This window comes from Pandoraea sp. E26 (genome assembly GCF_000681415.1).
Taxonomy (GTDB): Bacteria; Pseudomonadota; Gammaproteobacteria; order Burkholderiales; family Burkholderiaceae; genus Pandoraea; species Pandoraea pnomenusa.
Genome location: NZ_AYXJ01000040.1, coordinates 1 through 56,082, shown reverse-complemented (window position 1 = coordinate 56,082; position 56,082 = coordinate 1). Strand labels below are relative to the sequence as shown.

General features: G+C 65.1%; 55 protein-coding genes (1 of these 55 only partly in view). 31 read left to right on the top strand and 24 right to left on the bottom strand.

Features of this window, described 5'->3' with window-relative positions:
- From W930_RS28635 to W930_RS0123440, 3 genes are all read left to right on the top strand, one after another.
- Positions 1-38, top strand: partial view of a cytochrome P450 gene (locus W930_RS28635; protein WP_023873345.1) — the 3' end only. The gene continues 1,183 nt to the left of window position 1, outside the view; the window shows 38 of its 1,221 coding nt (coding positions 1,184-1,221); its start codon lies beyond the left edge, outside the window; it ends in the stop codon at positions 36-38.
- A gap of 209 nt (positions 39-247) precedes the next feature.
- Positions 248-1,672 (top strand): MFS transporter, encoded by a 1,425-nt coding sequence (locus W930_RS28630; protein WP_023873343.1) that lies wholly within the window; start codon positions 248-250, stop codon positions 1,670-1,672.
- Positions 1,673-1,778: 106 nt separating this feature from the next.
- A complete protein-coding gene (locus tag W930_RS0123440; RefSeq protein ID WP_023597225.1) occupies positions 1,779-3,032 on the top strand; it encodes an Hsp70 family protein in 1,254 nt (417 codons plus the stop codon).
- A 122-nt stretch (positions 3,033-3,154) separates the two neighbouring features.
- On the opposite strand, the gene W930_RS0123435 is transcribed toward W930_RS0123440, so the two are convergent.
- The 6 genes from W930_RS0123435 to zwf form a co-directional block, all read right to left on the bottom strand.
- Positions 3,155-4,654 (bottom strand): AMP nucleosidase, encoded by a 1,500-nt coding sequence (locus tag W930_RS0123435; RefSeq protein WP_023597226.1) that lies wholly within the window; start codon positions 4,652-4,654, stop codon positions 3,155-3,157.
- A gap of 207 nt (positions 4,655-4,861) precedes the next feature.
- On the bottom strand, positions 4,862-5,071 hold the full coding sequence (locus tag W930_RS0123430) for a dodecin (RefSeq protein WP_023597227.1): 210 nt from the start codon (positions 5,069-5,071) through the stop codon (positions 4,862-4,864).
- A 46-nt stretch (positions 5,072-5,117) separates the two neighbouring features.
- Positions 5,118-5,717: a MarR family winged helix-turn-helix transcriptional regulator gene (locus tag W930_RS28625; protein WP_023597228.1), complete on the bottom strand. Its 600-nt coding sequence runs from the start codon at positions 5,715-5,717 to the stop codon at positions 5,118-5,120.
- Between the two features lie 116 nt (positions 5,718-5,833).
- Positions 5,834-7,708: a bifunctional transcriptional regulator/glucokinase gene (locus W930_RS28620; RefSeq protein WP_023873340.1), complete on the bottom strand. Its 1,875-nt coding sequence runs from the start codon at positions 7,706-7,708 to the stop codon at positions 5,834-5,836.
- The gene (gene pgl / locus W930_RS0123415; protein WP_023873339.1) at positions 7,686-8,363 is read right to left on the bottom strand and encodes a 6-phosphogluconolactonase; all 678 of its coding nucleotides are present in this window, start codon (positions 8,361-8,363) and stop codon (positions 7,686-7,688) included. The genes W930_RS28620 and pgl overlap by 23 nt, the downstream gene beginning before the upstream one ends.
- Positions 8,364-8,453: 90 nt before the next feature.
- On the bottom strand, positions 8,454-9,947 hold the full coding sequence (gene zwf, locus W930_RS0123410; protein WP_023597229.1) for a glucose-6-phosphate dehydrogenase: 1,494 nt from the start codon (positions 9,945-9,947) through the stop codon (positions 8,454-8,456).
- Positions 9,948-10,256: 309 nt separating this feature from the next.
- Here zwf and edd point away from each other — a divergent pair, with 309 nt between their 5' ends.
- The 4 genes from edd (at position 10,257) to W930_RS0123390 (ending at position 14,183) form a co-directional block, all read left to right on the top strand.
- On the top strand, positions 10,257-12,104 hold the full coding sequence (gene edd / locus W930_RS0123405) for a phosphogluconate dehydratase (protein WP_235195581.1): 1,848 nt from the start codon (positions 10,257-10,259) through the stop codon (positions 12,102-12,104).
- Positions 12,105-12,229: 125 nt separating this feature from the next.
- Entirely contained in the window at positions 12,230-12,607 is a 378-nt protein-coding gene (locus W930_RS0123400) for a hypothetical protein (RefSeq protein ID WP_023597231.1), read from the top strand.
- Positions 12,608-12,679: 72 nt separating this feature from the next.
- The gene (dapA, locus tag W930_RS0123395) at positions 12,680-13,561 is read left to right on the top strand and encodes a 4-hydroxy-tetrahydrodipicolinate synthase (protein ID WP_023873337.1); all 882 of its coding nucleotides are present in this window, start codon (positions 12,680-12,682) and stop codon (positions 13,559-13,561) included.
- 40 nt (positions 13,562-13,601) lie between these two features.
- Positions 13,602-14,183: a hypothetical protein gene (locus W930_RS0123390; protein WP_023873336.1), complete on the top strand. Its 582-nt coding sequence runs from the start codon at positions 13,602-13,604 to the stop codon at positions 14,181-14,183.
- A 28-nt stretch (positions 14,184-14,211) separates the two neighbouring features.
- Here the strand turns inward: W930_RS0123390 and mgtA are convergent, their stop codons facing one another.
- Together mgtA and W930_RS30930 are read right to left on the bottom strand one after the other, a co-directional pair.
- Positions 14,212-16,941, bottom strand: a complete 2,730-nt coding sequence (gene mgtA, locus W930_RS0123385) for a magnesium-translocating P-type ATPase (protein WP_024788705.1) — start codon at positions 16,939-16,941, stop codon at positions 14,212-14,214.
- Between the two features lie 72 nt (positions 16,942-17,013).
- Positions 17,014-17,187, bottom strand: coding sequence for a hypothetical protein (locus W930_RS30930; protein WP_023873334.1), 174 nt, complete (start codon positions 17,185-17,187; stop codon positions 17,014-17,016).
- Between the two features lie 610 nt (positions 17,188-17,797).
- Between W930_RS30930 and W930_RS0123375 the strand changes: the two genes are divergently transcribed.
- A complete protein-coding gene (locus tag W930_RS0123375; protein ID WP_023873333.1) occupies positions 17,798-18,400 on the top strand; it encodes a phosphatase PAP2 family protein in 603 nt (200 codons plus the stop codon).
- Positions 18,401-18,531: 131 nt separating this feature from the next.
- Here the strand turns inward: W930_RS0123375 and rnk are convergent, their stop codons facing one another.
- Positions 18,532-18,957 carry a nucleoside diphosphate kinase regulator gene (gene rnk / locus W930_RS0123370; RefSeq protein ID WP_023873332.1) on the bottom strand — a complete coding sequence of 142 codons (426 nt, stop codon included), beginning with the start codon at positions 18,955-18,957 and terminating at the stop codon, positions 18,532-18,534.
- Positions 18,958-19,106: 149 nt separating this feature from the next.
- Between rnk and hemL the strand changes: the two genes are divergently transcribed.
- The 5 genes from hemL (at position 19,107) to ribD (ending at position 23,836) form a co-directional block, all read left to right on the top strand.
- Positions 19,107-20,411 carry a glutamate-1-semialdehyde 2,1-aminomutase gene (gene hemL / locus W930_RS0123365; RefSeq protein ID WP_023597237.1) on the top strand — a complete coding sequence of 435 codons (1,305 nt, stop codon included), beginning with the start codon at positions 19,107-19,109 and terminating at the stop codon, positions 20,409-20,411.
- An 86-nt stretch (positions 20,412-20,497) separates the two neighbouring features.
- Positions 20,498-21,112 (top strand): LemA family protein, encoded by a 615-nt coding sequence (locus W930_RS0123360; protein ID WP_023597238.1) that lies wholly within the window; start codon positions 20,498-20,500, stop codon positions 21,110-21,112.
- Between the two features lie 10 nt (positions 21,113-21,122).
- Positions 21,123-22,115 carry a YgcG family protein gene (locus W930_RS0123355; protein ID WP_080685223.1) on the top strand — a complete coding sequence of 331 codons (993 nt, stop codon included), beginning with the start codon at positions 21,123-21,125 and terminating at the stop codon, positions 22,113-22,115.
- A 5-nt stretch (positions 22,116-22,120) separates the two neighbouring features.
- Entirely contained in the window at positions 22,121-22,732 is a 612-nt protein-coding gene (locus W930_RS0123350; protein ID WP_145929430.1) for a TPM domain-containing protein, read from the top strand.
- Between the two features lie 6 nt (positions 22,733-22,738).
- Positions 22,739-23,836, top strand: coding sequence for a bifunctional diaminohydroxyphosphoribosylaminopyrimidine deaminase/5-amino-6-(5-phosphoribosylamino)uracil reductase RibD (gene ribD, locus W930_RS0123345; RefSeq protein ID WP_024788704.1), 1,098 nt, complete (start codon positions 22,739-22,741; stop codon positions 23,834-23,836).
- 135 nt (positions 23,837-23,971) lie between these two features.
- Here the strand turns inward: ribD and W930_RS0123340 are convergent, their stop codons facing one another.
- Genes W930_RS0123340 through W930_RS0123330 form a run of 3 tightly spaced genes read right to left on the bottom strand, consistent with a single transcriptional unit; the run spans position 23,972 to position 25,778 of the window.
- Positions 23,972-24,733, bottom strand: a complete 762-nt coding sequence (locus W930_RS0123340) for a 2-keto-4-pentenoate hydratase (RefSeq protein ID WP_023597242.1) — start codon at positions 24,731-24,733, stop codon at positions 23,972-23,974.
- Entirely contained in the window at positions 24,730-25,569 is an 840-nt protein-coding gene (locus tag W930_RS0123335; RefSeq protein ID WP_023597243.1) for a 2-keto-4-pentenoate hydratase, read from the bottom strand. The genes W930_RS0123340 and W930_RS0123335 overlap by 4 nt, the downstream gene beginning before the upstream one ends.
- Positions 25,569-25,778, bottom strand: a complete 210-nt coding sequence (locus tag W930_RS0123330) for a tautomerase family protein (protein ID WP_023597244.1) — start codon at positions 25,776-25,778, stop codon at positions 25,569-25,571. Before W930_RS0123330 ends, W930_RS0123335 begins: the two co-directional genes overlap by 1 nt.
- Positions 25,779-25,935: 157 nt before the next feature.
- Here W930_RS0123330 and W930_RS0123325 point away from each other — a divergent pair, with 157 nt between their 5' ends.
- The 6 genes from W930_RS0123325 to W930_RS0123300 all read left to right on the top strand — a co-directional run bounded on the left by W930_RS0123325 (position 25,936) and on the right by W930_RS0123300 (position 32,218).
- On the top strand, positions 25,936-26,841 hold the full coding sequence (locus tag W930_RS0123325; RefSeq protein WP_023597245.1) for a LysR substrate-binding domain-containing protein: 906 nt from the start codon (positions 25,936-25,938) through the stop codon (positions 26,839-26,841).
- Positions 26,842-27,329: 488 nt separating this feature from the next.
- Entirely contained in the window at positions 27,330-28,442 is a 1,113-nt protein-coding gene (locus tag W930_RS0123320; protein WP_023597246.1) for a branched-chain amino acid ABC transporter substrate-binding protein, read from the top strand.
- Positions 28,443-28,546: 104 nt separating this feature from the next.
- Positions 28,547-29,470 (top strand): high-affinity branched-chain amino acid ABC transporter permease LivH, encoded by a 924-nt coding sequence (gene livH, locus W930_RS0123315; protein ID WP_023597247.1) that lies wholly within the window; start codon positions 28,547-28,549, stop codon positions 29,468-29,470.
- A gap of 8 nt (positions 29,471-29,478) precedes the next feature.
- Positions 29,479-30,753: a high-affinity branched-chain amino acid ABC transporter permease LivM gene (locus W930_RS0123310; RefSeq protein ID WP_023873328.1), complete on the top strand. Its 1,275-nt coding sequence runs from the start codon at positions 29,479-29,481 to the stop codon at positions 30,751-30,753.
- On the top strand, positions 30,750-31,517 hold the full coding sequence (livG, locus tag W930_RS0123305) for a high-affinity branched-chain amino acid ABC transporter ATP-binding protein LivG (RefSeq protein ID WP_023873327.1): 768 nt from the start codon (positions 30,750-30,752) through the stop codon (positions 31,515-31,517). Before W930_RS0123310 ends, livG begins: the two co-directional genes overlap by 4 nt.
- The gene (locus tag W930_RS0123300) at positions 31,517-32,218 is read left to right on the top strand and encodes an ABC transporter ATP-binding protein (RefSeq protein WP_023597250.1); all 702 of its coding nucleotides are present in this window, start codon (positions 31,517-31,519) and stop codon (positions 32,216-32,218) included. Before livG ends, W930_RS0123300 begins: the two co-directional genes overlap by 1 nt.
- Before the next feature lie 245 nt (positions 32,219-32,463).
- Here the strand turns inward: W930_RS0123300 and W930_RS0123295 are convergent, their stop codons facing one another.
- Together W930_RS0123295 and W930_RS0123290 are read right to left on the bottom strand one after the other, a co-directional pair.
- Complete coding sequence (locus tag W930_RS0123295) at positions 32,464-32,961, bottom strand: SRPBCC family protein (protein WP_023873326.1); 498 nt, start codon at positions 32,959-32,961, stop codon at positions 32,464-32,466.
- Between the two features lie 2 nt (positions 32,962-32,963).
- The gene (locus W930_RS0123290) at positions 32,964-33,296 is read right to left on the bottom strand and encodes a helix-turn-helix transcriptional regulator (protein WP_023597252.1); all 333 of its coding nucleotides are present in this window, start codon (positions 33,294-33,296) and stop codon (positions 32,964-32,966) included.
- Positions 33,297-33,537: 241 nt separating this feature from the next.
- Between W930_RS0123290 and ribBA the strand changes: the two genes are divergently transcribed.
- The 4 genes from ribBA (at position 33,538) to W930_RS0123270 (ending at position 37,217) form a co-directional block, all read left to right on the top strand.
- Positions 33,538-34,659, top strand: a complete 1,122-nt coding sequence (gene ribBA / locus W930_RS0123285; protein ID WP_024788703.1) for a bifunctional 3,4-dihydroxy-2-butanone-4-phosphate synthase/GTP cyclohydrolase II — start codon at positions 33,538-33,540, stop codon at positions 34,657-34,659.
- Positions 34,660-34,873: 214 nt separating this feature from the next.
- A complete protein-coding gene (gene ribH, locus W930_RS0123280; protein ID WP_023873325.1) occupies positions 34,874-35,386 on the top strand; it encodes a 6,7-dimethyl-8-ribityllumazine synthase in 513 nt (170 codons plus the stop codon).
- Positions 35,386-35,841: a transcription antitermination factor NusB gene (gene nusB / locus W930_RS0123275; protein ID WP_023597253.1), complete on the top strand. Its 456-nt coding sequence runs from the start codon at positions 35,386-35,388 to the stop codon at positions 35,839-35,841. Before ribH ends, nusB begins: the two co-directional genes overlap by 1 nt.
- Before the next feature lie 170 nt (positions 35,842-36,011).
- Positions 36,012-37,217 carry a pyridoxal phosphate-dependent aminotransferase gene (locus W930_RS0123270; protein ID WP_036642273.1) on the top strand — a complete coding sequence of 402 codons (1,206 nt, stop codon included), beginning with the start codon at positions 36,012-36,014 and terminating at the stop codon, positions 37,215-37,217.
- 182 nt (positions 37,218-37,399) lie between these two features.
- On the opposite strand, the gene W930_RS28615 is transcribed toward W930_RS0123270, so the two are convergent.
- Positions 37,400-38,389: a lytic transglycosylase domain-containing protein gene (locus W930_RS28615; RefSeq protein WP_023597255.1), complete on the bottom strand. Its 990-nt coding sequence runs from the start codon at positions 38,387-38,389 to the stop codon at positions 37,400-37,402.
- Positions 38,390-39,028: 639 nt separating this feature from the next.
- Between W930_RS28615 and W930_RS0123260 the strand changes: the two genes are divergently transcribed.
- From W930_RS0123260 to W930_RS0123250, 3 genes are all read left to right on the top strand, one after another.
- Positions 39,029-40,579 (top strand): UbiD family decarboxylase, encoded by a 1,551-nt coding sequence (locus W930_RS0123260; protein WP_023873323.1) that lies wholly within the window; start codon positions 39,029-39,031, stop codon positions 40,577-40,579.
- Positions 40,580-40,854: 275 nt separating this feature from the next.
- On the top strand, positions 40,855-42,354 hold the full coding sequence (locus W930_RS0123255) for an NAD-dependent succinate-semialdehyde dehydrogenase (RefSeq protein WP_023873322.1): 1,500 nt from the start codon (positions 40,855-40,857) through the stop codon (positions 42,352-42,354).
- A 453-nt stretch (positions 42,355-42,807) separates the two neighbouring features.
- Positions 42,808-44,424, top strand: a complete 1,617-nt coding sequence (locus tag W930_RS0123250; RefSeq protein WP_023597258.1) for an APC family permease — start codon at positions 42,808-42,810, stop codon at positions 44,422-44,424.
- A gap of 69 nt (positions 44,425-44,493) precedes the next feature.
- Here the strand turns inward: W930_RS0123250 and W930_RS0123245 are convergent, their stop codons facing one another.
- The 9 genes from W930_RS0123245 to W930_RS29865 form a co-directional block, all read right to left on the bottom strand.
- Positions 44,494-46,440 (bottom strand): GGDEF domain-containing protein, encoded by a 1,947-nt coding sequence (locus W930_RS0123245; RefSeq protein ID WP_028731354.1) that lies wholly within the window; start codon positions 46,438-46,440, stop codon positions 44,494-44,496.
- 389 nt (positions 46,441-46,829) lie between these two features.
- Positions 46,830-47,642, bottom strand: coding sequence for a MetQ/NlpA family ABC transporter substrate-binding protein (locus W930_RS0123240; RefSeq protein ID WP_023597260.1), 813 nt, complete (start codon positions 47,640-47,642; stop codon positions 46,830-46,832).
- 62 nt (positions 47,643-47,704) lie between these two features.
- Complete coding sequence (locus W930_RS0123235) at positions 47,705-48,358, bottom strand: methionine ABC transporter permease (RefSeq protein ID WP_023597261.1); 654 nt, start codon at positions 48,356-48,358, stop codon at positions 47,705-47,707.
- Complete coding sequence (locus W930_RS0123230; protein ID WP_023873319.1) at positions 48,348-49,382, bottom strand: methionine ABC transporter ATP-binding protein; 1,035 nt, start codon at positions 49,380-49,382, stop codon at positions 48,348-48,350. The genes W930_RS0123235 and W930_RS0123230 overlap by 11 nt, the downstream gene beginning before the upstream one ends.
- Positions 49,383-49,731: 349 nt before the next feature.
- Positions 49,732-50,154, bottom strand: coding sequence for a response regulator (locus W930_RS0123225; protein WP_023873318.1), 423 nt, complete (start codon positions 50,152-50,154; stop codon positions 49,732-49,734).
- A 13-nt stretch (positions 50,155-50,167) separates the two neighbouring features.
- Positions 50,168-50,812, bottom strand: coding sequence for a response regulator transcription factor (locus W930_RS0123220; protein WP_028731353.1), 645 nt, complete (start codon positions 50,810-50,812; stop codon positions 50,168-50,170).
- Positions 50,813-50,944: 132 nt separating this feature from the next.
- Positions 50,945-51,502: a bacterioferritin gene (locus W930_RS0123215; RefSeq protein WP_023873316.1), complete on the bottom strand. Its 558-nt coding sequence runs from the start codon at positions 51,500-51,502 to the stop codon at positions 50,945-50,947.
- Between the two features lie 164 nt (positions 51,503-51,666).
- Positions 51,667-51,828, bottom strand: a complete 162-nt coding sequence (locus W930_RS29870) for a DUF1328 domain-containing protein (RefSeq protein ID WP_023597266.1) — start codon at positions 51,826-51,828, stop codon at positions 51,667-51,669.
- A 106-nt stretch (positions 51,829-51,934) separates the two neighbouring features.
- Positions 51,935-52,111: a DUF1328 family protein gene (locus W930_RS29865; protein WP_023597267.1), complete on the bottom strand. Its 177-nt coding sequence runs from the start codon at positions 52,109-52,111 to the stop codon at positions 51,935-51,937.
- Between the two features lie 237 nt (positions 52,112-52,348).
- On the opposite strand from W930_RS29865, the gene W930_RS28610 reads away from it, so the two are divergent.
- The 5 genes from W930_RS28610 to W930_RS0123180 all read left to right on the top strand — a co-directional run bounded on the left by W930_RS28610 (position 52,349) and on the right by W930_RS0123180 (position 56,030).
- On the top strand, positions 52,349-53,905 hold the full coding sequence (locus W930_RS28610; protein ID WP_023873315.1) for a histidine kinase: 1,557 nt from the start codon (positions 52,349-52,351) through the stop codon (positions 53,903-53,905).
- A 142-nt stretch (positions 53,906-54,047) separates the two neighbouring features.
- The gene (locus W930_RS0123195; RefSeq protein WP_023597269.1) at positions 54,048-54,254 is read left to right on the top strand and encodes a CsbD family protein; all 207 of its coding nucleotides are present in this window, start codon (positions 54,048-54,050) and stop codon (positions 54,252-54,254) included.
- A 139-nt stretch (positions 54,255-54,393) separates the two neighbouring features.
- On the top strand, positions 54,394-54,531 hold the full coding sequence (locus tag W930_RS29860) for an entericidin A/B family lipoprotein (protein ID WP_023597270.1): 138 nt from the start codon (positions 54,394-54,396) through the stop codon (positions 54,529-54,531).
- A gap of 128 nt (positions 54,532-54,659) precedes the next feature.
- Positions 54,660-55,223, top strand: coding sequence for a hypothetical protein (locus W930_RS0123185; RefSeq protein WP_028731352.1), 564 nt, complete (start codon positions 54,660-54,662; stop codon positions 55,221-55,223).
- A 501-nt stretch (positions 55,224-55,724) separates the two neighbouring features.
- The gene (locus W930_RS0123180) at positions 55,725-56,030 is read left to right on the top strand and encodes a hypothetical protein (protein WP_024788702.1); all 306 of its coding nucleotides are present in this window, start codon (positions 55,725-55,727) and stop codon (positions 56,028-56,030) included.
- Positions 56,031-56,082: the final 52 nt, after the last annotated feature.

Genomic DNA, 56,082 nt, shown 5'->3' with positions numbered 1-56,082 from the left:
GTATCGCGCGCTTTGATTCGGCCGCGTCAACGCGTTAATGCCTCAACGGCCACGCCAAATTATCAGTTTTATCTGTCGAAACCATAGTTTCAACAGACAAAACATAGCGAATCGTACGCGACGCCAGGCATGGCGGGGGTTTACGGGCAAGCGCAGCCCCCTCCAACGATTTCAGGCAGCATGACGGTTTGTCCGCACGTCTGCGCGGTTCCCGCGCCGGCGTGCCGCTCCGTCCTGCCCTGCTCTCATGTCCGACACCTACACTGACGGCATGCCCATGCCCGCCCGGGTCTGGGCCATTGCGACCGTCATGCTCGCCATCTCGCTCTCGGTACTCGACGGCGCCATTGCCAACGTGGCGCTGCCGACCATCGCGCGCGATCTGAACGCCAGCCCCGCCACGTCGATCTGGATCGTGAACGCGTACCAACTCGCGATCACGATTTCGTTGCTGCCGCTTGCCGCACTTGGCGAAATCGTGAGCTATCGACGCGTCTACACCTACGGTCTGGCATTGTTCACGCTCGCCTCGCTCGCCTGCGCGCTCTCCGACTCGCTCGTCACGCTCACACTCGCCCGGGTTGTGCAGGGCTTCGGTGCGGCCGGCATCATGAGCGTGAACACAGCGCTGGTGAAGGCCATCTACCCGTCGCGCTGGCTCGGTCGTGGCGTCGCGCTCAACTCGCTGATCGTGGCCGTGTCTTCGGCGGCCGGCCCCACGATCGCCGCCGGCATTCTCTCGGTCGCTCACTGGCCGTGGCTGTTCGCGGTCAATGTGCCGCTCGGGGTCGTCGCGTTCGCCATTGCGGTGCGCTCGTTGCCCGACAGCGTGCGCGCCTCGCATCCCTTCGACTGGATTGGCGCGGTACTGAGCGCCCTCACCTTCGGGCTACTGATCTCAGGCATCGATTCGTTCGGGCACGGACAGGAACGATGGCTCGTGGCGGTCGAACTCGCGGCCGCCGTGATCATCGGTACGATTTTCGTGCGGCGCCAGCGCCATCAGCCGGTGCCGCTCCTGCCCGTCGATCTGCTGCGCATTCCGATCTTCGGGCTGTCGATCTGCACCTCCATGGCGTCGTTCTGCGCGCAAATGCTCGCGTATGTATCGCTGCCATTCTTCCTGCAGGACACGCTGGGCTTCGATCACGTACAGACCGGCCTGCTGATGACGGCGTGGCCGCTCACGATCGTGGTCGTCGCGCCGCTGGCAGGGCGCCTGCTGGAGCATTACAAGCCGGGCTTGCTCGGCGCGGTCGGGATGGCCGCGTTCGCGCTCGGGCTGCTTGCGCTCGGTCTGCTGCCAGCGCATGCGCAACCCGTCGATATCGTCTGGCGCATGGCGCTGTGCGGCTTCGGCTTCGGCTTGTTTCAGTCGCCCAACAATTACGCCATGCTGATGTCCGCGCCGGCGCATCGCAGCGGCGGCGCCAGCGGCATGCTTGGGACGGCTCGCCTCACAGGGCAGACCACGGGCGCGGCACTCGTGGCGCTCGTCTTCAGTGTCGCCCCCGACGGACACGGCACCCGTGCGTCGCTCTATGTCGCCGCTGCGTTCGCGGCGGTCGCGGCCGTGGTCAGCAGTCTTCGTACGCTGCCGGCCGCCCAGTCCGGCGCGGGATCGTCGGGAACGTCGGGGCCGACGCGCGCTTCCGGCTCACCGGACGAATGACGGGCCACCTGCCCGCCGCCGCGCCCGGGCGGGTTAGACCGGACGCCCGCCCGGCCGTGCTACACTGCCGACCTTTTACGGCTCGCCTGCGCGGGCCGCAAATGCCATGAGTTTCTGCGCCATCGATTTCGGCACCTCGAATTCCGCCGTCGCCATTCAGAGCGGCGACGCCATGCGTCTGGTCGAACTTGAAGCCGGCTACGGCACCCTGCCCACCGCCGTGTTCTTCAATGCCGATGAAGGTGGCCGCGCGTCGTTCGGCCGTCAGGCCGTGGCCGATTACGTCGACGGCTATGACGGGCGTCTCATGCGCTCGCTCAAGAGCCTGCTCGGTTCCTCCCTGATCGAAAGCACCACCGACCTAGGCAACGGCTCGGCGATGCGCTACATCGACATCATCGCCACCTTCCTGCGTCATTTGCGCTCGCACGCCCTGAAAGCGGATGGCGGCGATCTGCGCCAGGTGGTCATGGGTCGCCCGGTGTTCTTCGTCGACGACGACCCGCGTGCCGACGCCGCCGCGCAACGCTCGCTCGAACAAAGCGCGCGCGACGTGGGCTTCCAGGACGTTCAGTTCCAGTTCGAGCCGATTGCGGCGGCCTTCGATTACGAGTCGCGCCTCGCGCAGGAGCAGCAGGTGCTCGTGGTCGACATCGGGGGCGGCACATCGGACTTCTCGCTCGTGCGCGTGGGCCCGGGGCGCGCTCGCCGTCTGGAGCGCAAGGACGACGTGCTCGCTCACCACGGTGTGCACATCGCCGGAACGGACTTCGACCGTCGCATCGAACTGGCCACCATTCTTCGCGAACTCGGCTACAAGGCCCTCGGCCCCGACGGCAAGGAAGTCCCCAACCGCATCTACTTCGATCTCGCCACGTGGCACCTGATCAACACCGTGTACACGCCCAAACGCGTGGGGGAGCTGGCGTTGACCGCACATCTGTATGCGGATCCGGCGCACCACCGCCGTCTCATGCGCACCGTGGAGCAACGCCTCGGACACGCGCTCGTGGGTCATGCGGAAGACGCGAAGATCGAGGTCTCGTCGGGCGGCGAGACGTACATCGACCTGTCGGTGATCGAGCGCGACCTCGGCATTGCTTTTTCCGAGGCCGGCCTGGTGGAAGCGGTGAGCGACGAAATCGCCAGCATCACGGCGGGCGCCGTGCACACGGCATCGCTGGCGGGACTTCGCGCCGACGACGTCGATGCACTGTACTTCACGGGCGGCTCCACCGGCCTGCGCTGTCTGTCGGACGCGATGTGCGCCGCCTTCCCGAAGGCCACGCCTGTCTATGGCGACCGCCTCGCCAGCGTGGCGCTCGGTCTGGGCATTCATGCGAAGCGAGTGTTCGCGTAAGCGGTGATTCGATAGCGAACGGATAGCAACGACCGGCGAACGGCGGCGAACGCGCGTTCGCCAACGTGAAAAAAGCGCGCGACCGAGAGGTCAGCGCGCTTTTTTTCGTCTGTCGACGGGCGTTACTGGAACGCGACTTCGTTGAAGCTTCGCAGCTTGCGGCTATGCAGGCGATCGAGGCCGTTGTCGCGCAACAGCTCCATCGCCTTCACGCCGATCTTCAGATGCTGATCGACCCGTTCGCGATAGAAGCGGTCCGCCATGCCGGGCAGTTTCAACTCGCCGTGCAGTGGCTTGTCGCTCACGCAGAGCAAGGTACCGTATGGCACCCGGAAGCGAAACCCATTCGCCGCGATGGTCGCGCTCTCCATGTCGAGCGCAATGGCGCGGCTCTGGCTCATGCGCTGCACGGGCTCGCGGTGATCGCGCAATTCCCAGTTACGGTTATCGACCGTCACGACCGTTCCTGTGCGCATCACGCGCTTGAGTTCGAAATCGTCGAGCTGCGTCACGTCGGCCACGGCGCGCTCGAGCGCCACCTGCACTTCGGCCAGCGGCGGCACCGGCACCCACAGTGGCAGGTCGTCGTCGAGCACGTGGTCTTCGCGAACATAGCCGTGCGCCAGGCAGTAGTCGCCCAGACGTTGCGAATTGCGCAGCCCCGCGCAGTGTCCCAGCATCACCCAGGCATGCGGGCGCAGCACCGCGATGTGATCGGTGATCGTCTTCGCGTTCGAAGGGCCCACACCGATATTGACCATGGTGATGCCCGTATTGTCGGGGCGCACGAGATGGTAGGCCGGCATCTGCGGCAACCGCGACGGCGATGTGCCCGCGGGCGCGCGCGCGTCGATGTTCTGGTTCCAGTGCGTGACATTCCCCGGTTCGACGAACGCCGTGTATTGGCTGCGGTATTCGCGCAGCGCCGGATCGTCGGTCTCGCTCATCAATTCCCGTCCCAACTCGACGAATTCGTCGATGTAAAACTGGTAATTCGTGAAAAGCACGTAGTTCTGGAAATGCTCGGGCGAGGTTGCCGTGTAGTGGCGCAGACGATGCAGCGAATAGTCCACGCGCGGCGCCGTGAACAGCGCGAGCGGCAGAATCTCGTCAGGCAGCGGGTCGCGCGTGCCGTTCACGATACTGTCGTCCATCGTCGCCAGATCGGGCACATCGAACACGGTGCGCATGGCGCGCAGGTGAGTCTGGTCGAGATCGCCCTCGAGGTACACGCCGTCCTGATAGGCGAAGTGCACGGGAATCGGCTCGTCCGATACCCCCACTTCGAATGCCACGCCGTGGTTGTGCGCGAGGCGACGAAGCTGCTCGGTGTAATAGTTCTCGAACAGGTCGGGGCGCGTGACGGTCGTCTGGTAGCTGCCTGGCCCCGACACGAAGCCGTAGGACAGGCGCTTGTCGAGCTGGGTGATGTCCTCGGTGGTGATACGAATGAACGGGTAATGCGCGCTCACCCGTCGCGCGGAATCCTTTTGCGTCGAAAAGCGTTCGAACGCGGCGCGAAGGTACGCCGTGTTGGCGTCGTAAATCGTCTTCAGGTAGGCGACGGCTTCCACCGGATCCGCAATCGATCGGGTGGCATGGACCGGTTCTTGTTCGGACATGCGCAAACCTCTTCTATCTTTTTCATGATCTCGAGTATGCGCCTATTGTGACACGACTATACGACACTCGCGTGTGCCTGCGACGAGACGAATTCCCGTGCCGATCCGCTTCGCATCGACACGGGAAAATGCAGACCACACGGGGTCTGGGAAGCACTTGCGGGCATGCGTCCGATCGGTCGCTCCGGTGCCTGCGAACCCGGCCGATCAGTCTTCCAGACGCACGCCGACCTTGAGGGTGACCTGCCAGTGAGCGACCTTGCCGTCCTCGATGTGGCCTCGGGTTTCCGTGATCTCGAACCAGTTCAGGTTGCGCAACGTCTTGCTCGCGCGCTCGATGGCGCATTTGACGGCATCGTCGATCGATTGGGTCGACGAGCCGGTCAGCTCGATCTGCTTGTACACGTGATTCGACATGTCAGTCTCCGGCGTCGGGTTAGGAGACTCCCATGCTAGGCGCGTCCTACCGCGGCCGCAAGTCGGTGCATTCCGACAGCCCGTCCTCGGGACCGTCGAGACGCTGCGCGCCCGGAGAGACAGCCGCGTTCGAGGCCGTCGCTTCGTGGTGCGGCACATCGCGTGGCCCGTCGCGACGCAACGCCGCCGGCACCACGGTGTCGAGCGGCGTCGGCACGACATTGGCGAGATTTCGACGCACCTTCTGCAAGAGCTGCGTGAGTTGGACGCACTCGAATGCCGTGAGCCCCTGCATCGCCTCGTTGCGCACTTCGTCGGAGAGCGCACGGGCGACTTCGAGCTGCGCCACCGCCGCGCGCGTGACGAACAAGCGCTCGATGCGAGGATCTCGCGCGTCCGGCCGGCGCCGCACCCACCCCGCCGCCTCCATGCGCTCGAGCGTTCGCGCGAGCGTCTGCATGGGCGTCTCGAGGATGTCGGCCAGCACCGTCTGGCTCACGCCCCGATTGTCGGCGAGATAGACCAGCAAGCGGCACTGTGCGCGCGTAAGCGGCAGCGTGCGTTGCGCGAGCTGTTCGAAACGGCGTCCGAACAGACGCTGGACGTCTGCCACGAGAAAACCGAATCGTCGGGCGGAATCGGACATTTTCATATGCCGCATTATGATAAACAGGTTTAGGAATATCAAGCGGCGCCGCTCAGCTCGCCGAGGCCCCGAGCCACATCGTGTCGACTGTCTGTCGGATGCCTGTCATTCGCCTGTCAGTCACCTGTCGATTTCCTGTCGGCGTCCTGTCCGCTGCCGTGACCGAGCCAGTCCAGCGCACCCTCGCCCACGGCGTGCCCGCCCGGACCGGCACGCCGGATCGCCACGCCAACGGCCAGCACGTCAATGGCCGCCAGATGCAGTATCCGGGCGATCATCGTCACGTGCGCGCCCATCGTCTCGACGTGATCGTTCGGCAGCACCAGCGTGGCCTTGCGCGCCAGCGGCGAGTTTCGCGCCGTGAGCGCGATAACCTTCGCTCCGCGCCCCACGGCAATATCGACGGCCCGGTTCAGATCCACCGAGCGCCCCGACGCCGAAATTGCCACCACAACGTCGCCATCACCGAGCAAACCCGCGGCGGCCTGCAACAGATACGGGTCGCCATACGCGATGGTTGGCATTCCGAAGCGGAAGAACTTGTAGTGTGCGTCCTGCGCGATCACGCCCGAATTTCCCAGTCCATAGAACTCGATGCGACGCGCGCCGTCGAGCAGCGCGACCGCCGACTCGACCGTCCGGGCGTCGAGGTGCTCGCGCATCTGCAGGATCGACGAGACGGTGTTGTCGAGCACCTTGGCGCTGAACTCCGCCGCCGAGTCGCCCACATGCACCTGCCCGTGGCGCACCGGCAACGTGCCGGTAAGTGCGCTTGCGAGCTTGAGCTTGAAGTCCGACAGCCCCTGGCAGCCAAGCTTGCGGCAAAAGCGGATCACTGTGGGTTGACTCACCCGGGCCAGTCGCGCGATCTCGGCCACCGGTTCCGCCAGCAACGCGCGCGGTTGCTTCAGCGTGAGTTCGGCAACGCGTTGCTCTGCGGGACTCAGCCGGTCGCGCAGACGATGCAGACGGTCGATCAACGCCCCCGCGCCGACCGCGTGCGTGCCGAGTTGTTCGGCGAGAATCGCGGACGTGCCGAGAAACGCCGGATGGTCGGCCGTGATCACGAATGTCGGGATCTTCCGCAGATAGGCCTCGAAACGCCCCTTGGCCTCGAAGCGCCGGCGAAACGGGGAGTCCTCGAACAGCTTGCCGAGCTTGGGGATCACGCCGCCACCGAGGTACACGCCGCCGACCGCCCCCAGCGTCACCGCCACATTGCCCGCGAGGGTACCGAGCATCGCGCAAAAGCAGTCGACGGTCTCGCGCGCGAGCGGGTCGCCCGCATGCGCGAGTTTCGCGATCTCGGGGGTCTCGAGTGCCTGCACCTCGCGGCCCTCGCGCGCGGCCAGCGCCTGATAGACGAGCGCCATGCCCGGCCCCGCCACCAGGCGCTCGAAAGACACATGCGGAAAATGCTTCCACGCGTAGCGCAGGACGTCGATTTCGCGTTCGTCGGCCGGCGCGAACGTCGTATGCCCGCCCTCGCTGCCCAGCGCAATCCACCGGTCCGCGGCCGGAATCAGGCCCGACACGCCCACGCCCGTGCCCGGCCCGAGCAAGCCGATGACGCCATTCGGACGCGGCTCGCCGCCCCCCACCTGATGCTTTTGTGCGTCGCTCAGATACGGGAGCGCCATGGCCAGCGCGGTGAAATCGTTGACCACCAGCAGCGTTTCGAAACGCAGCGCACGTCGAGTGGCTTCGATCGAGAAGTGCCAGTCGCGGTTCGTCATGCGAACTTCGTCGCCTTCGATCGGGTTGGCGATCGCGATCGCCGCATGCCGCACAGGCTCGGCGTGATCGGCATCGTCGAGATAGGCGCGAATGACTTCGGGAACACCGGCGTAATCGTCGCACGCGTAATCGCGAATCTCGACAAGGTCGCCCGGCGAAATTTCCAGGGCGAAGCGAGCGTTGGTGCCGCCGATATCGGCAAGCAGACGCGGCCCGCTCAGATGCGGCGGATTATTCCTCACTCCAGAAGACATCGAGACTCACTCCTTCACGGTGGATCAGCCGGGAAATGGCGTTGTCCTGCACCTCGTCCTGCGCCGCTTCCAGTACGGCCCGCTTGGCCGGGCCCTGAATCTGCAGCATGAGCCGCTCGCTGGCCGCGAGCGCCGCCAGCGACCATGAGACCCGCACGTGCGGCGCGCGCTGCGGATGCACGAGCACGAACTTCTCACGGGTGGTGATCGCGTCGTGCCACTGCGGAGCATCGGCGAAGAGTGACGCCGTATGCCCGTCTTCGCCCATGCCCAGCACACACACCTGCGGCACGCCGTGCGCCCAGGTGTCGTTGAGCGTACGCACCTGCAGCGAGGCGCTCGTGCGCGTGTCGACGAGCGGCAGCCAGTGCGCGCCGCTCGCGTGGGCCAGCAGCGTCTCGGCCACGAGCCGCGCGTTGCTCTCATCGTGCGTGGGCGGCAACCAGCGGTCGTCGACCAGCGTGATGTCGACATCGCGCCATGCCACCGGGAGCCGGGCGAGTTGCATGAGGAACGGCCGAGGACTCGCGCCGCCCGACACCGCGAGCAGCGCACGCGGGCGGATCGTCAAGGCTTCGTCGAGCCCGGCGACGACCGCGTTCGCGAGTGCCTGTGCCTGCGCTTCGCGCGTTGGGAAAATTCGCCAGTGGATCATGGGTGTCTACCTCCGTTTGCCTTGACGGTGGACGCGGCGTGCAGCGCGCAACAGCGCCGGACGGCCCGCCGCCGCGCGCCGCAATCCGTCTCAGTTGTCTTCTTCCACCCAGCTCGTGCCGTACTGCGTGAGCAGCGCGCTCGCGGCGGGCGGCCCCCAGGTGCCGGCGGCGTAGCGCTTCGGACCCTTGTGCTGGCGCGCCCAGTACGCCTGGATCGGCGCGACCCAGCGCCAGGCCTGTTCCTGCTCGTCACGTCGTACGAACAGGGCCAGGCGCCCGTGGATGACGTCGAGCAACAAGCGCTCGTAGGCATCCATGCGGTGCCCTTTGAAGAACTGATCGAACGCGAGATCGAGGTGAACCGATTGCAGGTTCATTCCCTCACCCGGCTGCTTCGCCAGGCAGTAGAGGCGGATCGATTCGTTCGGCTGCAGACGGATGACGAGACGGTTCACGCCGGGGTGCGTCGTTGCCTCGCCGAGCAACGGATACGGCGTGGCCCGATAGTTGACGACGATCTCCGCCACACGTTCGCCCAGCCGCTTGCCCGTGCGCAGGAAAAACGGCACGCCGGCCCAGCGCCAGTTGTCGATGTCGGCCTTCAGGGCCACGAACGTTTCGGTCTGGCTGTCGGCGGGCACCCCCGGCTCGTCCACGTAAGCGGATACGGCCGACTTGCCGATGGCCCCGCCGCCGTATTGGCCGCGCACCACGTTGCGGGCCACTGACTCGTCGTCAAGCCGGCGCAGCGAACGCAGCACGCGAAGCTTCTCGTCGCGCACGGCGTCGGCGTCCATCGACAACGGCGGCTCCATCGCCACGATGGCGAGCAGTTGCAGCAGGTGGTTCTGCACCATGTCGCGCAGCGCGCCGGTCTGCTCATAGAACTCGCCGCGCCCCTCCACCCCGATCTCCTCCGCGATCGTGATCTGGATGTTCTCGATCAGGTCACGCCGCCACAGCGGTTCGAAAATCGCATTGCCGAAACGCAGCGCGAGCAGGTTCTGCACGGCCTCCTTCCCGAGGTAATGGTCGATGCGGTAAATCTGGTCTTCGCGGAAGATCGCGCCCACGGCGTCGTTGATCGCCTCGGACGATGCGAGATCGTGGCCCAGCGGCTTCTCGAGCACGATGCGCCCGTTCTCGTTGAGCCCCGCCCTTCGCAGCCCTTCACAAATCGGAATGAATAACGACGGCCCGGTGGCCAGATAGAAGATGCGCACGCCGGGCCGCTTCGCCAGCCGTCCGGCCAGCACGTCGAATTCCGCCTGGCGCCCGAGATCGAGCGGCATGTAATCGATCGTCGCCAGAAACTGCTTCCACGCCGCCTCGTCCCACACGTCGGGCTTGATATGGCCTCGCACGTGCTCTTCGCACCAGGTGTGGTAGCCGGCGGCATCCATCGGTTTGCGGGAGACGGCCAGAATGCGGCCGGTGGCAGTCGCGTCCGAGGCATCGGCCCGGCCGTCGGACCCGAGCTGCCCGGTGCGGAACGCCCGGAACAACGAAGGGAGTACCTTGCGCAGCGACAAATCGCCGGTGGCACCGAACAACACAAAGGTATAGGGTGAAGGCGTATGCATGGCAGAGACGATGACACTGAAAGATGGCACTGGAAGAGCGCAACTTTGACACTGCATTGTAGTTTAACTACACTTCAATTCAACAAAATCTCGTGCTTTCACTACATCTCACGGTCTGCATGACGAGGTACCTCGGCGCGGGAAGCGCGCGCCCGATGCAGAAGCCGACGGCAGGCGCCTCGCGTGGGCGGACATGGCGGCCCGAATGGCCGAACGACACGAAAGGCGCGAAAGCCGCTCGACCTCCGACGGCGCGGAAGCCCCGAAATATCGGAATCCCCACAAGCCCCACAACGTCCCGGAATCACCATGACTCAGTCTTCGCATAATGTGTCGCTGCATCCGGTGGTCAAGCGCGTGACAGAGCGCCTGATCGAGCGTAGCCGGCCGTCCCGTCAGGCGTATCTGGAGGGCGTGGCCCGCGCCGCACAGGGACAGCCCGGACGGGAGAGGATCGGATGCGCCAACCTCGCGCATGCATTGGCGGCAGCGCCCGCCGACGACCGTCTCAGGATCCGCTCCGAACGCACCCCCAACATCGGCATCGTCACCGCATACAACGATATGCTTTCGGCGCACGCGCCATTCGCCGAGTTCCCAGACATCATCAAGTCGGCGGCGCGCTCGCATGGCGCAAGCGCCCAGGTGGCCGGCGGCGTGCCCGCCATGTGCGACGGCGTGACGCAAGGCTATGCCGGCATGGAACTGTCGCTCTTCTCCCGTGACGTGATCGCCATGGCGTCGGTGGTCGCGCTCTCGCACCAGATGTTCGACGCGGCCATGTTCCTCGGCGTATGCGACAAGATCGTGCCGGGTCTCGTGATTGCCGCACAGGCGTTCGGCCACCTGCCCGCCGTGTTCAGTCCGGCCGGCCCCATGCCCTCGGGACTGCCCAACGACGAGAAGTCGCGCATCCGCCAGGAGTACGCCGCCGGGCGCGTCACGCGCGCCGCGCTGCTCGACGCCGAACTCGCGGCCTATCACGCCGAAGGCACCTGCACGTTCTACGGCACTGCGAACAGCAATCAGATGCTCATGGAGTTCATGGGCCTGCATCTGCCGGGCGCGTCGTTCGTCAACCCCCATACGCCGCTGCGCCACGCGCTCACGCAAGCCGCCACGGCGCGCGCGGTAGCCCTCGCGAAATCGGGCATCACCACGTCGCAGATCCTCGACGAGCGCGCTTTCGTCAACGGCGTGGTCGGCCTGCTCGCGACCGGCGGCTCGACCAACCACACGCTGCACCTGGTCGCCATGGCGCACGCGGGCGGCATCCTGCTCGACTGGCAGGACTTCGCGGAACTGTCCGACGTCACGCCGCTACTCGCCCACATCTACCCGAGCGGCAAGGCCGACGTGAACCAGTTCCAGGCGGCGGGTGGTCTGAATTTCCTCATTCGCGAACTGCTCGACGCCGGCTTCCTGCACAACGACGTGACCACGGTCATGGGGCACGGGCTGCGCGCGTACACGCAGGAAGCCTGCCTGCGCGATGACGTGCTGTGCTGGCAGGACGTTCCCGCCGAATCGCTCGACGAGAACATCGTGCGTCCGGCCTCGCGACCGTTTGCGCCCGAGGGCGGCCTGCGCATGCTCGCCGGCAATCTCGGACGCGCCGTCATCAAGTCGTCGGCCGTCAAACCCGAGCACCAGAAGGTGCGCGCACCCGCGCGCGTGTTCTCGGATCAGGAGTCCGCCCAGGCCGCGTTCAAGGCGGGCGAACTGACGCGCGACGTGGTCGTGGTGGTGCGCTTTCAGGGGCCCCGCGCGAACGGCATGCCGGAGCTGCACAAGCTCATGCCGATGCTCGGCTTGCTGCAGGACGAAGGTCACCATGTGGCGCTCGTGACCGACGGCCGGATGTCGGGCGCGTCCGGCAAGGTGCCCGCCGCCATTCATCTGTCGCCAGAAGCCGAGCAGGGCGGCATGCTCGCGCGCGTGCAGGATGGCGACATCATCACCATCGACTGCGAAAAGAACCTCCTTCATTGCGAAATCGACGACGCCGCACTCGCCGCACGCCGCCCGGCGTCGCCGCCGCAACGCCCGTTCGATCCCTGGCGCAATGTCTTCTCGCTGTTCCGGCGCAATGTCGGCGCCGCGCCGCACGGCGCCTGCGTGCTCTTCGACGACGCCGAGTATCCGAAGGACAGTTGACGACGGCGCCTTCGCGTCGCGTCGCATTCGCCGCATCAGGGCGTCAGGAAATCTTGACGCCTTTTTTATTCGTGCGTCCCTAGACTGGCTTCGTCGTCACTTCCGTCGTCATCCGACACGTTGCCATGCCCACGCTTGCCCAGCCCGCCAACCTCGAACCTCCCGCTGCCAACGCCGCGATGCCCCGCATCGGCGACATGCCCGGCATCGCGGCCGAGCGCAACATCGCGCGTCAACGCAATCGCCACAGCCCCCGCGTTCGCCTCGACGCGACGCTCGACATCACCCTCAGCCGCACCGCTGTCTCGACGCTGGCCGTCACGCTCGCCATGCGCCTGCCCCCGCCCTGGCGCGTCGAGACGATTCGCGCGATACGGCGCGATACGGCCGCCGTGGTGTCGATTGCCCTGCCGCGCGTCGAAGCCTCGCACGCCATGCATGCGGTGATGCAGTCGCTGCCCGAGGCCGAATTCGGCGTACTGCGACTGCGCCCCGCCGCCTGACGTCTGGCGCGGACCGTCTGTAAGAATCCTGAGCCATTACGCCAGCCGCCCCCTTAATTCGCCCCCCATCCTATGCATTCAACCCGCTTTCTCGGCGTGTGGATTCCGCTCGTCACGCCCATGACCGGCGCCAACGGCGACCGGATCGATCGCCACGCGTTCGCACGCCTCGTGGACTACTACCTCGCCGCGGGCGTCGACGGCCTCGTGGTGGCCGGCACCACCGGCGAAGGCGCGCTGCTCGACGACGAGGAGCGCCGCTGGCTCGTCGAAGCCGCGTGCCATCTCGCTCGCGATCACGCGCCGATACTCGCGGGTATCGGCGCGGCCGACACGAGCCACGCCGCGCGGCAGATGCGCCAACTCGACGATTTGCCCCTCTCGGGGTATCTCGTCTCGCCGCCCTACTATCTGCGTCCGTCGCAGGAGGGCATCCTCTGGCACTATCGCGCGCTCGCCGCCGGCACGCGCAAGCCGATCGTGCTCTACGACGTGCCGTTGCGCACCGGTGTGGCGCTCGACGTCGAAACGATCCGCGAACTGGCGTCGCACGAGCGCTTCGCGGCCATCAAGGCGTGCGACGCCGATGCGCTTGTGCGTCTGCCGTCGCAAGTCGACCTGCCGGTGCTGTGCGGCGACGACCTGCAACTGCTGCCCGCATTGCAGGCCGGTGCGACGGGCTGCATTTCGGCCGCCGCTCATGTGCGGCCGGACCTGTTCCTCAAGCTCCTGCGCTATGCGCGCGACGGCGACATGGTGCACGCGACGGCACTGTTCAACGGCATGAAGCCCCTCATGCGGCGGCTGTTTGCCGAGCCCAATCCGGTGGCGATCAAGGCCGCGCTCGCCTCGCTCGGACTGTGCGCGCAGACGGTGCGCCGCCCCCTGATGCCGTGCACGACGTCGCTGCGCAAGGAACTCGATGCGCAACTCGAAGTGACCATGGCCTTCTGACGCACCAGACGTCGCCCCTCTCACCCACACGCCAATCGCCATGGACGACCTCGAACGCCATCACCGTACCGTTGCACGTCTGCTCATCAAGCTCTCCGGCACCACGCTCGCCCGGCTCGCCTACGCGACCGGCATCGCCGCCGGCACGATTTCCCGCTGGGTGCACGGCGACGGTTGCGCCCTTGGTGCACAGCGCCGCGACAGACTCTTCGCCGCGCTCGGTGCACGCACCGACGGCGCGAATGTGCGCCTGGCGGCGCGCGCGACCGGCGCGGCGCAGCCGATGTTTCAGATCACCGGCATCTTGCAGGCCGAACGGTTCGCCACCCTCGCCGCACTGACCTCGACACGGTTCGTGGCCGCGCGCGAAACCTGCCAGGGCCGCACACTCGTCAGCGTCGTCACCGACGTGACGGGTTGCACGACCGCCCTGCTCGTGGGCACGCGCGAAGCGCTGGACGAGCTGTACGCCGAACTTGACATCACGGTACCGCCCAGACGTCGCCTGGCGCCGTCGACGCATGCGTGCCGTCCAGCTCGTCCAGCTCGTCCGGATCGTTTTGAGGCGGAACTCGGCGCGTCCGCCTGGCCCTCGCACACGTTGCGCCCGCGCTCCAACTGAATCGGATCGGCGCGCAGGGCGTGCCGTATCACTGCCAGCCGAAGCGGCGTGCGAACATGCCCTTCATCATCTGCGTGAGCACGGCATAGGCGAGCAGGATCGCGGCCAGCATCGGGAAATACGCGAGGGGCAGCGCCTGCATCCTGAACGTGTCGGCGAACGGCGACATCGGCAGCATCAGGCCGATCAGCATGACCGCGCCCGTCATCAGCATCAGCGGCCAGGCGGCGCGGCTCTGAATGAAGGGCAGACGGCGCGTGCGGATCAGGTGCACGATCAGCGTCTGCGAGAGCAGCCCTTCGACGAACCATCCCGACTGGAACAGCGACTGATGCGCCGCACTGTTCGCGCCGAACAGGTGCCACATCGCGACGAACGTCAGCACGTCGAAAATCGAGCTGATCGGGCCGAAGAACACCATGAAGCGCGACAGATCCGCCGGATTCCACTGTTGCGGCTTCGTCAGTTGTTCGTCGTCGACGTTGTCGAACGGAATCGTGGTCTGCGACAGATCGTAGAGCAGGTTCTGCGTGAGCAGTTGCAGCGGGAGCATCGGCAGGAACGGCAGGAATGCACTTGCGATGAGCACCGAGAAGACATTGCCGAAGTTCGAGCTGGCTGTCATCTTGATGTACTTGAGCATGTTCGCAAACGTGCGCCGCCCTTCGATCACGCCCTGCTCGAGCACCATGAGGCTCTTCTCCAGCAGGATGAGGTCAGCGGCCTCCTTGGCGATGTCCACGGCGGTGTCCACCGAAATGCCGATGTCGGCCGCGCGCAACGCGGGCGCGTCGTTGATGCCGTCGCCCATGAAGCCGACCACGTGGCCATTCGCGCGCAGCGTGCGCACCAGGCGCTCCTTGTGCGCCGGCGTGAGCTTGGCAAAGACATTGGCACGCTCGACCGTCTGCGCCAGTTCGGCGTCGGTCATCGATTCGATGTCGTCGCCCAGCACGCAGCCGGTCACCTTCAGGCCGACCTCCCGGCAGACCTTGGCCGTCACGAGATCGTTGTCGCCGGTCAGCACCTTGACGTCGACGCCCGACGCGGCGAGCGCGCTCAGCGCCGGGGCCGTCGACTCCTTGGGCGGATCGAGAAACGCGATGTAGCCGACCAGCACCAGTGCGCTCTCGTCCGCAACGTCGTAGCGCTCGCGCACCGGCGGCAGATGGCGCGTGGCCACCGCCACGACGCGCAGCCCTTCGGCATTCAGGTCCGCCGTCACGCGGCGCAGGCGTGCGAGCACATCGGGCGTGAGCGGCTCCACATTCGCGCCGTGCTGCACCCGGTCGCACACGGCCAGCACTTCTTCCACCGCCCCCTTGCAGATCAACTCGTGATGCTCGCCGTTCTCGCTCACCACCACCGACATGCGACGGCGCTGGAAGTCGAACGGAATTTCGTCGATCTTGCGATAGCGATTGACCACGTCGAGCCGCTGGTGCAATTCGGCATGGTCGAGCACGGCCACGTCGAGCAGGTTCTTGAGCCCCGTCTGATAGAAGCTGTTGAGGTACGCGTACTCGAGCACGTCTTCCGAGGCGTGGCCCCAGACGTCGGTGTGGCGCTCGAGGCAGATCCTGTCCTGCGTGAGCGTGCCGGTCTTGTCGGTGCACAGTACGTCCATGGCGCCGAAGTTCTGGATCGCGTCGAGGCGCTTGACGATCACCTTCTTGCGCGAGAGCACTACCGCACCCTTGGCGAGCGTGGCGGTCACGATCATCGGCAGCATTTCGGGCGTGAGGCCAACGGCCACCGACAGCGCGAAGAGCGAGGCTTCGAGCCAGTCATGCTTGGTAAAGCCGTTGATGAGCAGCACGATGGGCGTCATCACCATCATGAAGCGGATGAGCACCCACGAGACGCGGTTCACGCCCTGCTGGAACGACGTGACCGTGGGCTGCTGCGCGGTGACGCGCTGCGCGAGCGACCCGAAGAACGTGCGCGCACCGGTCGCGACCACGACGGCCGTGGCGGAGCCACTCACCACGTTCGTGCCCATGAACGCGAGATTGTCGTAAGCCAGCGGGTTGCTGCCGACGGATTCGCAGGCGTGCGCGAACTTCTCGACCGGAAGCGCCTCGCCCGTGAGCGCCGACTGCGAGACGAACAGGTCCTTGGCGCTCAGGATGCGCACGTCCGCCGGAATCATGTCACCCGCCGCAAGCAGCACGATATCGCCCGGCACAAGGTCGGCGAGCGGGATCTCGCGGCCCATGCGGCCCAGCGCGCGCACATTCGCCGCGTCGATCGCGGTGTCGCGACGCAGCACGGTGGCCGTGGTGCGGACCATGGCCTTGAGCTTCTCGGCCGCCTTGTTCGAACGCGCTTCCTGCACGAATCGCAACACCGTGGAAATGATCACCATCGTCGCGATGATGATCGTTCCCTCGGTGTCGTCGGTCGCGTACGAGACCGCGGCCAGTGCCGAGAGCAGCAGATTGAAAGGATTGCGGTAGCAGTTGAAGAGGTGGCGCCACCAGGGCAGCGGCTTCTCGTGCTCGACTTCGTTGGCACCCACGTGCTCGCGCACGGTCGCCGCTTCGTCGTCGGACAGGCCGTCGCGAGTGGTGTGCAGACGCGCGAGCAGGTCCGGACCCGCGTCGCGCGCGGCGTCGGCCAAACCTGGCGGTGCCTCGTGGCCATGGGCGGGCGCATCGAGGGTTTCGAGCATGTCGCGACGGCGGAAGAAGCGCAGGCCGAGGCGCGCGCCAAGCACCGCAATCAGACGCTCGCTGAGCGTGAGAGCTTGTTGCATCGGATACATCCTTGGAAAGCCATTGGGCGCGCCGACGGATCGCGAACGCCCTGGAATCGTCATGGGCGCGGATCAACCCGCGTGCTTTTCACCCCGTCGCATCACGGCGCGCAACCACTGCGCGACGCGTGCTCGCGCGCCCGGTCGGGCAACGCCAGCGCTCTCGGCATGCGGATCGACGTGAAAGTGATGCAGACACTGCGACGGCAGCATCAGTGCTTGCGGATTGCCTCCGCGAAGGGTCATGGAGTAACGGAACACGATAAATCCCCCGGCCGCGCGGCGATCCGACCCACGCGGGCGCCGGGATCGTATTCGCCGCCCGCGAGGCGGGGGAAACGAAACGCGAACGCACACGCACGGCAGGACAGCCCGAACGGCATACGTAAAACTTGTTAGGGAGCGTGCTACGAAAGACAGCCGCTATCGATACGGCCCAAACCGGTCCTCCGGCGCGACGGCCAGGGGCGATGGGGCAATCAAGAGGAATGTCTGAGGAGCGCGCCGACCCGACGATGCGAGTCAGCGGCGGGGAAGATCCCGGGGACTAACTCGCGGTATTGGCGTCGACCTGCGTCGACCGGCAACTACCACTGGAACTACTGTCCACGGAAGGACCTCCTGAGAACTAAGACGGCGCGATTCTACCCCCGAGCGCGTCGAAAGAAAAGTGACAATTCAACGTGTTACAAAATGATGACAATGGAAACTTTCCACCGGCCGGCGGCTCAGTCAGAATCTGTCATGTTTTCGTCACAATCCGCCTGCCGGCGGCCGTCGATGCGCTGGCACCGCCCCCGGGGCAGTCCGGTCGGGTCGCGGGGTCCGGCGGCTATTTTTTCGCCCTCCGGACTCAATGGATTCGATCAATCGCGCGCTCTTTCTGGCCATCAACGCTTCGCCTAACGTGAGCGAAGGCGAACTGGCTGTCGCCGTCTTTCTCGCCAAGTACCTGATTCTGCTCTTGCCGGTGGGGCTGGCGACGCTTTGGCTCGCAGGCGGACGCGACCGCGAGGGCGCCGTGCACGGCCTGCTGGGCGTAGGCCTGGTGCTGCTGGTCAACTTCGTCATCGGGCTGGCCTGGTTCGAACCGCGCCCCTTCGTTGTCGGACTGGGCACGAACCTGCTCCCGCACGCCGCCACCAGCGCGTTTCCGAGCAATCACGCCTCGATCATGTTCACGGCCGCGTTCGTGTTGATGGGCACGGTGGCGCGTACGCCGCGACTGCTCGGCAAGCTGCTGCTGCTCTGTGCCCTGCCCGTGTGCTGGGCGCGTGTCTACCTTGGCGTGCATTGGCCCGTCGACATGCTCGGCGCGTTCGTCGTCTCGATCGTGGTCGCGCTGATCATGCGCAGCGCCGGCGCGCGCGAGACCAGCCGCATCGTGACCGCGGTGTTCGAAGGCATCTATCGACGCCTGCTGGCATGGCCGATCGCGCGCGGCTGGCTGCGTCGGTGAACGACGCGAGACTGCGCGGAACGACGAGACGAGCGGACAGTCGAGCCCGAGGAAAACGTTATGTGCGACGGGGGGATGTTTGGGAGACTCGGGAGATCCGAATCTCCCAATGATGCTGCGGAAGACGTGAATCAGCGGTGATAATCGCCAGCCGCTTCCGGCTGGTAGTCGATGCCGAGCAGTTCGAGCTCGATCAGGCGTCCGCCCGGCACCTGCCAGTGGATCGACTGCCCGACGCGCAGTCCGAGTAGCGCGCTGCCCACCGGCGCGAGCACCGACAGGCCGTTCTCCGTGCTCGCAAGATGCTGCGGATACACGAGCGTCACACGGTGGGCCTGCTGCGTGGCCAGATCACGATAGCGCACCACCGAATTCATGGTGGCGATGTCGGCCGGGATCTGCTCCGGATCAACGACACTCGCCCGGGCAAGCTCTGTTTCGAGTGCCTCCACATACGGCAATGCCGCGCGCGGCGCCTGCGCCATGAGCGATTCGAGGCGTTCGACATCTAGCGTCGAGACGGTGATCGAGGGACGTTGGGAGTTCACGGTGGACATGTCGACGGGCCTGTATTTCCTTGACGTTGAGAAAGTTGCCCCCAATCTAACAGATGCCCCGCCCTGCGAGAAGTCCCGCAGCCGGGCGGCATCCGCTAGAATCGACGCATCGGGGCCCGTGTGCCCGCCAACACCGCCTAACTGAAGTCATGTCCGAATCCACCACCAACGCCGCCCTTTTCGAGCGCGCCCAGCAAACCATTCCCGGCGGGGTCAACTCGCCCGTGCGCGCTTTCCGCTCCGTGGGCGGCACCCCGCGTTTCATCGCCCGCGCCCAGGGCCCCTATATGTGGGACGCCGAAGGCACGCGCTATATCGACTACATCGGCTCGTGGGGGCCAATGATCGTCGGCCATCTGCATCCCGACGTCGTTGCCGCCGTGCAGACCGCGATGTCGCAGGGCTTCAGCTTCGGCGCGCCGACCGAAGCCGAAGTGGTCATGGCCGAGGAAATCTGCCGTCTCGTGCCGTCCATCGAACAGGTGCGGCTGGTGTCCTCGGGCACCGAGGCGACCATGAGCGCGCTGCGTCTCGCGCGCGGCTTCACAGGCCGCAACAAGATCGTGAAGTTCGAAGGCTGCTACCACGGCCATGCCGACAGCCTGCTCGTGAAGGCCGGCTCCGGCTTGCTCACGTTTGCGGATTCGACGCGCAATGCACCGTCGTCGGCCGGCGTGCCGCCCGAAGTCACGCGCGACACGCTCGTGCTGGAGTACAACAATGTCGAGCAACTGCGCGAGCTCTTTGCCGGTCAGGGCGGCGAAATCGCCGCGGTGATCGTCGAGCCGGTCGCCGGCAACATGAATCTCGTGCGCGGCTCGCGCCACTTCCTGCAGTCGCTGCGCGAGCTGTGCACCGCGCACGGCGCGGTGCTGATTTTCGACGAAGTGATGTGCGGCTTCCGCGTGGGGCTGGGTGGCGCTCAGGCGCTCTACGGCATCACCGCCGACCTCACCTGCCTGGGCAAGGTCATCGGCGGCGGCATGCCGGCGGCGGCCTTCGGCGGACGACGCGACATCATGTCGCACCTCGCGCCGCTGGGCGGCGTCTATCAGGCAGGCACGCTCTCGGGCAACCCGCTGGCCGTGGCGGCCGGACTCGCCACGCTCAGGCTGATCCAGACGCCGGGCTTCTACGAAGACCTGGCCACACGCACGTCGCGGCTGGTGAATGGGCTCGTCGACGCGGCGCAGGCGGTCGGCGTGCCGTTCTCGGGCGACAGCGTGGGCGGCATGTTCGGCCTGTACTTCCGCGCGAGCGTGCCGCAAAGCTTCGCCGAAGTCACCACGTCGGACGTCGCCCGCTTCAACAAATTCTTCCACGGCATGCTCGATCGGGGCGTCTATCTCGCCCCGAGCGCATTCGAAGCCGGCTTCGTCTCCGCCACGCACGACGACACGATCATCGACGCGACGATCGCCGCCGCCCGCGAGGCGTTTGGGACGCTCGCGTGAGCGCCCGGGGCCGCTGGCGTACGCTTTGCGTCATGGCGCTCGCGCGTCGCCCATCGTCCCGTTCGAACATTACAAGGGGAAACATCATGCAAATGCTGCTGCCGACGAAGCTTCGTCAGTCGTTCCTGCGCTGGCTGGCCCTCGGCCTGCTCACGTCGCTGCTCTCCGCCTGCGGATACAACGAGATCCAGGTCAAGGACGAGGCTGTCAAGGCGGCCTGGAGCGAGGTCGTCAACCAGTACCAGCGTCGCGCCGATCTGGTCCCGAACCTGGTGAACACGGTCAAGGGCTACGCCGCGCACGAGCAATCGACACTGACCGAAGTGATCAACGCGCGCGCGAAGGCCACGAGCATCACGGTCACGCCGGAGACGCTGAACGACCCCGAGGCGTTCAAGCGATTCCAGCAGGCGCAGGGGGAGCTCTCCGGCGCACTCTCGCGACTGATGGCCGTCTCGGAGAACTATCCGAACCTGAAGGCCGACGGCCTGTTCCGCGACCTCCAGTCGCAGCTCGAGGGCACCGAGAACCGCATTACCGTGGCGCGCAATCGCTACATTCAAGCCGTGCAGGACTACAACGTCTACGTGCGCCAGTTCCCGAACAACCTGACGGCGAAGATGTTCGGCTACGGCCCGAAACCGAATTTCACGGTCGAGAACGAAAAAGCCATTTCGACGGCGCCGGCAGTCAAGTTCTAAGGAGCACGTCATGGCGACTGTTCCGGCCATCCGGGCGATTCCGGCAAATTCAGGGCGGTCAGTGCGTTCCGCCAGGCACGCATGCCCCTGCCCGGATGCGCCGCGGGCGGCCCGTGGCCGGGCAGCGCGCGCGTTTTGGACCCTGCTGGCGCTGACGCTCGTTTGCCTGTGCTGGCTGGCGCTGCCCGCCGGCGCGCAAGACCTGGTGGCCGTGCCCGCGCTCACGGCACGCGTGACCGATCTCACCGGCACGCTCACGCCGGAGCAGCGCAACGCTCTGGAGACCCAGCTGGCGCAGTACGAGCAACAACGCGGCAGCCAGATCTTCATCCTGATGGTGCCCACCACGGCGCCCGAGACCATCGATCAGTACAGCATTCGTGTGGCGGATGCGTGGAAAGCGGGCCGTAAGGGTGTCGACGACGGGGTGATCCTGCTCATTGCCAAGGACAATCCGAACGACCTGCGCAAGATGCGCATCGAAGTCGGACGCGGCGTGCAGGGCTCGCTCACCGACGCCATCTCCGGTCGCATTCTGCGCGACGTGATGGCGCCCCACTTCCGCAACGGTGACTTCTTCGGCGGCCTGGCCGCAGGCGTGGCCGCCGTGGAAGCCGCCATGAACAACGAGCCGCTGCCCGCACCGAACTTGCCGTCGACACGGGCTCCGCACTCGGATCTGTCAGACTTCCTGCCGCTGCTCTTCATCGTGTTCATCATCGGCATGGTCGTGCTCATGGAAAGCCGCCGACGCTTTCGCGGTCCCGGCCTGCCCGGCGCCGGCGTGAACGATCCGCGCTCGCGCGTGCTCACCGGCGGGCGCGGTGGCCGCATTGGCCCCGGCGGTTTCGGCGGTGTTCTCGGCGGCGGGCTGGGCGGTGGACTCGGCGGCGGCTGGGGTCGCAATGACGGTGGCGACTTTGGCGGCGGTGGCGGTGGGGGCGGCTTCGGCGGTGGCGGAGGCGGCGGATTCGACGGCGGCGGCTCGTCGGGGAACTGGTGATCACCATGGCACACGAAACGCACTCGACTTCCCCCGCGCACGCGAGAGATCCTCACCACGGCGACGCCTCTGCCGCTCAGGCGTACGCGCCGGAGTCCGACGCCAGTGGCGTGCACAACCTCTCGCGCTGGCTACGGCACTTCGGCACGTGGCGCGCCCATGCTCGCTGGATTTTCCCGGACAAGGCGCTCGACACACTCGAGGCCGCGATCCGGGCGTCGGAATTGGAGCACCGTTGCGAGATCCGGCTCGTCATCGAAGCGGCCATGCCGCTGGCGGCCGTCTGGCACGGCCAGACGTGCCGGCAACGCGCCGTGCATCTGTTTCGCCAGCTCGGGATCGTGCACACGAACGAGCGCACGGGCATTCTGCTGTACATCAACCTCGCCGATCACGACATCGAGCTCATCGCCGACAAGGGCGTCAACGCCTTGGTGCCCGCTCGCACGTGGGATGCCGTCGTAGCCAGGATGAGCGACGGATTTCGCGAAGAACGATACGTCCAGAGTGTGCTCGACGCCCTGGAGACCCTGCGCGCGATCGCGCGTGAATCCCTGCCGGCGCACGCCGGCGCCGTGTCGGCCAATACCTTGACCGACCGGCCATTGATGCTCTGACGCCTCATGTTTTCCGAACAGGACTTTGCCCACATGCGCCGCGCGCTCGCCCTTGCCGAGCAAGCGATGTTCACGACCACGCCGAACCCGCGCGTGGGCTGCGTGATCGTGCAGGACGAGCGTGTCATCGGCGAGGGCTTCACGCAACCCGCCGGTCAGGACCACGCCGAGGTGCAGGCGATGAAAGACGCGCGCGCACGCGGCGAGACGCTGCGAGGTGCCACCGCGTACGTCACACTCGAGCCGTGCAGCCATTACGGGCGCACGCCGCCCTGCGCGAAAGGGCTCATCGAGGCCGGCGTCAAGCGCGTGATCGCCGCGATGGAAGACCCGAATCCCGTCGTCGCAGGGCGGGGGTTGGCCATGCTGCGCGACGCCGGCGTCGACGTGCGCTGCGGCCTGCTCGAACAGGAAGCGCGCGAAATGAACATCGGCTTCGTCGCCCGCATGACGCGCGGCACGCCGTGGGTACGCCTGAAAGTGGCCGCGAGCCTCGACGGCAAGACGGCGCTCAACAACGGTGCGAGCCAGTGGATCACCGGTGCGGCCGCGCGCGCCGACGGGCATGCGTGGCGCGCACGCGCCTGCGCCATCCTGACGGGTATCGGTACGGTGCGCGAAGACGATCCCTCGCTGACCGTGCGCGAGGTGCAGACCACGCGCCAGCCGCTGCGCATTGTCGTCGACTCGCATCTGGACATTTCTCCGGCCGCGAGAGTGCTCGCTGACGGTAACGCCCTCGTGGTGTGCGCCGACGGCGATGCCGCGCGCGTGGCACGCCTGCGCGATCTCGGGGTGGAAGTGCTCGATTTGCCGAATGCGAACGGCAAGGTCGAGCTGCCGGCGCTCCTTCGCGTGCTGGGCGAGCGTCAGCTCAACGAAATCCACGTGGAAGCCGGATACAAGCTCAATGGCTCGCTGTTGCGCGAGCACTGCGTCGACGAGCTGCTCGCCTATTTCGCGCCCTGCATTCTCGGCGATGCGCAAGGCATGTTCCATCTGCCGGCGCTCTCGTCGCTCGACGACAAGCTGACGTTGCGCTTCACCGATGTACGCACGATCGACAACGACCTGCGCGTCATGGCCCGCCTCGTGCAGCACTGAAGCGCGGCGCGCACGCGGCGAAGTGGTGCGGCGCACCTTCGTCGCCCCCCACACACGACTCGCATTGCCCTGAAAAAACACGGGGCGCCCGTTGAGGTGCGCCCCGTGTTTCTTCATACCGCGCGAACGTCGGGCTCAGACGTGGAATCCCACGCGACCGAGCGTTTCCATCTCGACCGAGACATACTGCCCCGGCTGGATGTACTCGGCGGGCGTGGCGCCGCCGGCCATCACGATCCAGCCCGCCTGCAGCGGCTCGCCGGCCGCCGCCGACAAACGCGCGGCCGCCACCAGCGAACGCAGCGGATGACCGAGCAGCGCCGCCGTCGACCCGACCTGCGCCGTGCGGCCGTTGATCGTCATCGCCAGCCCGAGGTTCGAGAAGTCGACGTGCGGATCGTGCCATGCGCCGATCACGAAGCCGCTGGACGATGCATTGTCCGCGATCACCTCGGGCAGCGTGAACTTGAAGTCCTTGTAGCGGGAATCGATGATCTCGATGGCCGGCGCGATGGCCTCGACCGCCGCGAGCGCCTGCGGGCCCGTGACATTGCCTTCGAGCGGCTTCTTCAGAATGAACGCAATCTCCGGCTCGACACGCGGATGGACGTAGCGCCTGAAGTCGATCGACGTGCCCTCCTCGACCTGCATGCCGGACGTGAGGCGCCCCCAGATCACGTCGGACAGCCCCATCTGGATCATCTTCGCGCGGCTGGTGAACCCCATCTTCACGCCGACGCGCGTCTCGCCGCGTTCGGCGCGCCGGGCGAGCGAGGCGGCCTGGATGGCGTAGGCGTCGTCGAGCGACAGACGATTGTCGGTGTCGAACTGTTCGACTTCGTGGGCGAAGTGGGCCGCGTCGTCGAGCAGCTTGGCGTAGTCTTGAATGTGGCTCATCGTGCAGCCTCGCTGGCAGAGTCGGCCGGGGCGAAGACGGCGCGCACCGAACCCAGGCCATTGATACGGGTCTCGAAAATATCGCCGGGCGTCACGGCCGCCATCGGGCCCAGCGCGCCGGAGAGCACCAGGTCACCGGCCCTGAGCGGCGTGCCCACGGCCGCCATCGTGCGGGCGAGCCACACCACGGCGTTGATCGGACTGCCCAGGCACGCGGCACCAGCCCCCACCGACACCGGCTCGCCGCGACGCTCCATGACCATGCCGCACATGCGCACGTCGAACTCGGAGAGCTTCTTCGGCGTGTTGCCGATAACGAAAGCGGACGAAGACGCGTTATCGGCGATCGTGTCGGTGATGCGAATGTTCCAGTCGGCCACGCGGCTGCCCACGATCTCCAGCGCCGGCAAGGCGTAGTCGATGGCGTTGAGCACGTCGAGCTGTCCGGGATGCTCGATGTTCAGGTCGCGGCCGATCACGAAGGCAATCTCGGCTTCGATCTTCGGCTGCGTGAGGATCGAAGCGGGAATCGGCTCGCCGTCGCCATACCCCATGTCGTCGAAAAGCATGCCGAAGTCCGGTTGGTCCACGCCCAGTTGCTTTTGCACCGCGACCGACGTCAGGCCGATCTTGCAGCCGACGATGCGGCGCCCCGCGGCCAGACGGCGCTCGGTATTGATGCGCTGAATCGCGTAGGCCTCGTCGATGCTCAAGGGCGCATACGTCTCGCGCAGCGGGGCGATGAACCGGTGCGAGCGCTCGGCTTCGTGCAACGCGTCGGCGGCCTGCTGCAGACGCGCACGCGTCGCCTCGTCGTGTCGTTCGATCGTGCCCATCACGCGCCAGCCTTGGCCGGCGCCGCCGGCTCGTCCTTGGTGCGCTCGCCCACGGCCCAGTGGGCGGCCGGCACTTGCGTGGCATAGACACGAATCGATTCGAGCGGCGCGCCGAGCGTTTCGTGCACGGTGCGTGCCACGGCCTTCACGCAGGCCTTGACGGTGGCGTCGTCGCGACCTTCCACCAGGTTGATATGTACGATTGGCATGAGGCTGTCCCCTGAAAATGCCGGATTGAGCGGCGTCGTGCCTTATGATGCGCGCCCGGGCGGATACCGTCCAATACCAAATTTCCAGATTCCGATACCATTCCGGTATTGAGTGACGGGCGTGCACAGCGTCCGTCCGGCACCGAACGAGGCTTTCATGGACATCAAGCAGATGCGTTACTTCCTTGCCGTGGCGCAGGAGGGTCATTTCGGGCGGGCGGCGCAGCGGCTCAACATGGCGCAGCCGCCGCTCACGCGGCACATTCATGCACTCGAGGCACAACTGGGCACCGCGCTGTTCGTGCGCACGCCCAAAGGGGCGACGCTGACCGCCGCCGGACAAACGCTGCTCGACGAGGTGCCGAACATTCTGTCGCTCACGCGCCGCGCCGAGGAGCAGACGCGTCTGGCGGGCGCCGGCTATATCGGACGTCTCGACGTCGGCATCTTCAGCTCGGGCATTCTCAACGCGATTCCGAGGTTGCTCGCGAGCTTTCATACCGAACGTCCGGAGGTCAAGATCGGATTGCACAATCTGTCGAAGACCGAGCAGATCGCGGCCCTGCGCGAGCGACGCATCGCCATCGGTTTCAACCGGCTGATCCCGGACGAACCTGACCTCGTCGTCGACTGGATTCAACGGGAACCGTACCTCGTCGCGCTGTATGAGGGTCACCCGCTGTGCACGCGCGCATCGCTCACGCTCGCCGACCTCGACAACGAACGCATGATCCTCTATCCGAACGCGCCGGTGCCGGGCCTTGCCGAAGAGGTCGCGGCCGCGTTTCGCGATGAAGGCGTGACGCTGCGCGTCGAACAGGAGGTGGAGGATGTCGTGACGTCGATGGCGCTCGTGGCGAGCCGGTTCGGCATTTGCGTGACGACCGAGTCGGCGGCGAATCTGCGACTGCCCGGTGTGGTTTATCGACCGCTCAAGTCGCGGCGACTGCGCGCGATCGAACTGAATTGCATGTACCGGCGCGACGACGAATCACCGATCCTCGCCGCATTTCTCGCGCTGATCCGGCACTCGCGCACCCGCCGTCACGCGCTCGCGATGTAATGCCCTTCGACCACGGCCCCGGCGGGAAGGCATTGGCTTGCGCTTCGGGCGTCTGACTCCCACGGGGGAGCGACCCGCGGATATGGGCACCGATATATCGGATCAGATGCAATGGGAATTGATTGGATTTCAATTGCCGAAAAATTGTATCCAAAATGTACAAACACGTAATCCAATGTCGCCCGTCATCATGGCCCCGATTCCGGTAATCGCGCCGTTGCCCCCCCTCACATCATCTGCGTAGTACTACGGAGTATCGATGTGACGACTCTTATTTTCCCATTCCGACCCTTTTGAAATCCTTTATCCATGCGGGTTTCGAGGTGGCCGCGCATTGCTGTTCCAATTTGACGGCTTATTACGCTACTATGGCGCATCGTTCTCGCCGGTCACGGCAGAATGATCCAATACCGACCAGGTTCAGCAGTCGATTGAGGCGTCCCGCACGCCCGGGTCGTCAAAAAATACAAATCAAGGAGATGTCCACAATGCAGTTCCGTCACAAATCCCTGTTCGTCGCCGCTGCCCTCGCCTTCATCGGTACGGCCGCCAACGCCGAGACCGTCAAGATCGCCATCGCCGGCCCGTTCAGCGGCTCGGTGGCCCAGTACGGCGACATGGTCAAGGCCGGTGCACTGACCGCCATCGAACAAATCAACGCGGCAGGCGGTGCGAACGGCAACAAGCTGGAAGCCGTGATGATGGACGATGCATGCGAGCCGAAGCAGGCGGTCGCCGTCGCCAACAAGATCGTCAGCCAGAAGATCAAGTATGTGATCGGTCACGTGTGCTCGGGATCGACGATCCCGGCATCGGACATCTACGAAAACGAAGGCGTGGTGATGATCACGCCGTCGGCCACCGCCCCGCAACTGACCGAAGGCAAGAAGCGTCACTTCATCTTCCGCACGATCGGTCGCGACGATCAGCAGGGCCCGGCGGCCGCCCAGTACATCATCAACAAGGTCAAGCCGAAGAAGGTTGCCGTGCTGCACGACAAGCAGTCGTACGGCCAGGGCATCGCCACCTCGGTGAAGAAGGACCTCGACGCCGCCAAGATCCCGGTGGTGCTGTTCGAAGGCATCAACGCCGGTGACTCGGACTACTCGGCGGTCATCACCAAGCTCAAGTCGCAGGGCGTGGACTTCGTGTACTTCGGCGGCTACCACCCGGAAATGGGCCTGCTGCTGCGCCAGGCGCGCGAGCAAGGCGTGAAGGCGACGTTCATGGGACCGGAAGGTGTGGGTAACAAGGACGTGACGGCCATTGCCGGCCCGGCCTCGGAAGGCATGCTGGTCACGCTGCCGGCCGACTTCGCCGCCGACCCGGCCAACGCCAAGCTGGTGAAGGCCTTCGCTGATGCCAAGCGCGACCCGAACGGTCCGTTCCAGATGCCGGCGTACACGGGCGTGCAACTGATCGCCAAGAGCATTGCCGGCGCGAAGAGCACGGACCCGGAAAAGGTGGCCAAGTACCTGCACGCGAATACGTTCGACACGCCGATCGGCAAGGTGGCCTATGACGCTGCCGGCGATCTGAAGTCGTTCAAGTTCGTCGTCTACACCTGGCACAAGGACGCCACCAAGACCGCCGCCAACTGATTCCCTGACGCTTTACCGGCCAGCGAATCTCCCCCAGCCGCCCGCCGCTCCCGGCGGGCGGCTCGCATTCGCGCTCGGCCCCCGCTCGTCGCGAGGCTTCCCGCATGAACGAATTTTTCCCACAGCTTGCCCAGCAACTGGTCAATGGCCTGACGCTGGGTGCGATCTATGCGCTGATCGCCATTGGCTACACAATGGTCTACGGCATCATCGGCATGATCAACTTTGCCCACGGCGAGATCTACATGATCGGCGCCTACGTCGGGCTTGTCACACTGACTGCGATCGGAACGGCGGCGGGTTACCCCTTGCCGCTCGTGCTGGGCGCGGCGCTGCTGGTGTCGGTGCTGATCACGGGCCTTTACGGCTTCGCGATCGAGCGGGTCGCGTATCGCCCGCTGCGCGGCGGACCTCGCCTGGGGCCGCTGATCTCCGCGATCGGCATGTCCATTTTTCTGCAGAACTACGTGCAGATCGGCCAGGGCGCGCGTGACGTTTCCGTGCCAATGCTGATCTCCGGTGCCATCGACATTCCGATGGGCGACTTCACCGTGACGATTCCCTACGCCCGCATGCTGATCGTCGGCGTCACCGTCGCGCTGATGATCCTGCTCACGCTGTTCATCGCCAACTCGCGCATGGGACGCGCCTGCCGCGCCTGTGCCGAGGACATGCGCATGGCCAACCTGCTCGGCATCGACACGAACCGCGTGATCTCGTTCACGTTCGTGCTCGGCGCCATGCTCGCCGCCGTGGGCGGCGTGCTGATCGGGCTGACCATCGGCAAGCTCAACCCGTACATCGGCTTCATCGCGGGCATCAAGGCCTTCACGGCCGCCGTGCTCGGCGGCATCGGCAGCATTCCCGGCGCCATGCTGGGCGGCGTGCTGCTGGGCCTGGCGGAGACGCTCGCGTCCGGCTACATGCCCTCCGAGTACAAGGACATCGTGGCGTTCTGCCTGCTGGTGCTCGTGCTGCTGTTCCGCCCGACCGGCCTGTTGGGCAAGCCCGACGTCGAGAAAGTCTGAGGTCGACCATGACACAACAATTCACTCTCAAGTCCGGTGCGGCGAACCGCTCTCCGGCGGGCGAAACGCTCAAGGGCGCGGTCATCGCCACGATCGTGACGATCATCCTCACGGCCCCCATCCTGGGCCTGCAACTGAAGCTCGACGGCTACAAGGTGGTGCTCGAACAGCATTGGCGTCCGGTCTGGATCGCGGCCGCCATCGTGTTCGTGTTCCAGTTGATCAAGCCGATGCTCGTGCGCTCACGACGCGCCATCAAGCTACCCGCCGTACCCGCGATGGGACGTCGCCAGCAACTCACTGCCATGTGGGTGTTGCTCGCCGTCGGTCTCGTGTGGCCGTTCGTCGGCTCGCGCGGCGCGGTGGACGTGGCCACGCTCGCGCTCATCTACTGCGTGCTTGGCCTCGGTCTCAACATCGTGGTGGGGTTCGCGGGGCTGCTCGACCTGGGCTACGTCGGCTTTTATGCGGTCGGCGGCTATACGTACGCGCTGCTCAACCAGTATTTCGGCCTCACGTTCTGGGAATGCCTGCCGATTGCCGCGCTCATGTCGGCCACGTTCGGGTTCCTGCTCGGCTTTCCGGTGCTGCGCTTGCGCGGCGACTATCTGGCGATCGTGACGCTTGGCTTCGGCGAAATTATCCGGCTGATGCTCAACAACCTGACGAGCCTCACCGGTGGCCCGGACGGCGTATCGGGCATTCCAAAGCCGAGCGTGTTCGGCTTCGAGATGGCGCGCTCGTCGAGCGTGGAAGGCGTGAAGACCTTTCACGAACTGATCGGGCTCGACTATAGCGGTTCGCACATGGTGATCTGGCTGTACCTGCTTGCGTTCGCGCTCGTCGGCTTTACCCTGTTCGTCACCAGCCGTCTGATCCGCATGCCGATCGGCCGCGCATGGGAAGCGCTGCGCGAAGACGAAATCGCCTGTCGCTCGCTCGGCCTGAATCCCACGCGCATCAAGCTCTCGGCGTTCACGCTGGGAGCGTCGTTCGCCGGACTCGCCGGCGCGTTCTTCGCCGCGCGTCAGGGGCTGGTCACGCCCGAGTCGTTCACGTTCATCGAGTCGGCACTGATTCTTGCCGTGGTGGTGCTCGGCGGCATGGGTTCGCAGATCGGTGTGATTCTCGCGGCCGTGCTGCTCACGGTGCTGCCCGAGGTTGCCCGCGACTTCGCCGAGTACCGCATGCTGATCTTCGGTCTCGTGATGGTGCTGATGATGATGTGGCGTCCGCAAGGGCTGCTGCCCGCCACCCGCCCGCATGTGGAGTTGCCGCAATGAGCGCAGAACTGTTGAAACTCTCCGGCCTGCAAATGCGCTTCGGCGGTCTGCTGGCAGTCGACGGCGTCGAGTTCGACGTCCGCAAGAACGAAGTCTTCGCGATCATCGGCCCGAACGGCGCGGGCAAGACGACCGTCTTCAACTGCGTGGGCGGCTTCTATCGGCCGACGGGCGGTTCGATCATGCTTGACGGCGAGAACATCACGGGCTTGCCCAGCCATATGGTCGCGCGTCGCGGACTGGTGCGCACGTTCCAGAACATTCGTCTGTTCCGTCAGTTGACGGTCGTGGAGAACCTGCTCGTTGCGCAGCACATGCGCGTACACAGCGGCTTTCTGCAAGGACTGTTCTCCACGGGGCCGTTCCGCCGCGCCGAGCGCACGGCACTCGAGCGCGCCAAGCACTGGCTCGACCGGCTGGGGTTGACCGCGGTCGCCAACCGGGAGGCCGGCACGCTGTCCTATGGTCATCAGCGACGCCTCGAAATCGCACGCTGCATGATCACCGAACCTCGGCTGCTCATGCTCGACGAACCGGCGGCCGGTCTGAACCCGCAGGAGAAGGTCGAACTGCAGCAGCTCGTCGACAATTTGCGTCACGAGTTCGGTATCTCGGTGCTGCTCATCGAACACGACATGAGTCTCGTGATGGGTGTCTCGGACCGGATTCTCGTGATGGAGCACGGCAAGCCGATCATGACCGGCAAGCCCGACGAGGTGCGCAACGATCCTCGCGTCATCAAGGCCTACCTCGGGGAGGAATAATGCTCAAGCTGGAACAGATCCACACCCACTACGGGGCCGTCGAGGCGCTCTCGGGCGTGTCGATCGAAGTGAACAAGGGCGAGATCGTCACGCTCATCGGCAGCAACGGCGCCGGCAAGACGACGTTGATGATGACCGTGTGCGGCACGCCGCGCGCCTCGAGCGGACGCGTGATGTTCGAAGGCAACGACATTACCGGCTGCCCCACGCACGAGATCATGCGCATGGGCCTGGCGATCTCGCCGGAGGGCCGTCGCGTGTTCCCGAGCCTGACCGTCATCGAAAACCTGAAGATGGGCGGTTTCTTCGCGTCGAAGGACGACATCGACGCCGGCATGGACCACGTCTTCAAGCTGTTTCCGAGACTCGCGCAACGCGGCAAGCAGCGCGCCGGCACGATGTCGGGCGGCGAGCAGCAAATGCTGGCAATCGGGCGGGCGCTGATGAGCCGTCCGCGCCTGTTGTTGCTCGACGAACCGACGCTCGGCCTCGCGCCGCTCGTGATCGCACAGATCTTCGACATCATTCGCGCGATCCGCGAGGAAGGCGTGACCGTGTTTCTGGTGGAGCAGAACGCGAACAAGGCCCTGCACGTGGCCGACCGCGGTTACGTGCTCGAGACCGGACGCGTCGTGCTCGCCGACTCGGCCGCGAATCTGCTGGCGAACGACGACATCAAGCGCGCCTATCTCGGCGCCTGACGCGCCCTCCGCCACGGCGCGCATCGCCGTGGCCTCAGGGCATGAAAAGGACGCACCCCGAGCATCCCCCCATGAATTCGGGCGGACAAGTTCGGTAGGTGCGTCCCATTTTCGTTCGGGGGAGAAATGCCGTTCGCGGCACCGCCAAGGCACCCTCGAGATGGCACCGAGGCGCCCTCCGGGCGCTGCGACCGGGTACGTTCAGGTGAGTCCGCTTCCGCCTGGGCCGATGCGCCTCACATCGCTCACTTCATCAATGCGACCAATTGATCGAGCGCCTTGCCCCAACCATCATGGAAGCCCATGGCTTCGTGCTGCGCCCGCGTCGCTTCATTCCCGTGCATCGCAATGGCCGTGTAACGGGTGCCCTTGCCCTGTGCCTCCATCAGCACGGCGGCGGTGAACTGAAAACCACCGTGCTCCTCGACGGGTGCCGGCGCCGGACGAAAGCCCGGCAGCACCGCATTCGTCCAGACGAGGCGCGTGTTCTCGACCACCTCCAGGTAGCAGCCCACGTTCGGGAACTGCTGCCCTTCGGGCGAGCGCATCACGGTGCGGAACAGGCCGCCCGGGCGCAGATCGATCTCGCACTCCACGGTCTGCCACGGTGCGGGCGTGAACCACTTCCTGATGTGCTCCGGCTGCGTCCAGGCCGCCCACACGCGCTCGCAAGGCACGTCGACATAACGCTCGAGTACCAGATCCAGCTTCGGGTCGACGGAGAAAAGGTTGGCACGAGTCATGTTCACGTCTCCTTCATTTGCAGCAAGTAGCTGTCGAGTTGATCGAGGCGGCGCGTCCATTTGTCGCGCTGCAACTGAAGCCAATCCTGCGCCCCCGCCAATGTCCCGGTCTCCAGGGCATAGGTTCGCACGCGTCCGGTCTTGCGCGAGACCACGAGACCGCTCTCCTCCAGCACGTTCAGATGCTGCGAGAACGACGGCAACGCCATCGGGAACGGACGCGCCAGCTCGCTCACCGATGCCGGGCCGAGCGTGAGTCGCTCGACGACCGCGCGTCGTGTGGGATCTGACAGCGCCTGGAATATCCGGTCGAGAGGAATGGGTTGATTAGCCATGTGCCTAACTATAGGCAGCCCAAACACTTAGGTCAATACCTTTGTATTGAGCATTTTCCGACGACGATGGCGCCCGTCGCGCAGGGGCTCGCACGATTTGTCCGTCGACCGATTCGGATGGCCCTCAAAATGTCGTCGTCAATCGATTTTCCGGGCCATGCCGCGCGAGATTCGGGCGCAGCCGCGCACCGGCTTGGCGTAGAATAGAGCCTTTCCAAATTCAGCTCCCGCGTTGTCCGCTATGCCGTTGGCCACTACAGAAGAAATCATTGCCGAGCTGAAGGCCGGCCGCATGGTTGTCCTCGTCGACGAGGAAGATCGTGAAAACGAGGGCGATCTGGTCATGGCGGCCGAATTCGCGACGCCCGAAGCCATCAACTTCATGGCGAAGTACGGCCGGGGCCTGATTTGCCTGACACTCACGCAAGCGCGTTGCAAGCAGCTCAACCTGCCGCTGATGACCTATCGCAACGGCACGCAGTACGGCACGGCGTTCACGCTGTCGATCGAGGCGGCCGAAGGGGTCACCACGGGCATCTCCGCGGCCGATCGCGCCCACACGGTCCAAACCGCCATCTCGCGCGACGCCCGCCCGGAAGACATCGTCCAGCCGGGGCACGTGTTCCCGATCATGGCGCAGCCCGGCGGTGTGCTGGTGCGCGCAGGTCATACCGAAGCCGGTTGCGACCTCACGGCGATGGCCGGCCTGACGCCCGCGGCCGTCATCTGCGAAATCATGAACGACGACGGCACAATGGCACGCCTGCCGCAGTTGCTCGAGTTCGCTGAACAGCACAACATCAAGATCGGCACCATCGTCGACCTGATTCACTATCGCAGCCGCACCGAATCGATGATCGAGACGGTCGCGACGCGCGAAATGCAAACGGCATGGGGTTCGTTCCAGGCCACGCTGTACCGCGACAAGCCCAGCGGCGCGCCGCACCTGGCGCTGGTGCGTGGCACGCCCACACCGGACGACGAGACGCTCGTGCGCGTGCACGAACCTCTGTCGGTGCTCGACCTGCTCGAGACCGGCGTGTCGACCCACTCGTGGACGCTGGCCGGCGCGATGCAGGCGATTGCCGAGGCTGGCAAGGGCGTGGTGGTGTTGCTCAACTGTGTGGAAACGCCGGAGCATCTTTTCAGCCAGTTCGAAGCCCTCGACGAATCCGAGAAAGCGGCCCGCGCAAAACGTCGCCCGGTCGACTTCCGCACGCACGGCGTTGGTGCGCAGATACTGCGGGAACTCGGCGTCGGTAAAATGCGAGTGCTGTCGAATCCGCGCAAGATCCCGAACATGGCAGGTTATGGCCTCGAAGTCACCGGTTTCCAACCGATGCCGGGCGCCGAGGCTATCTGATCCGGTGGGATTCAGCCGGGTCGCCGGCATGCCCCGTCGCGCACGCGCGGTCGTTGCCGCGAGTGTTGCGAATACCGGGACGATTGCAAGTATCGATGCCTCGCCGGACAACGACGACGGGGCGTCGCAAAGCCGAGCACGGCCTGCCTGAGGCTTGCCCGGCACAACGTTGGCCGCACCGCCTGGACGGTACTTTTTTTTGAGGAAGCCCATTATGGACATCGGACAATACCAGCCGGAACTCGACGGTGAAGGCCTGCGCGTGGGTATCGTGCAAGCACGATTCAACGACGCCGTTTGCGCGGCACTGCGCACCGCTGCCGTGGCGGAGCTCGAGCGTCTCGGCGTCGAGGGCGAAGATGTGTTGCTCGTGACGGTACCCGGCGCACTGGAAATCCCGCTGGCATTGCAAAAGATGGCCGAATGCGGCCAGTTCGACGCGCTCATCGCGCTTGGCGCGGTGATCCGGGGCGAGACGTATCATTTTGAGCTCGTCTCGAACGAAAGCGGTGCCGGCATCACGCGCATCGGCCTGGATTTCGGTATCCCCATCGCAAACGCGGTGCTCACCACCGAAAACGACGAACAGGCCGAAGTGCGCGCCGCCGAGAAGGGCCGCGACGCAGCCCGCGTGGCGGTGGAAATGGCCAATCTGCTCGAAGCCATCGACATGCTCGGCGGCGACGACGGATCGGACGAAGACGAAGACGAAGAGGAAGATCGGTAATGAAGAGTGCTCGCCGCCGCGCGCGCGAATTTGCGCTGCAAGGGTTGTATCAATGGCTGCTTTCGCGCGGTCACGCGGGTGAGATCGATGCGCATTTGCGCACTACCCCCGGCTACGACAAGGCCGACCACGCCCACCTGGACGCGGTTCTGCATGGCAGCATTCGCGAGGCGGACGCCTTGTCGAAGCAACTCCAGCCGTACCTGGACCGGCCGGCGGCCCAGTTGTCGCCGATCGAACACGCGGCACTGATCATCGGCGCCTACGAGCTGATTCACTTGCAGGACGTGCCGTACCGTGTGGTGATCAACGAGGCCGTGGAGGTTGTCAAGACCTTCGGCGGTGTCGACGGCCATCGCTTCGTGAACGGCGTGCTCGACAAGTTCGCCGCCGAGGTTCGTCCAGACGAAGTCGCGGCCAATCGCCGCAACGCCGGGCGCGACAAGAGCGCCTGACGCAGCGCGGGCGGTCGGGACGACCGACGCGCCCCCGGCATCCCGGGCTTTCCAGCCCGTCGATGCCGGCGCCTGTCGGGCCGCCCGCCCTCCATGGGCCCAGCGGCGTGTGTTTCCCCTCGTCCCGCGAGTCTCCCCCCACCTGCAACCGTACCGCCCCCCCACACATCATGGACCGCACTCCCGAACTCGCTCCCGCCGCGCTGAAACTGGCACAACGTGTCGACGACATCGCGCCGTTCCACGTCATGGAACTGGCGAAGCAGGCGGCATTGCGCGAGAAGGCCGGACATCGCGTGATTCACATGGGGATCGGGGAGCCGGACTTCACTGCCCCTGAGGCGGTGATCGAGGCCGCCGCGAAGGCGATGCGCGACGGGCGTACGCAGTACACCGGCGCGATGGGGATTCCAGCGCTGCGCCATGCCATTGCCGACTACTACCGCAGTTTTTACGGCGTGGAGGTCGATCCGTCGCGCATCGTCGTGACTGCCGGGGCGTCGGCCGCCCTCGTCCTCGCGTGTGCGGCACTCGTGGGTGTGGGCGACGAAGTGCTGATGCCGGATCCGTGCTATCCGTGCAACCGTCATTTCGTGTCGACCTTCGACGGCAAGCCGGTGCTGGTCCCCTCCGGCCCGGCCGAGCGGTTCCAGCTCACGGCCGAGCGCATCGAGGCGCACTGGCGTTCGGCGACCAAGGGGGTGCTGCTCGCCTCGCCATCCAATCCGACCGGCACTTCGATCGCGCCCGACGAGCTGTCGCGCATCGTGAAGGCGGTGCGCGCGCGCGGTGGTTTCACGCTCGTCGACGAGATATACCAAGGCCTGTCGTATGACGGCAAGCCGACCACCGCCCTGACATTCGGCGACGACGTGCTCGTCGTCAGCAGTTTCTCGAAGTATTTCAACATGACGGGCTGGCGGCTCGGCTGGCTCGTGGTACCGCCGTCGATGGTGCCGACGTTCGAGAAGCTCGCCCAGAATCTGTTCATCTGCCCATCGGCGGTCGCGCAGCATGCGGCAACCGCTTGTTTTCTTCCGGAGACGATCGCGCTCTACGAGACCCGAAAGGCGGCGTTTCGCGAGCGACGCGACTACATCGTGCCGGCGCTCGAGCGCCTGGGTTTCCAGGTACCGGTGATGCCCGACGGCGCCTTCTACGTCTATGCCGATTGCACCGGCGTGTCGCACCCGGATGCCGCGGACAGCGACCGCCTGACCCAGTCCTTGCTGCAACAGGCAGACGTCGTACTCGTGCCCGGCCTCGACTTCGGCTTCGCCGAACCACGCAAGTACATTCGGTTGTCGTACGCGACCTCCCTGGCCCAGTTGCAAGAAGCCATGGACCGGATCGGGAAAGTCTTCGCCAACGGCTGAGTTGCCGAGCCGACTCGCCAGCCAGGCAAGGTGCCCGCGAAAAACGAAAAACCCATCGAATCGCTTCGATGGGTTTTTTTCTTGGCTGCGTGATGCGCCTCTATGTAGAGAGGCATCACGTTGACGCGTCGGCCGAACGCATCGCGCATGCGCGGGAGCGGCCAGATCGGCCGCTGGATGGATCAGGCCGCCGTGCTGTCGTCGGCTTCCATCGACTTGCCGGCGGCAGCCGCCTTGCCCGTCGACGTGGAAGCAGCCGGCGCAGACGTCGATTCCGCCGCGTCATCCGACGACTTACCGGCCGAGACCGGCTTGGTGACGGGCTTGGCCGAGCTGACGATCACTGGCGCCTGCGGCGCGTACGGCGAGATCTTGCGGCCCATGGCGACACCGCGCAGGCGGTCGCGCTCGGCGAGCACCTTGGCGCCGTAGCCACCGTCACCCGCACTGGTCGAGCCCACGTACAGACGCAGACCTCCGGCGAGCGAGCCGCCACGCGCGATGCATTCCTTCAGAATCAAAGCACCGACCTTGATGTTGGCCAGCGGATGCAGCGCCGCTTCCGGGCCGCCGAAGTATTCCAGCTTGTCCTGGTGCACCTTCGACATGACCTGCATCAGACCTTGAGCGCCCACGGTGCTCTCGGCATACGGGTTGAAGCCCGATTCGATGGCCATCACGGCGAGCAACAGCAGCGGATCGAGGCCGACTTCCTTGCCGGTCGAGTACGCCGCACGAACGAGGTTACCCGTCACGTCGCCGGCCACGCGGTAGCGGCGAGCGAGGTAGTCGGCCACGGCAATCTGCTCGCGCGTGTCCAGCACCTTGTTCGCACGCGCATCCGCCGCCACGCGCTGGTTCGGGATATAAGCGGCGAGAACGGCTGCCGAGGGCACATGCTGCGCCGCCTGGGCCATCATCGCCGAATCGGACGGCGAAAGCTTGGCATCGGCAGCGCCATTGGCGCTCTGGCCGGCCGCATTGGCCGTGCCGGTCGCCGCCTCGAGCAGCGGACCCACGCGCGACGCCAGATCGGCGCGCCATGTCGGTCGAGCCCACAACGCGAGCGTACCGACCACGGCAACCAGACCGACCGCGCTGGACGTATACAGTCCGACACGACCGCCATGCCATGCAAGGCGACGCCAATCGCGGCGAGCCGCAGCCACCATTGCCGCGCCGCGCGCACGAAGCGCATGGATGGCGGCCAGTAGCCAGGGTGATAAACCAGACTTCTTCATACTACGTACTCCGGTTACGCCGTCACCACGGGGTGGCCCCGAGGCGTAAGGAAATAAGCCGGTATGCCCGCCAGGCATCCCCGTGAAGCGCTTATTTACGGCATATGGAACGAGGCGGTGCATCGTGTTTGTCATGGACGATGCCGCTACCGCCGCAGCGCGCCGACCTGTTCAGGTGTCCGGCGCTGACGAGCTATCGCTCGCGCTGCTTCCTAAAACACTGGCTTCCCGACCTCGGTGAGAAAACCAGCCACTGAAAATCCACGTCGATGTTGTAGTTGTCGCTAAGCTCGAGCGGGTCGGCCTACCCGTCCACGAAGCCGCCTTTCTGGATTCAACGGGCGGATTGTAGCAGCGATATATAAACCGTCAATACTATTTCAAAGCAAAATGATTACTAAAAGTAATTTGTAACAGCCGTTTTGCCGTGACGTTCGATCGCCTTGCCCGGTAAAATGCCCTGCCGCGCCCTGCGTTTACAAGGGCATCCCCCGGTCTTACACGCGATTCAAACGGCCGTTCGCATCTCCCGTATGAATTTCGTAAAAATTTTTGGTAACTGTTTGTTTCATGAAATATCTCGATCTTCGTGACTTCACCGCGCAACTGGAGCGATCCGGCCAGCTTCGTCGCGTAGACGTGCCGGTCTCGCCGGTACTGGAGATGACGGCGCTCGCCGACCGCGTGCTCAAAGCGGCGGGGCCGGCGCTGTGGTTCGAGCGACCGACCGGCTACGACATGCCCGTACTCGCCAACTTGTTTGGCACCCCTGAACGAGTGGCCCTCGGCATGGGCGTCGAGAATGGCGATAACGCCCTGAGCTCGCTGCGCGACATCGGTCGGCTGCTTTCGACGCTCAAGGAACCGGAGCCCCCGCGCGGCCTCAAGGACGCGGGCAAGCTGTTCGGCATGGCCAAGGCGGTGTGGGACATGGCACCGAAGGAGGTGAGCGCCCCGGCGTGTCAGGAGATCGTGTGGGAAGGCGAGGATGTCGACCTTGGCCGCCTGCCGATCCAGACGTGCTGGCCCGGCGACGCCGCACCGCTCATCACCTGGGGTCTGGTCATCACCAAGGGCCCGAATCGCAGGCGCCAGAATCTGGGCATCTATCGCCAGCAGGTCATGGGGCGCAATCAGGTGATCATGCGCTGGCTCGCGCATCGCGGCGGCGCGCTCGACTTCCGCGAGTTCGCGCAGGCCAATCCCGGCAAGCCGTTCCCGATCGCCGTGGCGCTCGGCGCGGACCCGGCGACCATGCTCGGGGCCGTGACGCCGGTCCCCGACACCTTGTCCGAGTACCAGTTTGCCGGCCTGCTGCGCGGCAGCCGAACCGAACTGGCCAAATGCCTCACGCCCGGCCTGGAGTCGTTGCGAGTGCCGGCACGCGCCGAGATCGTGCTGGAAGGTTTCATTTACCCCGCCGACCAGCCCCCGGCCGTGCCCGACGGTGCGCCGCCACCGCCCTCGCGAGGTGCGACCGCGGGATACGCGCACGCGCTCGAGGGTCCTTACGGCGACCACACGGGCTATTACAACGAACAGGAGTGGTTTCCGGTCTTTACCGTCGAGCGCATCACGCTGCGGCGCAATGCGGTCTATCACTCGACATACACCGGAAAACCGCCCGACGAGCCGGCGGTGCTCGGTGTGGCGCTCAACGAAGTCTTCGTGCCGCTGTTGCAAAAGCAGTTTCCGGAGATCACCGACTTTTATCTGCCGCCGGAAGGATGCAGCTATCGCATGGCGATCGTGCAGATGAAAAAGGCCTATCCGGGTCACGCGAAGCGGGTGATGTTCGGGGTCTGGAGCTTCCTTCGCCAGTTCATGTATACGAAGTTCATCGTCGTGGTCGATGAAGACGTCGACATTCGCGACTGGAAGGAAGTCATCTGGGCGATCACCACGCGCGTCGATCCGACGCGCGATACCACGCTCGTCGATCAAACGCCGATCGACTATCTCGATTTCGCGTCGCCCAAGGCCGGGCTGGGGTCGAAGATGGGGATCGACGCGACCAACAAGTGGCCCGGAGAAACTTCGCGCGAGTGGGGACGTCCCATCGAAATGACTGCCGACGTCGACGCGCGCATGGCGGCGCTTTACCGGGATCTCGGCCTGTAAAACGGGCCAACCCGCGCACCGCGCTGCCCTCATCGCTGTAGAAGACCGCGTCGTTCGCCGGCCGCCGACGGGCTGTCGGCAAGCGCAGCACTCGCCTGCCGGACGACGCGGCACATCGCATCATGCCGTTCAATGCCGCTCAATGCCGCGCGTCACGAAGCGCTCGCCGCATTGGAGTAAGCTGGCCCGACACACCGACAAGCCGTATCCGTTTCCGTCCCCCGCGCGGCGCGGCATGCAGCCGCTTCGCACGGTCATCGAGAGGAGAGCTGATCGTGTCAACATCCCACCCATCCACGCCCGCCAGGGCTCACCCGGCACTGGCTCGTCTGAAAGATCCGGCACTGCTCAGGTTCGACGCGTATATCGACGGCACCTGGACGCAGGCCGACTCGCAGGCGACTTTCGTCGTCAACGACCCGGCCACCGACGCAGCGATCGCCCACGTCGCCGATCTGGGCGCCAAGGAAACCGAGCGCGCCCTGGTCGCCGCCGAAACCGCACTGCCCGAGTGGCGCGCCCGTACCGGCAAGGATCGGGCGCGCATCATGCGGCGCTGGTATGACCTCATCATGCAGGCACAGGACGACCTCGGCGCCATCATGACCGCCGAGCAAGGCAAGCCGCTCGCCGAGGCGAAGGGCGAGGTCGCCTACGGCGCCTCCTTCATCGAGTGGTTCGCCGAAGAAGCCAAGCGGGTGGACGGCGACGTCCTCACTTCCCCCGAGGGCGGCAAGCGCTTGCTGGTGCTCAAGCAGCCGATCGGCGTATGCGCCTCGATCACCCCCTGGAACTTCCCGATCGCGATGATCACGCGCAAGATCGCGCCGGCCATCGCGGCCGGCTGCACCATCGTGGTCAAGCCCGCGCGACTCACACCGCTCTCGGCGCTGGCCCTGGCCGAACTGGCCGAGCGCGCCGGGCTGCCTCGAGGTGTCTTCAACGTGGTGACGTCGAAAAACTCGTCCGACGTGGGCGACGTGCTCACCGGCAGCCCGCGCGTGCGGCACCTGTCCTTTACGGGCTCGACGCCGGTCGGCGCCCGACTCATGGAGCAGTGCGCGTCGACCATCAAGAAGGTCGCGCTCGAGCTGGGCGGTCTCGCACCGTTCCTCGTATTCGACGACGCCGATGTCGACGCCGCCGTCGAAGGCTGCATCGCCTCGAAGTTCCGCAATGCCGGGCAAACATGCGTATGCGCGAACCGCATCTACGCGCAAGACGGCATCTACGACGCCTTCGTCGAAAAACTCACCGCTGCCGTGAGCCGGCTGCGCGTGGGCAACGGCTTCGAACCGGGCGTGGCGATCGGCCCGCTCATCGAAGACGCCGCCGTCGAAAAAGTCGAGCGCCACGTGGCCGACGCCGTCGCCAGGGGGGGACGTGTGACGGTCGGCGGCAAGGTCCTGCACGGCCGATTCTTCGAACCGACGGTCGTGGCCGACGCGAGCGCGGACATGCTCGTCGCGCAGGAAGAGACCTTCGGACCGGTGGCACCGGTCTTCCGCTTCAGGGATGAAGCCGAGGGCATCCGGCTGGCCAACGCGACGGACTTCGGCCTGGCGTCCTATTTCTTCGCCCGCGACGTCGGACGCGTCTGGCGCGTCGCCGAAGGCATCGAAGCCGGCATGGTCGGCATCAACACCGGCCTGATCTCCAACGAAGTCGCCCCGTTCGGCGGTGTCAAACAGTCCGGCCTGGGACGCGAAGGTTCGAAGTACGGCATCGACGAGTATCTCGAGCTGAAGTATCTCTGCCTCGCCGGCATGGGCTGACAGGAATCGACAGGGCACCGACACCACGCATTACATCTGACCCTTTAATAATTTGTAATAGTCGGATTCCCACGCCATGAGCCGCGCCCGGACTGGGTTGTACGCATTTTTGCCTAACATCGCCGAACCGGATGCCATTGCAAAAGTGTTACAAAGTCCCACACACGCGGGCCGGCTCGGGTAGAATCGCGCTTTTTTCGCGAAGCCCGGACTCCGACCCCAATTCGGGGTTGCACGCTCACCCGTGTACCCGTTTGCGTCGTCAGGCCGGAGACCACACCGGATTCGCGAAGCCGATCAACAGAAGTCGTGTCCGTCAGCGCCGTCCCCCGCGCCGTCATGCTCCTTGTGATGGCGACCGGCCTGCCGGCAGTTTGTCCGCCCTCGCGCAGTCTGCCGCCCTGCCCTCATCGGGGTGGCACCTGTCCCCCCCGGGCGTGGAGAAGACATCGAATGGATAACAATCAATCTCTCATGCGCAACATTGGGCCGTTCGCCCTGATGTTGACCGGTCTCGGCTCGATCATCGGCTCAGGCTGGCTGTTCGGCGCCTGGAAAGCCGCCAAGATCGCCGGCCCCGCCGCACTGCTGGCCTGGATCATCGGCGCCGTGGTCATTCTGGCCATTGCCCTGACCTACGCCGAGCTCGGCGCCATGTTCCCCGAGTCGGGCGGCATGGTGCGCTACTCCCGCTACTCGCACGGCAGCCTGGTGGGCTTCATCGCCGCCTGGGCCAACTGGATCGCCATCGTCTCGGTGATCCCCATCGAAGCCGAAGCCTCGATCCAGTACATGAGCACGTGGCCGTACGAATGGGCACACAACCTGTTCGTGGACGGCACGCTCACCGCGAGCGGTCTCACGCTCTCGGCACTGCTCGTCGTTGTGTACTTCCTGCTGAACTACTGGGGCGTGAAGCTGTTCGCACGCGCCAACACGGCCATCACGCTGTTCAAGTTCGCGATCCCGGCGCTGACGATCGCGGGCCTGATCATCGCGGGCTTCCACCCGGGCAACTTCAATCTCGCCGAGCATGGCGGCTTCGCGCCCAACGGCATGTCGGCCGTGCTCACGGCCGTGGCCACGTCAGGCATCGTGTTCGCCTTCAACGGCTTTCAGAGCCCGGTGAACCTGGCGGGCGAGGCGCGTGATCCGGGACGCAGCATTCCGTTTGCGGTGGTCGGCTCGATCCTGCTTGCCACAGTCATCTACCTGCTGCTTCAAGTCGCGTACATCGGCGCGCTCTCGCCCGAACAGCTCGCCGGCGGATGGCACATGGTGAGCTTCAGCTCGCCGTTTGCCGAACTGGCGATCGCACTCGGCCTGAACTGGCTCGCCATCGTGCTGTACTTCGACGCCTTCCTGAGCCCGAGCGGCACGGGCACAACGTACATGGCCACCACGAGCCGCATGATTTACGCCATGGAACGCAACCGCACCCTGCCCGAGATTTTCGGCCGCGTGCATCCGCTGTACGGCGTGCCGCGCCCGGCGATGTGGTTCAACCTCGCGATCTCGTTCATCTTCATGTTCTTCTTCCGCGGCTGGGACTCGCTTGCCGCGGTGATTTCGGTCGCGACGGTGATCTCGTACCTGACCGGCCCGATCAGCGTGATGGCGCTGCGCCGCTCGGCACCGGAAATGGAACGGCCGCTGCGTTTGCCCGGCCTGTCGCTCATCGCGCCGTTCGCGTTCGTGTGCGCTTCGCTGATCCTGTACTGGGCACGCTGGCCGCTGACCGGCCAGATCATCGTGCTGGTCGTCGTGGCGCTGCCCGTCTACTTCTACTACCAGGCGAAGGACAAATGGCAAGGGTTCGGTCGTGACCTCAAGGCGTCGTGGTGGCTGATCGGTTACCTCCCCGTCATGGCGTTGTGCTCGTACATCGGCAGCAAGGAATTCGGCGGTCTCGGCCTGTTGCCGTACGGCTGGGACATGGCGGTGGTCGCCCTCCTGTCCCTCGCGTTCTATCACTGGGGCGTGAAAGCAGGCTGGCGCACGCCGTACCTGTCGGAAGAGCGCGAGCGGGACGTTGCCGGCATGGAAGGCATGCCCGCGCTTTCGCACTGAGTGTCTGGCGCCGCCCGGCGTCCGAATGGCAAAGCCCGCCGATCCGGCGGGCTTTTTTTCGCCCCATGATTACCGGTGCGCCCGCCGACGCTCGATGAAAAGGCTGTTTCCCAGCGCGCGCTTGGCCATTTTCTTGGCCTCCGCCGCGGCCGCCGAGACTTCCACGTGCGACGGAAAGCTCTCGGGCGTCACCGCGACCACGCCGATCGACAGGCTCGTGATGGGGTGGAAGATGACCATGCCGCGCCGGTCTTCGGCCTCGAATCCGCCAGCCGCGATCTGATCGGGATGAAAGTACTCGGTCACGGCGTCGCCGAAACGCGTCAATGCCTCGCGGCAGCGCGCTTCCCAGTCGGGACTGCGAAACAGAATCAGAAAGTCGTCGCCACCGATATGCCCCAGGAAGTCCCGCTCGGGATTGCGCACCGCCATGAGCACGCGCGCGACCAGTTGAATCAGGTCGTCGCCGCGCCGGTAGCCGAACACGTCGTTGAACGGCTTGAAGTTGTCCAGGTCGACGTAGCAGGCGTGAAACGACTGTCGCTCGCCGATCATGCGATCCATGTAATCGTCGATCGGCACGTTGCCCGGCAGCAGCGTGAGCGGGTTGGCGTAGCGCGCCGCGTCGAGCTGCATGTCGGTGATGTGGCGCATCAGCGCATGCCCCTGCGCGACACCGAAATAGCGCCCCTGGTCGGTCACGATGAACCCCGCCGCGATCTGGCGGCTCGCGCCTTCCGCGATCATGCGACTCAGATCCTCCACGCGCGCGCCCTTGTCGAACGTGAGCGGGCGCGGCTCCATCACCGCCGAACACGGCTTGCGTCCGTACAGCTCCCGCGTGAACGGCCGCGCGAACCGGCCAATGAGCGAGGCGCGGCCAATCAGGCCCACCGGCCGATCGCGCTCCACCACCGGCAGCACTTCCAGTGCGGGATCGCTCTCGAAACGTGCCACCACGTCTTCACTGCGCGTGTCGGGCGACACCGGCTGCACGTGCGACGCAATGCGCTCCAGCGTGACGTTGCCCGCGCCCAGTTGGCTCGGCTGTTGATGGACGTAGGCGCGTCGCTCGTTCACGACTTCCTGCACCTGCGCCGTGATGGCGCGCTGCGGCCGAGCCTCGGGACGTGCAATGAAATATCCCTGGCCGAGAAAGATGCCGAGATCGCGCACGACCTGAAGCTCTTCGGCGTGCTCGATACCTTCGGCGATCACGCGCGTGCCGCTGGTCTCGGCGATCTGCCGCATCGAGCGCACGAACTGGAGCTTGACGGTATCGGTGTCGATACCATCGACAAAATGACGGTCGATCTTGACGTAATCGGGTCGCAGCTCAGACCACAGGCGCAGGCTCGCATAGCCTTCGCCCATGTCGTCGAGCGCCACTTCGAAGCCGAGCGCGCGATACGCGGCAAGCGAAGCGCGCGTGCTCGCCAGATCCAACGTGGGGGCATGCTCCGTGAGTTCCAGCACGACCCGCTCGGGCGTGAGTTGAAACGATTCGAGCATGGCAAACGTCTCGTCGAGCCCGAGCGACTCGGTCACGCCGCCGCCAGGCTGAGCCCGCGTGACCGGACCGATGTTCAGGAACAGGCGCTCTGGCAGTCCCTGCTCGGCGAAGCCGCGCAGCACGGCACGGCGGCACGCGAGTTCGAGCGGGGCGATCAGGCCATGGCGACGCGCCGCCGCGAAAAGCGCCATCGGCGAATGCATCGACGTGCCGGCCGGCCCGCGCACCAGCCCTTCGTAGCCGGCCACTTCCGAGGTCCGGAAATCGACGATCGGCTGAAACACGCAGGTGAGCCCGATGCCCTCGCACACTTCGGCAAGGAGCCCCCGCTCGTCCGGTTCGACGTGATGGGTGCCGGCGGCGCCCATGGCAATGTCAGCGTATCGGGTATGCGAGGCGGCCGACGCGGCGGCATCAGAGGGAACGACGTTCGCGTCGCGTGGCGTCGCGGGCGCGGCAAATCGCTCCGACGGACGTATCGCGACAGGCGGGAGAGGGTTCAACTGAGACTCCGTAAGTCGGTGCGGTGCGTCGCCATCGTGCGAGCAGCGTTACGCCGTGCGGGCACACGTCGGACGCAACCCTGCGCCCCGAAGGCAAGAAGCCGCTTCCGATGAAGTGTCTCGCCCGAGTTCCCCGTCTTTCACGTGCGGTTGCTGCGCTTTGGCCCATGCCCGCGTCTGGAGACGACGCCCGTGGGCGCCCTCTTTTACTGACGGTCAGGCTATCGCCGGAATTTGACAGAACTGTGACACTGTCGGAATTGCCACACACCGGGCGCGGGCGTGATGCCGACGCGCCGTGGGACAGACGCGCCGTCACCGGGACGAAAAAAAAACGGCAATGCCGCGAAGCATTGCCGTTTCCGGGGCGTATCCCGAACGACCGGAATTTACCAGGCCGTTACCACCGAGCCGCCGAACTTCTTTTCGATGAAGGCCTTCACTTCCGGCGAGTGGTAGGCCTTGATCAGCTTGGCCACCCACGGCTTGTTCTTGTCGGCCGAGCGAATGACGAGCACGTTGGCGTACGGGCCGTTTGCGTCTTCGATCGCGAGCGAATCGCGCTTCGGGTTCAGACCGGCCTCCATCGCGAAGTTGGTATTGATGACCGCCACGGCCACGTCGTCGAGCGAGCGCGGCAGTTGCGCGGCGTCCAGCTCCACGAACTTCAGCTTCTTCGGGTTCTCGATCACGTCCAGCGGCGTCGCCTTCAGGCCCGCGTCGGCCCGCAGCTTGAGCAGACCCTGCTTTTGCAGCAACAGCAGCGCGCGCCCGCCATTGGTCGGATCGTTGGGCAGCGAGACCTTGTCGCCGGTCTTCAGATCCGCGAGCGACTTGAGCTTCTTCGAGTAAATGCCCATCGGGAAGATCACGGTCTTGGCAATCGATTCCAGCTTGTAGCCGCGGTCCTTCACCTGCGCGTCGAGGTACGGCTGGTGCTGGTAGCTGTTCGCGTCGAGATCGCCCGACGCGAGCGCCGCGTTCGGTTGCACATAGTCGCTGAACTCGATGACCTTGATGTTCAGGCCGTCCTTGGCGGCGACCTTTTTCACTTCGTCGAAGATCTGTGCGTGCGGGCCGCCCGTGACACCCACCTTCAGATTGATGGCATCTGCCGCTGCGGCGGGGGCGGCGAATTGCGTGGCAAGAACCGTGGCGGCACCGACACCGGCCAGCAGCTTGAAGAGCGTACGACGTTGCATGGAATACCTCGCGTGTGTGAGAAATGCCGGACGTCAACGCCGGCGATGTCGTTATGGGGAAATTACTTGTGGCTCAGACGCCGCACCAGCCAGTCGCCGAACGTCTGCACCAGTTGCACGAACACGATCAGGATCAGCACCACGGTGATCATGACCTCCGGCAGGAAGCGCTGATAACCGTAGCGAATGCCCAGATCGCCCAGGCCGCCGCCGCCGATGGCACCGGCCATGGCCGAGTAGCCCACCAGGCTCACGAACGTGATCGTCAGGCCCGCCACGATGCCGGGCAGCGCCTCGGGCAGCAGCACCTTCATGACGATCTGGCCCGTCGTCGCGCCCATCGACTGTGCCGCTTCGATCAGCCCGCGATCCACTTCGCGCAGCGCCGTTTCGACCAGGCGCGCCACGAAGGGAGCGGCGGCGATCGTGAGCGGCACGACGGCGGCCATCGTGCCGATCGACGATCCGACGATCAGCCGCGTGAACGGGATCACCGCGACCAGCAAAATGATGAACGGCGTCGATCGCACGGCGTTGACGAGGATACCGACGATGCGATTGGTCGGCAGGTTCTGCAACACGCCATTGCGGTCCGTCAGGTAGAGCAGCACGCCCAGCGGCACGCCCACGACGGCACCGATGACGCCAGAGATCCCCACCATGACGAGCGTCTCCCAGAACGAGGAGACGAACAGATCGAACATTTCACTCCACATGGCTGAGCTCCTCGACGACAACGCCCTGACTGGCAAGGAACGCCATGGCTTCGGCCACGCGGGCCGGGGTACCGCCTGCCAGCACGGCGAGCGATCCGAAGGCCTGCCCCTGGATCTCGTCGATCTGGCCGTGCAGGATATTGAAATCGAGCTCGTAGCGTCGAATCGCCTCGGACAGCAGCGGCTGATCCACGCCCGCGCCCGAGAAGGCCAGACGATAGAGGTGGTCGTGACCATTGCCGATGCGCGAGGCGACACGCTCGCGAACACCGGCAGGCAGTTCCTGCGAGATCACGTCGCCGATGAGCGCACGCGTGACTTCGTGGCGCGGACGCAGGAAGACGTCGATCACACGGCCCTGCTCGACAACGCGGCCGGCGTCGAGCACCGCAACGCGGTCGCAGACCTGCTTGATGACTTCCATCTGGTGCGTGATCAGTACGACCGTCAGCCCCAACTCGCGATTGATGCGCTTGAGCAGCTCGAGAATCGAGCGCGTGGTCTCGGGATCGAGCGCGGACGTCGCCTCGTCGGAGAGCAGCACCTGCGGCTCGCTCGCCAGCGCACGGGCAATGCCCACCCGCTGCTTCTGGCCGCCGGAAATCTGCGACGGGTAACGATCCTTCTGTGCCGTCAGCCCGACCAGTTCGAGCAACGGCAGCACCTTGGCGCGAATGTCGGCGCTCGGCATGCCCGCGAGCTCGAGCGGCAACGCCACATTCTCGTAGACGGTGCGCGAGCTCAGGAGATTGAAATGCTGGAAGATCATGCCGATGCGACGGCGCGCCTGGCGCAGATCGTCGGCGGACATCGACGTCAAATCCTGCCCGTCGACGCGCACGGTGCCGTCGCTCGGACGGTTGAGCAAATTGATCACACGCACGAGCGTGCTCTTGCCGGCACCGCTTCGGCCGATGATGCCAAAGACTTCGCCGCGCTCGATCGACAGGCTGATGTTGGAAAGCGCGTCGACCGGCCCCTTGGGCCCAGCAAATCGCTGGGTAATGTTCTGGAGTTCGATCATGCAAAAAAATAGCAGCCCCACTGCCGGAAACTGCCCGCAGTGCGCCGCCGAGACTCGGTATTTAGCGTGAAGGCGACATTCTAGCCCATGCACCTAAATAGTTGAAAATAATAAAACTTGATCTCTTTATACGGAAATTCCACTTAATTTGCACCAAGGCAGGGAGTGCCATGATCGGTGTATCGCATTGCAGCACGAAATGCGCGCATGACAGCTGGCCTGCCCTCTCAAACGAGAAAAGATGAGGTGATTTCGCTAACCGGGAGTTTCATTCCCATTTAACGGGAATGACGGAAAGATGAGGCGACGTGACGACAGGGCCGAGGCCCGGTCGGATGGGCGGACACGCTCAGGCCTGGCGGCTGGTGGCGAACTCGTCGAGCACTTCGATCACGCGGTCGAATTCGAGCGATTTGTCGAAGAAATATTGCACGCCCAGTTGCTGGCACCGCTTGCGATACGTGGCAAGCGCATAGTTCGTCAGCACGATGGCCATGAGCTGCGACAAAAGCCCCGCCTGATGCAGGTAGGAAAGCACGTCCATGCCGGAGCCGCGGCGCAACTGAATGTCGACGATCACCGCATCGAACGAGTCCTCCTTGAGCGTGCGCACCGCGTCGTCCGCGGTTTCCGCCACCCCCGTCACCTGAAGCATGCCGGTCGAGCCAAGCGCCTCCGACAGGCTCTCGCGAATGACGGCGGAGTCTTCGATCAACAGGACTTTGAGGGGCAAGCGGGACCCCGTATGCGTTGCCGCGTTCCCGGTTGACATGACAGCCTCTCTTTCAACTGATCAAGCCGTTCTTTAGCGCATATAGCGTCAGATCGGCGTTGGTTTTCAAATGCATCTTTTCCAGCACACGCGCGCGATACGTGCTGACGGTCTTGACCGACAGATGCAATTCCTCGGCGATTTCCGTTGGGGTACGGCCCTGCGCGAGCTTGCAAAACACCTGGAATTCCCGCTCCGAGAGCTGTTCGTGCATCGGCTCGTCGACCGGCTGATCGAGCTTTTGCGCGAGCAGGTCGGCGGTCACCTCGCTGACGTAGCGATGGCCGCGTGCCACCGTGCGGATCGCCCGAATGATTTCCTCGGGCGCGGCATCCTTCATCAGATAGCCATTGGCGCCGGCGCGCAGCAGGTTCACCGCGTACTGCGCTTCCGGATACGTCGAAAGGAACAGCACGCCCTGCTCGGGACGTAACTGCTTGATCACGCGCAGGGTGTCGATCCCGTTCTTGTCGGGCATGGCGATATCCAGCAGCACGACATCGAACGCCGTATCGCGAACGGCGCGAATCACTTCGTCGCCACTCGACGCCTCGCCCTGCACTTCCATGTCCGGCTCGTCGGCAATGAACTGCTTGAAGCCGGTGCGTACGATCGCGTGGTCGTCGGCAATCAGGATTTTTATTGTTGTCAGTGACATCTAAGCTCCAGAGACTATCCCCATCGGCCAGATGGCAGCGCTTGCATGGTGTCAATGCGCTGGTCATGGCCGCTACTCGCCAATACTCGTCGCTACTCGCCAATACTCGTCGCTACTCACCGCCACTCGCCGTCACTCGCGGTCGAGCAGGTCACGCATATCGTCGGCATGCTCCTCCTCGACCGCCAGGATCTCCTCGAGCATGCGACGCGTCGTGGTATCCCGGTCGCCCAAATAATGAATCATCTCGCGATAACTCTCAATCGCAATGCGTTCCGCCACCAGATTTTCGCGGATCATGTCGCGCAGGTTGGCGGCCGGCACATACTCGGCATGGCTTCGCGCGGAGAGGCTGTCGGGCGAGAAGTCCGGCTCGCCACCCAACTGCACGATACGCGCGGCGATGCGATCCGCATGGTCCTGCTCCTGCGCGGCGTGTTCCGCGAATTCGGCAGCCACCGGCTCGGCATGGATGCCCGTGGCCATGAAGTGGTGGCGCTTGTAGCGCAGCACGCAAACCAACTCCGTGGCGAGTGCGTCGTTGAGCATGTGCACCACTGCGTCGCGGTCCGCGCGGTAATCCTCCGTGACGGCACCTTCGTCGAGATGCTCGCGCGCCCGCTCGCGCAGCGCGCGCACATCGATCTCGAAGTCTTCGCCCGCATGCTGGCTGTGCCCGTTGCCCTTCATCGCGTGTGTGCCGGACGTTGCAGTCTGCTGCTTGGCGTGCTTGGCGGTATGCATGAGCGATTCCTCCTGTCAGTGTTTTTGGGGGGGAGCGCGCCGGCGATAGCCGGGCGCTCGTTCGGGGCGAATCCGGCGCAGGGCCGGATCGTGCCGAAGTCAGGCGCGGCTCATCGTCGAATCACGCCGAAGAGCAGCGTGACCAGGAAGATCACCAGGAAGATGAAGAACAGGATCTTGGCGATCTCGGCGGCGCCCGCGGCAATGCCGGTAAAGCCGAAAACCGCGGCGATCAATGCGATCACGAAAAATACGACGGCGTAGTGAAGCATCGCAACCTCCTATCAAGTGAGCGGCTCGCGCTCGACACGCCGGACTTGCCGGCGCCGCTGCACGGCTTCGCGGCGGCGCACGCGCGCGTCGCCGCGAAGCACCGCGCTAGTCGACGATCTTCTTGGCGATGGTCAGGCCAAGCAACAGGAAGATCACGAACAGCACCAGGAACAACACGAACAATATCTTCGCGATCCCGGCGGCGCCGGCAGCAATTCCCGTGAAGCCCAGCAGGCCCGCCACGAGCGAGATCAGTGCGAACAACAAAGCCCACTTCAACATAGCGTTCTCCTTGGTCGGAACAGCGTTTCCCGGAGAGATTCCTCGCTCCCGGGAATTCGCGTCGCTGCCGAATGCAGCGCAGGCAAACTCCTGGGCGCTGAATGTATGGTAGAAAAACCCCGCTGACGAAACAGCCCGGACGGCGCTGGTTTTTACGTAGGAATTGGCTGACAATTTGGGAAAAGTCGCGTATTTCGCCGTATGATCGAAGCGCGTCTTACCTCCGGTCACCCTCACATGCCCCGATTGTTCACGTCCTGGTTGCGTCGCCGAAGCTGGATCATCGCCATGGTCGCCGCGATCGTGATCACGGTCGGCAGTCTGGTCGGGCTGGAGTCCGCGCACCGACGGCTGGCTTCCACCTACGAGGCGGCACTGCAGGGCATGATCGCGGCCAACGAGCTCAACGAGATCATGGCGCGCACGTCGACCGTGGTTTCGAGTCAACGCGGCTACCTGCTGACCAACGATCCGGTCTACCTCGCCCCCTACCTGTCTGCCGTGCGGCGCATTCGCGACCTGGCGGCGGTCGTCATCGCGCATTACGAAGCCGTGGGCGACACCCAGGCGACCGAGGACTTCGCGCGCGTCATGACGCTCTTCTCGCAGCGCATCGCCGCCATGGAAGCCGCGCGAGCCAATGTCAAGCAAGGCACCATGAGCCTTGAAGAAGCCCTCTCCCCGAGCAATCTCGGCCTCGGCACCATGGAGCCGGTGCAAAACGGCATCACCGATCTTTACAACCGCGAAGTGGCGCGCGCGCGCACGGCGCAAAGCGACGGCCGCTTCGACCAGGCGATTTCCGCAGTGAGCGCGGGCGCGCTTTCCGTGCTCACGATCCTGCTGTTCGTGATGTTGTTCCGCTCACTGGGCAAGCAGATGCGGCAGGAACAACTTGCGCGCGATCAGCTGCACGAGCAGCAGACCCATCTGGATCGGCTCGTGCGCGAGCGCACCGAACAACTCGACGAGTTGGCGACCCACTTGCAGAACGTGAGCGAGGACGAGAAGACACGGCTCTCGCGCGAACTGCACGACGAACTCGGCGCCATTCTCACCGCGTGCAAGATGGACGTGACGTGGGCACATCACAAATTGCGCAACACCGATGCGGTGATCGCCGAGAAACTGGCGCGTGCCCAGCGCAACCTCGACGCCGGCATCCAGATCAAACGCCGCATCATCGAGAACCTGCGACCGACGGTGCTGATCAATTTCGGGCTTGTCACGGCGTTGCGCTCGCTTGCCGAAGAGACTGCCGACCAGCAGCACTGGCAGCTCGATCTCGATTTGCCGGAAGAGGATTTCGCGCTGCCCGAGTCCACCGCGATCGTACTGTTCCGTGTGGCGCAGGAGGCGCTCACGAACGCGGGCAAGTATGCACGCGCAACACAAGTGCGCGTGGCCCTCGCGTGCGACGATCAGCGCGTGCGGCTCGAAGTCATCGACAACGGCATCGGCCTGACGCGCGACCAGTTCAACAAGCCCAAGACGCACGGTCTGTTCGGCATGCGGCAACGCGTTTCGGCCAAGGGGGGGCGCATCGACATTCACTCGCTGCCCCAGCGCCTGGGCACCGAGATCCAGGTCGTGCTGCCGCTGTGCAATCCGGCGGACGCCCCCGAAATCGCAACGGAAGTCACGCAAAGCACGGCCGTACCGACCGCCGCTGCCTCTGCCACTGGCCCTGCCACCGCCGACGCCGACGCCGACGCCGACGCCACCCCGTCGGCCACCGCGACCGACACGCCACCGCACCCCGACACGCCCGGCTCCCGCGTCGGAATACGCTGACAGCGCAACCCGACTCCGCCTACACCGCGACGATGTCGCGGCTGACAGCGCCGACATTTCGCACTCCCTAACATGGAATCACTGCCACCGACGACACACGTCGTGCAGTGGCACTTTTTCCAACCCGATAAAAGGAGTTGTCATGAACTCGGATCAAATGAAGGGCAAGTGGAACCAACTCAAGGGCGAGGCGAAAAAGCAATGGGGCAACCTGACCGACGACGATCTGCTCAGGATCGAAGGTAACCGCGACAAGTTCGTGGGTGTGCTGCAGGAGCGCTACGGCAAGGCCAAGGAAGACGCTGAACGCGAAGTCGACACCTGGAACAACCAGCATAAGCTCTGGTAATCGGATATGTCCGTACCCGCCGGCAGGCGGGTCCCCCGGCCGCCGGGAGGCGGTCTCCTCCCTCCCCCTCCCCCTCGTCGCGCTGCCATCGCGCCATGCTCGCGCGACAGATGACATCTTTGCTCAAGGAGAAATCAAAATGAAACGACTGATCGCCATCGCACTGCTTTCGGGCTTCGCACTGGGCCTCGCGGGCTGCAACACGGTCCAGGGTGCCGGCAAGGATGTTGAACGCGGCGGCGAGGCCATCCAGGGTGCTGCCGAGCGCAACAAGTAAGTCGCCCGCGGCCTGAGGATGCGCCGGATGCGCCCGACGATGTCGACGCCGTCCGACGACCTCGGCTGACATCCCCCAACGCCCAGGAACCCGCTCAACAGGAGGACGAGATGTCACATCGATTCGTCATGAGAGTTCTGACCTGCGCCTGCCTCGCTACCGGCATGCTGGGTGCGGCGGCCGCCAATGCGGCAGACGCCGCCGCCAAGGATCGCTACGAGGCCGCGCAAAAATCTGCCGAGGCCGACTACAAGGCGGCATCGGCGCGCTGCGACGACCTCAAGGACAACGCGAAGAAGGTCTGCGTGGAAACGGCCAAGGGCAACGAAAAGGTGGCCAAGGCGAACGCGGAAGCCGACTACAAGCAAACGCCCAAGGCCCGTTACGACGCCGCTGTCGCCAAGGCCGACGCCGACTACAGCGTCGCCAAGCTGCGCTGCGACGACAAGAAGGGCAACGACAAGGACGTTTGCGTGAAGGACGCCGACGCCGCGAAGACGAAGGCCTACGGCGACGCCAAGGTCATGCGCACGAGCCGCGAGTCGTCCAAGGACACCGTCGCGGCGCGTCATGACGCCAACGCCGATGCGAACAAGGCCCAGTACAAGGCGGCGGTCGAGCGCTGCGACAGCATGACGGGCGACAGCAAGGACGCGTGCGTGGCCGACGCCAAGGCACGCTTCCACCAGTAAGCGTAGCGTTTCTTTCCGGCCCCCTGCCTCGCGTGCGGGGAGCCGGCATGGGTTTGGCAGGGAGGAGACGGCGTGAGGTCGCGAGTGCCCCACGCCGACGGCGGCGGACGTTGCGAAAGCGGCATCCGCCGCTGTTTTTGCGCCACAGCCCGGTGTCGTCGGTGTAAATGAATGTAACAAGTGCCGCGTATTCGGGGCCGTCCGGGACGCCTTCCGCTGGCGCCTCCGTCAACCGAAACGAGCGCAAACCGTTGATTATGAATAAAATAGCAACGTAACCAACACGTTTGGCAGCGGCTTTTCATCCTTTGAACGCTCCCTGCTCCGGGTCCGCGCGCATACTTTGCAACAATTGTGCCCACCCCGGATTTCGGAACTTCAGTAAAGTGAAGCCAAGGAATGTGACGAATCAGAGTGCCGACGGGCACTGGGCGCGTCGAACGGCATGGTGCCGCTCGGGTGCCGTCATCAGTACGCTGCCAAGACCGCAGGAGAAATGTCATGAAAACCAAGTTTGCCGCCCTTGCCATCGCCGGGATCGCGCTCGCCGCGGGCGCGATCGGGACGGCGCAGGCACACGTCTCGGTCGGGATCGGCATCGGCTTGCCGCTGATCGCGCCGGCGCCGGTCTACGCTCCGGCCCCGGTATACGTTGCGCCGCCTCCGCCGGTTTATGTGGCGCCCCCGCCCGTCTATGTGGCCCCCGCGCCGGTCTACTACGGCGCACCGCCGGTGTATTACGGTCGTCCGTACTACGGCTACGGTTACGGCCATGGCTACTGGCGCCACGGCCGCTGGCACCGCTGACAGCCGATGGCCGGCCTCGCAGCCGGCTGCCGAAAAGCAAAGCGCCACCGAT

Excerpts from the sequence above, each read along its gene's own strand:
- W930_RS28630 (WP_023873343.1), top strand. The coding sequence starts at position 248 with ATGTCCGACACCTACACTGACGGCATGCCCATGCCCGCCCGGGTCTGG.
- W930_RS0123440 (WP_023597225.1), top strand. The coding sequence starts at position 1,779 with ATGAGTTTCTGCGCCATCGATTTCGGCACCTCGAATTCCGCCGTCGCC.
- W930_RS0123435 (WP_023597226.1), bottom strand. The coding sequence starts at position 4,654 with ATGTCCGAACAAGAACCGGTCCATGCCACCCGATCGATTGCGGATCCG.
- W930_RS0123430 (WP_023597227.1), bottom strand. The coding sequence starts at position 5,071 with ATGTCGAATCACGTGTACAAGCAGATCGAGCTGACCGGCTCGTCGACC.
- W930_RS28625 (WP_023597228.1), bottom strand. The coding sequence starts at position 5,717 with ATGTCCGATTCCGCCCGACGATTCGGTTTTCTCGTGGCAGACGTCCAG.
- W930_RS28620 (WP_023873340.1), bottom strand. The coding sequence starts at position 7,708 with ATGTCTTCTGGAGTGAGGAATAATCCGCCGCATCTGAGCGGGCCGCGT.
- pgl (WP_023873339.1), bottom strand. The coding sequence starts at position 8,363 with ATGATCCACTGGCGAATTTTCCCAACGCGCGAAGCGCAGGCACAGGCA.
- zwf (WP_023597229.1), bottom strand. The coding sequence starts at position 9,947 with ATGCATACGCCTTCACCCTATACCTTTGTGTTGTTCGGTGCCACCGGC.
- edd (WP_235195581.1), top strand. The coding sequence starts at position 10,257 with ATGACTCAGTCTTCGCATAATGTGTCGCTGCATCCGGTGGTCAAGCGC.
- W930_RS0123400 (WP_023597231.1), top strand. The coding sequence starts at position 12,230 with ATGCCCACGCTTGCCCAGCCCGCCAACCTCGAACCTCCCGCTGCCAAC.
- dapA (WP_023873337.1), top strand. The coding sequence starts at position 12,680 with ATGCATTCAACCCGCTTTCTCGGCGTGTGGATTCCGCTCGTCACGCCC.
- W930_RS0123390 (WP_023873336.1), top strand. The coding sequence starts at position 13,602 with ATGGACGACCTCGAACGCCATCACCGTACCGTTGCACGTCTGCTCATC.
- mgtA (WP_024788705.1), bottom strand. The coding sequence starts at position 16,941 with ATGCAACAAGCTCTCACGCTCAGCGAGCGTCTGATTGCGGTGCTTGGC.
- W930_RS30930 (WP_023873334.1), bottom strand. The coding sequence starts at position 17,187 with ATGACCCTTCGCGGAGGCAATCCGCAAGCACTGATGCTGCCGTCGCAG.
- W930_RS0123375 (WP_023873333.1), top strand. The coding sequence starts at position 17,798 with ATGGATTCGATCAATCGCGCGCTCTTTCTGGCCATCAACGCTTCGCCT.
- rnk (WP_023873332.1), bottom strand. The coding sequence starts at position 18,957 with ATGTCCACCGTGAACTCCCAACGTCCCTCGATCACCGTCTCGACGCTA.
- hemL (WP_023597237.1), top strand. The coding sequence starts at position 19,107 with ATGTCCGAATCCACCACCAACGCCGCCCTTTTCGAGCGCGCCCAGCAA.
- W930_RS0123360 (WP_023597238.1), top strand. The coding sequence starts at position 20,498 with ATGCAAATGCTGCTGCCGACGAAGCTTCGTCAGTCGTTCCTGCGCTGG.
- W930_RS0123355 (WP_080685223.1), top strand. The coding sequence starts at position 21,123 with ATGGCGACTGTTCCGGCCATCCGGGCGATTCCGGCAAATTCAGGGCGG.
- W930_RS0123350 (WP_145929430.1), top strand. The coding sequence starts at position 22,121 with ATGGCACACGAAACGCACTCGACTTCCCCCGCGCACGCGAGAGATCCT.
- ribD (WP_024788704.1), top strand. The coding sequence starts at position 22,739 with ATGTTTTCCGAACAGGACTTTGCCCACATGCGCCGCGCGCTCGCCCTT.
- W930_RS0123340 (WP_023597242.1), bottom strand. The coding sequence starts at position 24,733 with ATGAGCCACATTCAAGACTACGCCAAGCTGCTCGACGACGCGGCCCAC.
- W930_RS0123335 (WP_023597243.1), bottom strand. The coding sequence starts at position 25,569 with ATGGGCACGATCGAACGACACGACGAGGCGACGCGTGCGCGTCTGCAG.
- W930_RS0123330 (WP_023597244.1), bottom strand. The coding sequence starts at position 25,778 with ATGCCAATCGTACATATCAACCTGGTGGAAGGTCGCGACGACGCCACC.
- W930_RS0123325 (WP_023597245.1), top strand. The coding sequence starts at position 25,936 with ATGGACATCAAGCAGATGCGTTACTTCCTTGCCGTGGCGCAGGAGGGT.
- W930_RS0123320 (WP_023597246.1), top strand. The coding sequence starts at position 27,330 with ATGCAGTTCCGTCACAAATCCCTGTTCGTCGCCGCTGCCCTCGCCTTC.
- livH (WP_023597247.1), top strand. The coding sequence starts at position 28,547 with ATGAACGAATTTTTCCCACAGCTTGCCCAGCAACTGGTCAATGGCCTG.
- W930_RS0123310 (WP_023873328.1), top strand. The coding sequence starts at position 29,479 with ATGACACAACAATTCACTCTCAAGTCCGGTGCGGCGAACCGCTCTCCG.
- livG (WP_023873327.1), top strand. The coding sequence starts at position 30,750 with ATGAGCGCAGAACTGTTGAAACTCTCCGGCCTGCAAATGCGCTTCGGC.
- W930_RS0123300 (WP_023597250.1), top strand. The coding sequence starts at position 31,517 with ATGCTCAAGCTGGAACAGATCCACACCCACTACGGGGCCGTCGAGGCG.
- W930_RS0123295 (WP_023873326.1), bottom strand. The coding sequence starts at position 32,961 with ATGACTCGTGCCAACCTTTTCTCCGTCGACCCGAAGCTGGATCTGGTA.
- W930_RS0123290 (WP_023597252.1), bottom strand. The coding sequence starts at position 33,296 with ATGGCTAATCAACCCATTCCTCTCGACCGGATATTCCAGGCGCTGTCA.
- ribBA (WP_024788703.1), top strand. The coding sequence starts at position 33,538 with ATGCCGTTGGCCACTACAGAAGAAATCATTGCCGAGCTGAAGGCCGGC.
- ribH (WP_023873325.1), top strand. The coding sequence starts at position 34,874 with ATGGACATCGGACAATACCAGCCGGAACTCGACGGTGAAGGCCTGCGC.
- nusB (WP_023597253.1), top strand. The coding sequence starts at position 35,386 with ATGAAGAGTGCTCGCCGCCGCGCGCGCGAATTTGCGCTGCAAGGGTTG.
- W930_RS0123270 (WP_036642273.1), top strand. The coding sequence starts at position 36,012 with ATGGACCGCACTCCCGAACTCGCTCCCGCCGCGCTGAAACTGGCACAA.
- W930_RS28615 (WP_023597255.1), bottom strand. The coding sequence starts at position 38,389 with ATGGTGGCTGCGGCTCGCCGCGATTGGCGTCGCCTTGCATGGCATGGC.
- W930_RS0123260 (WP_023873323.1), top strand. The coding sequence starts at position 39,029 with ATGAAATATCTCGATCTTCGTGACTTCACCGCGCAACTGGAGCGATCC.
- W930_RS0123250 (WP_023597258.1), top strand. The coding sequence starts at position 42,808 with ATGGATAACAATCAATCTCTCATGCGCAACATTGGGCCGTTCGCCCTG.
- W930_RS0123240 (WP_023597260.1), bottom strand. The coding sequence starts at position 47,642 with ATGCAACGTCGTACGCTCTTCAAGCTGCTGGCCGGTGTCGGTGCCGCC.
- W930_RS0123235 (WP_023597261.1), bottom strand. The coding sequence starts at position 48,358 with ATGTGGAGTGAAATGTTCGATCTGTTCGTCTCCTCGTTCTGGGAGACG.
- W930_RS0123230 (WP_023873319.1), bottom strand. The coding sequence starts at position 49,382 with ATGATCGAACTCCAGAACATTACCCAGCGATTTGCTGGGCCCAAGGGG.
- W930_RS0123225 (WP_023873318.1), bottom strand. The coding sequence starts at position 50,154 with ATGTCAACCGGGAACGCGGCAACGCATACGGGGTCCCGCTTGCCCCTC.
- W930_RS0123220 (WP_028731353.1), bottom strand. The coding sequence starts at position 50,812 with ATGTCACTGACAACAATAAAAATCCTGATTGCCGACGACCACGCGATC.
- W930_RS0123215 (WP_023873316.1), bottom strand. The coding sequence starts at position 51,502 with ATGAAGGGCAACGGGCACAGCCAGCATGCGGGCGAAGACTTCGAGATC.
- W930_RS29870 (WP_023597266.1), bottom strand. The coding sequence starts at position 51,828 with ATGCTTCACTACGCCGTCGTATTTTTCGTGATCGCATTGATCGCCGCG.
- W930_RS29865 (WP_023597267.1), bottom strand. The coding sequence starts at position 52,111 with ATGTTGAAGTGGGCTTTGTTGTTCGCACTGATCTCGCTCGTGGCGGGC.
- W930_RS28610 (WP_023873315.1), top strand. The coding sequence starts at position 52,349 with ATGCCCCGATTGTTCACGTCCTGGTTGCGTCGCCGAAGCTGGATCATC.
- W930_RS0123195 (WP_023597269.1), top strand. The coding sequence starts at position 54,048 with ATGAACTCGGATCAAATGAAGGGCAAGTGGAACCAACTCAAGGGCGAG.
- W930_RS29860 (WP_023597270.1), top strand. The coding sequence starts at position 54,394 with ATGAAACGACTGATCGCCATCGCACTGCTTTCGGGCTTCGCACTGGGC.
- W930_RS0123185 (WP_028731352.1), top strand. The coding sequence starts at position 54,660 with ATGAGAGTTCTGACCTGCGCCTGCCTCGCTACCGGCATGCTGGGTGCG.
- W930_RS0123180 (WP_024788702.1), top strand. The coding sequence starts at position 55,725 with ATGAAAACCAAGTTTGCCGCCCTTGCCATCGCCGGGATCGCGCTCGCC.